A 57,671-nucleotide genomic window follows, 5' to 3' on the forward strand; every position below is an offset into this window, starting at 1 on the left:
TCGATACGTAGCCGCACGCGATAGCTGTCCAGTAACGGTTCAAAGTGAATATCAGAGGCGCGTCGCTGAACGGCGAGACGCAGTGTTTGATGGATAAATTGTGCAACGGGAGAGCCGTCGCCATGATCCTGTTGCCCGCTGCTGTTGTGATAAGTGCTGGCATGGTAGGTTTCTGCAGGCTCGGCAACGGCGTTCACGGGGTTAAGCTGCTGTTCCATTCTGGCCTGTGGCCATTGCTCCACCATGATTCGGCGATTACTGGCGAAACGTAGTGCGGCAATCATCTCTGCAGAAGGAGACGTTGTGACGGCGACTGACAGCGTTTGTTCATCGAGGCTCAGTAGTAATGCCTGATAACGTTGACATAGTGTCTGTAGTTCGCTGAGCGTATGCTCAGAGGAAAAGGCTGAATCAGTCATGATTAACCTGCCGTGTTATCGAAACGGAAAACATCCTGACAGGCGGCTTTCAGGCTCTCTGTGCCGTCTTCCGTGGCGCAGTTTTTCGTCCAGCGTGAAGCACCAGTTTCGGTATCCCACGTTGGCGTCAGAATAACGCGCAGCCCTTGCAGAGTGGATTGTCCGGTGAGCGTAATCACCCCTTGGGCAACGCTAACGGCGCTGACATAGCGTGAGGATTTGCTCCCTGGAATGCCCTGATTGCCTGCGTTGCAGGCCGTAAAGCCGGCATTTTCCAGACCGCAGAGATCGACCGGTGTTTTGTAAGACACCATGGTTTGCAGCATGTCCGTCAGCGCCGCTTTTTGCAGATAACCTTGATAGGCGGGGACGCCAATGGCGCTGAGGATGGCGACGATCGCAATGACGATCATCAGCTCAATCAGTGTGAATCCTTGTTGTGTTGTCATGTTGATTTCCCTGTTGTTGCATATAAATTTTGTGGCAAATAAATCCATACGAATGGCTGGCAGCATAGAAAAAGGAATGAAGGCTGACGAGCAGGGAAAATCAAAATAGGAAAGCGCTCCGACGTGTTTTTAGCGATTTGCAGAACATTGAAAAATTTTTGCGGGCAGGTACGCAATTTTCGTTGCTATCAGCAAAGAAGGTTTGCGCAGCGCAGGACGCTTTCATTATTACGATGGTGGGAAGAATGGGACATTAAGTCGCGAGAACGAGGTGCGAGAGGGCACCTCGTTGGCAAAAAAGAAGAACGATTAAATAAAGCGCATGGATAAATCGAGTGCCTGCACGTGCTTGGTCAATGCTCCCACCGAGATATAGTCCACGCCGGTTTCTGCATAGCCACGCAGCGTGTCGAGGGTGACATTACCGGATATCTCCAGCAGTGCACGGCCTTGTGTGATGTTAACGGCTTCCCGGATGTTATCCAGACTGAAATTATCCAGCATGATGATATCAGCACCCGCTTCCAGCGCCTGCTGTAACTCATTCAGCGATTCGACCTCAACCTCTACCGGAACATCGCTGCGCAGAGATTGTGCTTTTTCTACTGCATTTTTGATGGAGCCAGCGGCGATGATGTGGTTTTCCTTGATCAGGAACGCATCGGATAGGCCGAGCCGATGGTTGTCGCCGCCGCCGCATGATACGGCGTATTTCAGCGCGGTGCGCAGCCCCGGCAGCGTCTTACGTGTATCCAGCAGCCGGGTGCGTGTTCCCTGCAATACGGCAGTATAGCGGTTGACTTCCGTTGCGACGCCAGACAGCGTTTGCAGGAAATTCAGCGCCGTGCGTTCTCCCGTCAGAAGCTGCTTGGCTGGCCCCGTGATGTCACATAGCGTTTGGTTGGGGACGATGGTGTCGCCATCGGCGACGTGCCAGACAATGGTTGTCGTATCGCCCAATTGAGAAAAGACTTCCTCAAGCCAGCGTGCACCGCAGAAGATACCCGCTTCACGCGTGATAATGCGTGCGCTGACGGTCTCGTTGTCGGGTAACAGAAGGGCGGTAATGTCTTGATTAGCATCGACGATGCCACCTAAATCTTCACGCAATGCCAGCTGCACGCTGGCGGGGATATCTTGTGCAATACGAGCGAGCAAGGCTTTTTGGCGTTGTTCCTGACTGTAGCGACGCGTTGACATGACAAAACTCCGAAGGGGGGATTCGGAGGTCTATGCTACCTTGTTTATATCAGGACATCCAGAATGAATAATTTTTAATATTCAATGTATTAATGTTATTTATCTTCCGGCGAACATCGCTGGTCGCCGGAAAGGGGCATGCGGTTTTAGAAGTTGTAACCGACGACCAGATAGTAACCCCAGCCGGTAGATTTCACTTCAAACGGACCTTTGCCGAAATTGAGTTCTGCGCCATCAGCCCATTGACCGCCGTTGTGGAAATAACGTGCGACGAAAGAGTAGTGCCAGTGGTCGTAGCCTAACGCCAGAATATGGCTGGAGGCGATGGAGTTGTTGGTACGGCTGGCATTCGATTTATCACGCAGCTCTGAACCAAAATCGAAATTGGTGAAGCTGATATATGAGACGTTGCCGCCCAGCAGAGAACCTAGTGGGTAAGAGTATTTCACTTTTACACGGTAGCCGTCCCACTCGTTTTCGTTAGCTGCACCATAGTTTTGCCATTGGTATTTGGCATAGCCGTTTAATGACAGAGACAGGTCGGTACCGGTATCAATATCGGTACCTAAGCCCATGTACCAGGTGCTCTGGCGCGAACCGCTGTTGCGACCCATATCGTAAATCACGTTATTGGCGAGATACCACTCTTTAAACGGACCAAAGCTCAGGTCAGCTCCCGTCAGTTTATCAATGGAGAAACGTGGTTCGATCTCGACAAACAGAGGTGAGCCTTTGTCCCAAATGCCACGGCTGTCGGGATCGCCACCAAAAAACTTAGGCGCATCGGCGTAGCCGTAGAAATCGAACCAGTCTTTACGCGCAAACGCTTCGTATTCCAGATAGGTCGTGCTGTTCAGTTGCGGTCCAAAACGTGTGTGGGCGCTGCCGACGACGTTAATGCTTTGGTGCCACCAGTCGGAGAGGTATTCGGCTTTATTGCTGTCGGCAAGGGCAGGCATTGAGCATGACAGTGCGAACAAGGCGCCTGCGGCGAAAGTTTTTTTCATCTTAAGTACCATAGTGTTAGACGTCATTTACGCCATGCGTAAAATCGTGGAATAAGTTTTGGCAATATCTAAAAAAATCAGAAGATAATTTTGTCATGCATTTTAAGTAAAAATAGATGCAATGCACGAAAACGATTGCCTTTTATTGTGTTATTACATTTTTAATGTGATTTTAATCACATTTTAGTATTGGGGATTTCATCTGGCTGAAAAGGGGATTAAGAGCAAGAGTGAACAGGAAAGCGGCGAGAACATCACAAAACAAACGGTAAAACCTATTGATACCCAGTTGAATAGATAGCATGACGTGAAACATGGTATCTTGGATACAAGGATTTTTGGCTACATGGTTTTTACGCCTTTTACTCCTGAAATTGATTTTTCGCCTGATTCAGCCGGCAAACGATACGATGCGAGGTTATCGCTGATGCTTTTGGAAAATGGCTGGTTATCCGACATTACACACACGCCTTCACCGCATTATGATGGCCGCCCGAATAATGAGGTGCCTTCCCTACTGGTGATCCACAATATTAGTCTGCCGCCCGGTGAGTTTGGCGGTCCCTATATTGACCAACTGTTTACGGCTACTTTGGATCCCTCGGTGCATCCCTATTTCGCCGATATTTCTCATTTACGCGTCGCGGCACACTGCCTGATTCGCCGTGACGGACAGATCACACAGTATGTGTCGTTCGATCAGCGCGCCTGGCATGCTGGTGTTTCGGCGTTTGAAGGTCGCGAACGCTGTAACGATTTCTCTATTGGCATTGAGTTGGAAGGGACGGATACGCTGCCTTTTACCATGGAGCAATATCACTCTCTGGTGGCGATTACACGTCTATTAATGCGGACTTATCCCATCACGTTATCGCGAATTACCGGACACAGCGACATTGCTCCGGGCCGTAAAACCGATCCCGGCCCGGCATTTGACTGGGACGGCTATCATCGTCAGCTACAAGAAAACTGGACAGAGAACAAAGGGAGCCTAGATTAATGACGCTGTTTACACTGTTGCTTACGCTGGCCTGGGAGCGCTTGTTCAAACAGGGGGAGCACTGGCAGATCGATCATCGGCTTGAGGTCGTATTCCGGCACGTTCCATCCCCGTCTTTATTTCAAACGCTGTTTCTGATGTTGTGCAGCATGGGCATCGTGGCTGGCCTGCTGTGGCTCACCAGCGGTATTCTGTTCGGCTTGATTTCTTTTCTGATGTGGATTGTTATCAGCCTGATGTGTGTTGGCGCGGGTGAAATTCGTCAGCACTATCGGCGCTATTTGCAGGCGGCGCAGCGCGGCGAGGCGGATGCCAGCCGGGAAATGGCGGCGGAACTGGCGTTGATTCACGGTCTGCCCGTTGGTACGGGGGAAAGCGAGCAGTTGAAAGAACTGCAAAATGCGCTGCTGTGGATAAATTTCCGCTTTTATTTGGCCCCGCTGTTCTGGTTCATCGCGGCTGGATCATTCGGGCCTATTGCGCTGATGGGGTATGCGTATTTACGCGCCAGACAGACCTGGCTTGCTCGCCATCACACCCCGTTGGAACGCGCGCAGTCTGGTGTGGATAGCTTGCTGCATTGGCTTGACTGGATTCCTGCACGTTTGGCAGGTGCCGCTTACGCTTTGCTGGGGCACGGCGAAAAAGCGCTTCCGGCCTGGTTCGCCTCGCTGGGGGATTTTCGCAGTTCGCAATATTGGGTACTCACTCAACTGGCGCAATTTTCTCTGGCGCGTGAACCCCATATTGACCCTGTCGAAACGCCGAAAGCTGCTGTGACGCTGGCTAAAAAGGTGACGTTGGTGCTGGTGGTGGTTGTCGCGCTTCTGACGATATATGGTGCGCTGGTATAGTTTCCCAGGGTTCTTTCCAACGCAACCGTTTCTCGCTTATTGGCTGTCTGCGGGCGGTTCACCGAACTCGGGCATGCCGTCACGATTCCAACTGAACGTTTTAATTCGCGTATGGCGGTTTGGATCATACAGCGGATCGCCTTCGATTTCCGTGTAATTGCGGGCATGGTAAACCAATACGTCCTCGCCCGTTTCTGTTTGAGTAAAGCTATTATGCCCAGGCCCAAATTGTCGGTTTTCCCAGTTGGTGGTAAAGACGGGCTGTTGTGATTTATGCCAGCTTGTCGGGTTCAACAGATCGCTGTCTGCATTCGCCCACAGTAAGCCGATACAGTAATTTTCATCGGTGGCGCTGGCGGAGTAAGTGATAAAAAGGCGTTCGCCATGTGTGATGACGGCGGGGCCTTCGTTGACCTTAAAACCTCTCACTTCCCACGGAAGTTCCGGTTTACTCAACATGACGGGCGTGCCTTTCAGCGTCCACGGGTTTTCCATTTCCGCCAGATACAGGTTCGAGTTGCCCACAATGGCGGGATCCTTTTGCGCCCACAGATAGTAATGTTTTTCTCTGTGTTCAAAGTGGGTGGCATCCAGTGAGAAAGTATCGAACTGTGTGTAAATCCGGCCTCTTTCAACCCAGTTGCCTTTTAGCGGATCGCTGTCTGCGCATTCCAAGGCAAACATGCGGTGCTGGAATAAACCATCCTTGATTTCCTCTGTCGGTGCTGCGGCGAAATAGACATACCATTTGCCATTAATGACGTGCAGTTCCGGTGCCCAAATCAGCGAACTTAACGGGCCGCATTCATGCTTGCGCCAGATCGTCACTGGGGTGGCGTGGGGAAGCGCCTCCAGCGAGCTGGCCCGACGAATTTCGAGCCGATTGTATTCAGGAACTGAGGCAATAAAATAGTATTGGCCATCCGTATGGCGAAGAATGAAAGGGTCTGCCCGTTGTTCAATGAGTGGGTTAGGCCATTGATGTGGGGTCATCATTCTTTCCTCCTGTTTTTACGCTGAGTGGCTGACGGCTGTAGCTATCGCTCAGCTCTCGATAGTTATTACGCCGTTTTTCCAAATCAATTTGTATTTGCTTCATGAGTTGGCGATCGACTTTCAGTAAACGTACAACGCCAGCGGTGATCAAGTAACCTACGCCGGGAATAATGGTGAACAACATCACGATGCCATTCATGGCTTCTGCATTTTGCTGTGTGGCACTGGCATCATAACCATAGTAGGACAACAGGAAGCCGACCATTGCACCGGCAATTGCCAACCCGACTTTCAGGAAGAACAGATTGCCTGAGAAGCTGATTCCTGTGATTCGCTTGCCAGTTTTCCACTCGCCGTAATCATCTACGTCGGCCATCAGCGACCAATGAAGCGGAGAGGGGATTTGATGCAGGACATTCAGTAGGAAATACATCACCAGAATGAAGCTGGTCAGGTGAGGGTTGAAGAAGTAGAAGGTACAGGAAAAGATCGCCAGTGCGATGTTGACCCAGAAAAACACTTTCAGTTTACAGAAACGGTCGGTAAGGGGTTTTGCCAGCGCGCTGCCGAACATCATGCCTACTACGCCTAGGCTGATGAACAGGCTGGCGAATGAGGCTGACTTTTCCATCACCCAGGTAACGTAATACATCGTGGCTGCCATGCGAATGAATCCGGGGCAGACGTTGCACAGCGTTAACAACAGGATTCGTGACCATTGGTCATTTTTCCAGACATCTTTCAAGTCTGCTTTTAGTGCATCGTTAGTCGGAATGGCGGGTTTAATCCGCTCCTGAACGGTGGCAAAGCAAAAGAGAAACATGAAAAGGGCAATGATCGCCATTACGCCCATCGACATTTGGTAACCACGCGCTTTGTCTTCGCCGCCGAACCATTCGGCCATCGGCAAGAGCGTTGAGGAGAGAATGAGCGTGGCAATACCGACCATGATGAAACGGTATGACTGACAGGAAACCCGTTCATGTGGGTCCGCGGTGATCACGCCGCCAAGTGAGCAGTAGGGGATGTTGATAGCCGTGTAGGTTAACGACATAAGGAAATAGGTGATAAAGGCATAAATAACTTTGCCGTTGTAGCTCCAGTCTGGGGTGGTGAACATGAGTACGCTAAACAGAACGTAAGGTACGCAAACCCAAAGCAAATAGGGACGAAAGCGGCCCCAGCGGCTCTGCGTTCTATCGGCGATCGCGCCCATAATCGGGTCTGTGACGGCATCGATGACGCGAATAGAGAGCAGCAGCGTTCCTACCAGAGCCGGCGAAAGTCCATAGATATCCGTGTAGAAATAGCTCAGAAATAACATGATGGCACCGCCAATCATGTTGCATCCTGCGTCACCCATTCCGTAGCCGATCTTTTCTTTAACAGACAGTGCGTTGTTCTTCATGAATACGACTCCTGTACTTAACATGTAAGCACGATTATTCCTCTCGATAGGGATAAAAGAGCGTATAAAATCGGTTGCAAAAATGGACAAATGAGCCGGGTGAGTAAAAGTGTGATGGAGATGGCAAATATGAAAATGGCCGACAGCGTCGGCCATAGAAAGCGAAGTGGTGAAGGCTGAATCGTGTTATTTCGCCTGATTTTTCTTTTTGATAAAGTAGCCTACGGCCAGAATAAACAGCCAGACCGGAATCAGCATGACGGAAATCTGAATGCCTGGCGTCAGGAACATGATGACCAGTATACCGGTCAGGAACAGCAGACAGAGGTAGTTACCCAGCGGATAAAGCAGTGCTTTAAACTTGGTCACCGTACCTTCTTTGTCCTTTTGCGTCCGGAACTTCAGGTGCGCGAGACTGATCATCGCCCAGTTAATCACAAGAGCGGACACAACCAGCGCCATCAGCAGCTCGAAGGCTTTACCTGGAATAAGGTAATTGATCAATACGCACAGCGCCGTGGCCAGCGCGGAGATACCGATAGCGACAACCGGCACGCCACGACGATCGACGGTTTCCAGTATTTTCGGTCCATTACCCTGTTTCGCCAGACCGAAAAGCATGCGGCTGTTGCAATAGACGCAACTGTTATAAACCGAGAGTGCTGCGGTCAGAACCACGATGTTCAGCACCGTTGCTACGACGTTGCTGTTCAGTTCATGGAAGATCATGACAAATGGGCTACCGCCTTCCACGACTTTGCCCCACGGGTAAAGTGACAACAGGATAGCGAGTGAACCGATGTAGAAAATCAGTATGCGATAGATAACCTGATTGGTGGCGCGTGGAATACTTTTCTCTGGGTCATCCGCTTCTGCTGCGGTAATCCCCACCAGTTCTAGCCCGCCAAATGAGAACATGATAACGGCCATCGCCATCACCAAACCAAGCACGCCATTCGGGAAGAACCCGCCCTGCGCCCACAGGTTGGTCACGGTGGCTTCCGGCCCGCCTGTACCACTGAGAAGCAGCCAGCCGCCAAAAACGATCATGCCAATAATCGCGGCGACTTTGATGATAGCGAACCAGAACTCCATCTCACCGTAGACTTTGACGTTCGCCAGATTGATGGCGTTAATCAGCAGGAAGAAGACGGCGGCGGATACCCAGGTCGGAATGTCTGGCCACCAGTACTGGACGTAAATCCCAACGGCGCTGAGCTCGGCCATCGCGACCAGAACATACAGTACCCAGTAGTTCCATCCCGATGCAAATCCAGCGAAATCGCCCCAGTATTTATAAGCAAAGTGGCTGAACGATCCGGCTACCGGCTCTTCAACGACCATCTCGCCCAACTGGCGCATAATGAGAAAAGCGATCAACCCGCCAATCGCATAGCCTAGCAGAACCGATGGCCCAGCCATTTTGATTGTTTGCGCAATACCAAGAAAGAGGCCAGTACCTACCGCGCCACCCAAGGCAATCAACTGAATATGACGGTTTTTCAAACCACGCTTTAGCGTGCCGTCCGCTTGTTGATTATCCATCAAATTTAACCCTCTGCCAGTGCAAGTAAAAAACACGGTGTGAACGAACACGCGTATGAGTGACTGTACGTTTGTGTAATTTTATTTTTACGGAGTGATACTTCTTAAAATAAGAAAACGACTACCGTTTGCCAGAGAATAGTGGTATGCGCACAAGATTGCACTGATTTCTTATCGTCTGATAATCAAAAACTATCGCAATATCAAAATTTTTACCTTTCCCAGATTGACTTCATAACTACGAGTAAATCGGTAGGGTATTGCGTGTTTGATACTTCTTTGGATTTACTCCTTTTTATTATCTCTTTATCCCCGCTGTAAAAATGGCGTTGACTACGCAGAGGATTGGCAGGTAATTCTCTTTTTTACAATGAATAAAAATTATTATTTTTTGAATTAAAATTCATTATTTGTGCATTTAAACGGTTCAGCAATGCCTGCTTTTCGTTTCAAAAAAGTTAAAATATAGACAGAAGGGATTAATGGTCATACCACAGGCGGGCTATCACTTTGCCGCAGGTTTCTCGTGCATTTGTTAAAATCTGGTGGGATTGGTGATTTAGCTCAAGGTCCTTATGGACAGAAGGTGAATACTTTGTTACTTTAGCGTCACGTTTTTGAAATTGGTATTACCAATTGACTCCGCGCCATTCGCAGAGAAGAATTCACTATGGCATACAGCAAGATCCGTCAGCCCAAACTGTCAGATGTGATTGAGCAGCAGTTGGAGTTTCTGATACTTGAGGGAACCTTGCGCCCCGGCGAGAAGCTCCCACCGGAGCGCGAACTGGCAAAACAGTTCGATGTTTCCCGCCCTTCTCTGAGAGAAGCCATTCAACGTCTTGAAGCCAAAGGTCTCCTTTTGCGCCGTCAGGGCGGTGGAACCTTCGTTCAAGCTAATCTATGGCAAAGCGTCAGCGATCCGCTGGCAGAATTACTGAGCACACATCCCGAATCACAGTTCGATCTTCTGGAAACGCGTCATGCGCTGGAAGGCATTGCTGCCTACTACGCTGCACTGCGTGGCACAGCGTCGGATCTGCAACGTATCCGGGATTGTCATGCCGTGATTGAGAAAGCGAGGGAAGCGGGCGATCTGAATGCCGAGTCAGAAGCCGTTATGCAGTATCAGGTTGCTGTAACAGAAGCCACGCATAATGTGGTTTTGCTGCATTTGGTGCGCTGTATGGGGCCAATGCTTGAGCAAAACGTAAGGCAGAATTTTGAGTTGCTTTATTTGAGCCGTGAAGTGTTGGCTCAGGTGAGCATTCATCGCGCCAGCATTTTTGAGGCGATTGTTGCCCGTGAGCCAGAGAAGGCGCGCGAAGCATCACACCGTCATCTGGCGTTTATTGAGGAAGTATTGCTGGATCTTAACCGGGAACATAGTCGGCGCGAGAGATCGCTGCGTCGGCTCCAGCAACGCAGGGACTGAGCACCCGTATTTTTGGTGCTCTGAATGCGGTAATCACGACGATGAGCCTGTCTTCATGCGTTTTTGTTTATGGCTACATATAAACCAGAATGCAGGAAGACAGGCTCCAACAAACCAACTTATTAGAGAAGATAAGGAATAACCATGTCAGATCGTTTAAATAATGACGTGGATCCGATCGAAACCCGCGACTGGCTGCAGGCGATCGAATCGGTCATCCGTGAAGAGGGTGTTGAACGCGCCCAGTTCCTGATTGATCAGGTTCTGAGTGAAGCACGTAAAGGCGGTGTCAGCGTTGCTGCTGGTACGGCTGCACGTCAATACATCAACACCATCGCAGTGGAAGACGAGCCGGAGTACCCTGGTAATCTGGATCTGGAACGTCGTATTCGCTCAGCAATCCGCTGGAACGCGATCATGACAGTACTGCGTGCTTCGAAAAAAGATCTGGATCTGGGTGGCCACATGGCTTCTTTCCAGTCTTCCGCCACTTTCTATGAAGTGTGTTTTAACCATTTCTTCCGTGCTCGCACTGCGCAGGACGGCGGCGACCTGGTTTACTTCCAGGGCCACATTTCTCCGGGCGTTTACGCTCGTGCCTTCCTTGAAGGTCGCTTGACAGAAGACCAAATGAACAACTTCCGTCAGGAAGTTCACGGTAACGGTCTGTCTTCTTATCCACACCCTAAACTGATGCCGGACTTCTGGCAGTTCCCGACTGTTTCTATGGGGCTGGGCCCGATTGGTGCTATCTACCAGGCTAAATTCCTGAAGTATCTGGAAAACCGTGGTCTGAAAGATACCTCTAAACAAACCGTTTATGCTTTCCTGGGTGACGGTGAGATGGACGAACCAGAATCCAAAGGTGCGATCACTATCGCGACCCGTGAAAAACTGGACAACCTGGTGTTCGTCATTAACTGTAACCTGCAACGTCTGGATGGTCCGGTTACAGGTAATGGTAAAATCATCAACGAACTTGAGGGCATCTTCAGTGGCGCTGGCTGGGATGTGATCAAGGTCATGTGGGGTGACCGTTGGGACGAACTGCTGCGTAAAGACACCAGCGGTAAACTGATCCAACTGATGGACGAAACTGTCGACGGTGACTACCAGACTTTCAAATCCAAAAACGGTGCCTATGTGCGTGAGCACTTCTTCGGTAAATACCCGGAGACGGCTGAACTGGTTAAAGACTGGACTGACGATCAGATTTGGTCACTGAACCGTGGTGGTCACGATCCGAAGAAAGTCTACGCTGCACTAAAAAAAGCGCAGGACACCAAAGGCAAGCCAACTGTTATTCTGGCGCATACCATTAAAGGTTATGGTATGGGCGACGCGGCGGAAGGCAAGAACATCGCTCACCAGGTTAAGAAAGTTAATATGGATGGCGTGCGCTACTTCCGTGACCGCTTCAACGTGCCAGTGTCTGATGACGACATCGAAAAACTGCCGTACATCACTTTCGATAAAGATTCAGCAGAGTACAAATACCTGCATGAGCGCCGTCAGGCCTTGGGGGGCTACCTGCCGTCTCGTCAGCCGAACTTTGACGAGAAGCTGGACCTGCCAACGCTGGAAGATTTCAGCACCCTGCTGGAAGAGCAGAACAAAGAGATCTCTACCACTATCGCGTTTGTACGTGCCCTGAACGTGATGCTGAAGAACCAGTCTATCAAAGATCGTCTGGTTCCAATCATCGCCGACGAAGCGCGTACCTTCGGTATGGAAGGTCTGTTCCGCCAGATCGGTATTTATAGCCCGAACGGCCAGCAGTACACCCCGCAGGACCGTGAGCAAGTTGCTTACTACAAAGAAGACCTGAAAGGTCAGATCCTGCAAGAAGGTATCAACGAACTGGGCGCAGGCTCTTCCTGGCTGGCGGCGGCAACGTCTTACAGCACCAACAACCTGCCGATGATTCCGTTCTACATCTACTACTCCATGTTTGGTTTCCAACGTATTGGCGACCTGTGCTGGGCAGCGGGTGACCAACAGGCGCGCGGCTTCCTGATCGGTGGTACTTCCGGTCGTACAACGCTGAACGGCGAAGGTTTGCAGCATGAAGATGGCCACAGCCACATTCAGTCGCTGACTATCCCGAACTGTATTTCCTACGATCCAGCATTCGCCTATGAAGTGGCGGTGATCATGCATGACGGTCTGCATCGCATGTACGGCGACGCGCAGGAAAACATTTACTACTATATCACCACGCTGAACGAAAACTACCACATGCCTGCGATGCCGCAAGGTGCGGAAGAAGGTATTCGTAAGGGTATCTACAAGCTGGAAACGGTTGAAGGTAGCAAAGGTAAAGTTCAACTTTTGGGCTCTGGTTCTATTCTGCGTCACGTACGTGAAGCGGCTCAGATTCTGGCGAAAGACTACGGTGTGGGTTCTGACGTATTCAGCGTAACCTCCTTCACTGAATTGGCTCGCGAAGGCCAGGATTGTGAGCGTTGGAACATGCTGCATCCGACCGAAACGCCACGCGTCCCTTACGTGGCTCAGGTACTGAGCGATGCGCCAGCGGTTGCTTCTACTGACTACATGAAGCTGTTTGCTGAGCAAATCCGTAACTTCGTTCCGGCTAGCGATTACCGCGTGCTGGGTACTGACGGTTTCGGTCGTTCTGACAGCCGTGAGAACCTGCGTCACCACTTTGAAGTGGATGCGTCTTACGTCGTGGTTGCGGCTCTGGGTGAACTGGCTAAACGCGGTGAAATCGATAAGAAAGTGGTTGCTGATGCCATCACTAAATTCAACATCGATGCAGATAAAGTTAACCCGCGTCTGGCATAAGAGGTAAAGATTACATGGCTATCGAAATCAACGTACCGGACATCGGTGCAGATGAAGTTGAAGTCACCGAAGTGCTGGTGAAGGTTGGCGATAAAGTTGAAGCAGAACAGTCGCTGATCACGGTTGAAGGTGACAAAGCGTCGATGGAAGTCCCGGCACCTTTCGCAGGTACGGTTAAAGAGATCAAAATCAGCACGGGCGATAAAGTCTCTACCGGCTCACTGATCATGGTATTTGAAGTCGCGGGTGCTGCACCTGCAGCTCCGGCACAAGACGCGGCGCCAGCTGCGGCTGCGCCAGCGGCCTCTGCGGCGAAAGACGTCAACGTACCGGATATCGGCGGCGATGAAGTTGAAGTGACTGAAGTGATGGTGAAAGTTGGCGATAAAATCGCGGCTGAACAATCACTGATTACCGTTGAAGGCGACAAGGCGTCAATGGAAGTGCCTGCGCCATTCGCGGGTACGGTTAAAGAAATCAAAATCAGCACCGGTGACAAAGTGAAAACCGGTTCACTGATTATGGTCTTCGAAGTCGAAGGCGCTGCACCTACTGCGGCCCCAGCTCCGGCTGCCAAGCAAGACGCGACTGCACCGGCTCCAGCGGCAAAACCTGCTGCTGCACCGGCTGCGAAAGCGGAAGGCAAGAGCGAATTTGCTGAGAACGACGCGTACGTTCACGCGACGCCGGTTATCCGTCGTCTGGCCCGTGAATTCGGTGTGAATCTGGCAAAAGTGAAGGGTTCTGGTCGTAAAGGCCGTATCCTGCGCGAAGACGTTCAGGCTTACGTGAAAGATGCGGTGAAACGCGCGGAGTCTGCACCAGCGGCTGCCGCTGGCGGCGGTTTGCCGGGCATGCTGCCGTGGCCGAAAGTCGACTTCAGCAAGTTTGGTGAAGTGGAAGAAGTGGAACTGGGCCGCATCCAGAAAATCTCTGGTGCTAACCTGAGCCGTAACTGGGTGATGATCCCGCACGTTACGCACTTCGACAAAACCGACATCACCGAACTGGAAGCGTTCCGTAAACAGCAGAACGTGGAAGCTGAGAAACGCAAACTGGATGTGAAGATCACCCCAGTTGTCTTCATCATGAAAGCCGTTGCTGCTGCGCTTGAGCAAATGCCACGTTTCAACAGTTCACTGTCCGAAGATGCTCAACGTCTGACGCTGAAGAAATACATCAACATTGGTGTCGCGGTTGATACCCCGAATGGTCTGGTGGTTCCCGTATTCAAAGACGTGAACAAGAAAGGCATCATTGAGCTGTCTCGTGAACTGATGACGATCTCCAAGAAAGCCCGTGACGGTAAGCTGACGGCTGGCGAAATGCAGGGCGGATGCTTCACCATCTCCAGCCTGGGCGGTATCGGGACTACGCACTTTGCGCCGATCGTCAACGCGCCTGAAGTGGCTATTCTGGGTGTGTCCAAGTCTGCGATGGAACCGGTTTGGAATGGTAAAGAGTTCACTCCGCGTCTGATGATGCCGATGTCTCTGTCTTTCGACCACCGTGTCATTGACGGTGCTGATGGTGCTCGCTTCATTACCATCATTAACAACACGTTGTCTGACATCCGCCGTCTGGTGATGTAATCGAAAAGCCGGCCTGACGGCCGGCTTTTTTCTGATAAGCTGTAATGTGTTACAGCCGTCAGTGATTATGGACAAATCGTTAGTCGCTTGTTGTTTCAAAATTGTTAACGATTTTGTAAACTACAGCGGCAAAGACACGTCCCGGTGGAAGAGGGCGTTATTAAACACGCACCTGATCGGAACGATGACGGGTGTGACGTCACAGACCCGCCGGAAATTAATTAAGAGGTCATGATGAGTACTGAAATTAAAGCTCAGGTAGTGGTACTTGGTGCCGGCCCCGCGGGTTACTCTGCTGCATTCCGCGCGGCGGATTTGGGTCTGGAAACTGTACTGGTAGAGCGCTACTCCACGCTGGGTGGGGTGTGTCTGAATGTGGGTTGTATTCCTTCCAAAGCCCTGCTGCACGTAGCAAAAGTTATTGAAGAAGCCAAAGCGCTAGCGGAACACGGTATCGTGTTCGGTGAACCTAAAACCGACATTGATAAAATCCGTCTATGGAAAGAAAAAGTCATTGCCCAACTGACCGGTGGTCTGGCTGGTATGGCAAAAGGCCGTAAAGTTAAAGTGGTTAATGGTCTGGGTAAATTCACCGGTGCCAATACGTTGGAAGTTGATGGTGAAAACGGCAAAACGACGATCAACTTCGATAACGCCATTATCGCTGCGGGTTCACGTCCGATCCAACTGCCTTTCATTCCTCATGATGACCCGCGCGTATGGGATTCTACCGATGCGCTGGAGCTGAAAAGCGTCCCAGGACGTCTGTTGGTGATGGGCGGCGGTATCATCGGTCTGGAAATGGGTACCGTTTACCACGCTCTGGGTTCACAGATTGACGTCGTTGAAATGTTCGATCAGGTGATTCCGGCTGCTGACAAAGACATCATCAAAGTCTTCACCAAGCGTATCAGCAAGCAGTTCAATCTGATGCTGGAAACCAAAGTGACGGCAGTAGAAGCCAAAGAAGACGGCATCTATGTGACGATGGAAGGTAAAAAAGCACCAGCCGAACCACAGCGTTACGATGCGGTTCTGGTGGCCATCGGTCGAGTACCGAACGGCAAAAACCTGGATGCTGGCAAAGCGGGCGTGGAAGTTGACGATCGCGGCTTTATCCACGTTGATAAGCAAATGCGCACCAACGTGCCGCACATCTACGCTATCGGCGACATCGTCGGTCAGCCGATGCTGGCGCACAAAGGCGTGCATGAAGGCCACGTTGCTGCCGAAGTGATCTCCGGTAAGAAACACTATTTCGATCCGAAAGTGATTCCTTCTATCGCCTATACTGAACCGGAAGTGGCGTGGGTGGGTCTGACCGAGAAAGAAGCGAAAGAAAAAGGCATCAGCTACGAAACCGCGACCTTCCCATGGGCGGCGTCTGGCCGTGCTATCGCGTCTGACTGTGCTGACGGTATGACCAAACTGATTTTCGACAAAGAAACGCACCGTGTTATCGGTGGGGCGATTGTCGGTACTAACGGTGGTGAACTGTTAGGCGAAATCGGTCTGGCGATCGAAATGGGCTGTGATGCAGAAGACATCGCACTGACCATCCATGCGCACCCAACGCTGCATGAGTCTGTTGGTCTGGCCGCTGAAATCTTTGAAGGCAGCATCACCGACCTGCCGAACCCGAAAGCGAAGAAGAAGTAAGCTCTCTCAGGGGCGAATAGTGTGAATTCAATCCGGTACCTTTACAGGTGCCGGATTTTTTTTAGCTATCGGATGCGGGAAATACCCGCGCACAGAGGAAATCCACGAGTGCCCGTACTTTGGGTGAAGGGGGGTTGCTGGCAGGCCACAACACATGGAAGACGCCGCTGCACTCTACATAGTCGGTCAGGATTGGCTGTAGATGGCCGCTGACCAGTGGTTCATGAATGGAGAAGTCTGGCAGGTAAGCAATGCCCAGCCCTTTGCAGCACAGAACGCGGGCTATAACCAGCCGCCGAATACCAGCTTCTATCTTGGAGAAGGAATGATCTTTCTAGTGAGGTAGGAAAGTGTTTATACCGTATCTAAATAATGTGTTCTCGGCAGATCTCAATCGTGTCGATTTTCGTTCAACGTAATAAGATTATTTTTTAGGGCCCCTTCGCAGAATGCGCCCTCCGTCCGTTTATTTTTAGCCGCGTCAATTACAATCAAAACTCAAAAAAGAAACGACGTTTTGTTTTTGAGGTTATGATGAATCTTAATACCTTGCGCACCTCTGTCTGGCTACTGGCGGCTTTGCTGGCTAGCCCTTCACTGATGGCGAACGATATGAAACCTACTCTTCAATCAGCGACGGATCAGGCGGTGACGGATGAAGGACTCCCTTCATTTTATCCGCAGCTTAAACAGCAGATGACCTACTCGGATTCCTGGCTTTCTGGGAATTTTACGGATTTTAGGCAGTGGCAATCCCAGTCGAGAAAAACGTTGCGTTCGCTGCTTCTGACGCCAGATTCCACCAAAGATTTCGCGCCACAAGCGATTGAGAAACAAGATCGCGGCAGCTACACGGCGGAGAAAGTCGCCTTCAATCTGACCGATGAAAGCCGCGTAGACGCGTTGCTCCTGACGCCAAAAAGCACGGGGCCACATCCGGCGGTGATCCTGCTGCATGACCACGGCGCGAAGTTTGATATCGGCAAAGAGAAGATGATCAAGCCGTGGGGCAATGACGCACAGCTTGATTCTGCACAGGCATGGGCCGATAAGTTTTTCACTGGGCGCTTTGTCGGGGATGAGCTGGCGAAACGGGGCTATGTGGTGCTGGCGGTGGATGCGCTAGGTTGGGGCGCGCGCGGGCCGATCAAATATGAGCAGCAGCAGGCGCTGGCGAGCAATTTCTTTAATCTGGGGCGATCGCTCGCGGGGCTGATGGCCTATGAGGATATGCGGGCGACGGACTTTCTGGCATCACTTGAGCAGGTTGATAAGCAACGTATCGGCGTCGTGGGTTTCTCGATGGGAGCCTACCGCGCCTGGCAGCTCGCGGCGCTGTCGGACAAGGTAGCGGCAACGGCGGCGGTGTCCTGGATTGGCACGTACGACGGCCTGATGACGCCGGGTAACAATGTGCTGAGAGGACAATCGGCCTTCTACATGTTGCATCCGGGGCAACCGACACGCTTTGATTTTCCGGATGTGGCGAGCGTCGCTGCGCCAAAACCGATGCTGTTATTTAACGGCGGCAAAGACAAACTGTTCCCGACGCAATCGGTTGAAGATGCTTACGCCAAGATGCACAAGGTCTGGCAGTCCCAGCGGGCGGAGAGCAAGCTGCAAACCAAGATCTGGCCTGAACTGGGACACGTTTTCTACCAGGAGCAACAGGAAGATGTCTTTCGCTTTCTGGACCACTGGTTAAAGCCCTAGCCGCCAGTGCCTGAATGATAATAAGTTTTTTGATAACATCAGATTACTGATGTATGACTCGCCTCTGCGTGCTGTAGCATTCAGAGGCTTTTTAATTTTACAGGGATGCAGTGATGAAGAAATACCTGGGTGTTTTAATCATGACGTTATGGCTGTCAGGCTGTAACGGAGAAGAAAAGCTTCGAGAGGGGAAATATCTGGTTGAAGATATTCGCGTGGTGTTTGATAACAGCGAGCATAAAGAAGCGAATAAAAACAGAGATGAGCTTCAGGATCATATCGCGCAAAACCTCAAAAGCATTAAAAACGACCTCTATTTTAATCTGACGCCGACGCAGGTGAGTTACTACAGCGCGGAGGGCGAATATACCAAGGAAATGAAAGACAACCGTATACAGATCAACGGTATGTGGCACACGCTAAAAATCACCGGGAAAAACACGGTGCAATTCGTCTCGGATAAAAGCGCTGCCTGTGCGTTTTATTATTGTGAAATCACCATGGTCTTGAAAAAGACGGAAGAACAGTCACCCGATTTACTTAAGATCAAGCAACGTTTTGACGAACATAAAAAAGCCTATCAGGCGTGGCTTCTTGAAGAGAAAGCAGCATTCAACCACGCGCCAATGAACGATTTTCCTGGTATTCCCTTTCATCCTGAAGATGACTTTACGATTAAGCTGCCGTTTAACCTATACGACAAGCTGAGCCTACGGGAACACGGGACTTATGTGCGCAGGATGGGGCGTCTGCTTATCGATCGGGAAAATAAAGACACGCAGATCTATACCTATCGCGATCGGCAGAATAACACCGACGTTGACCTGTTTACCGTGAGTGCGGCGAAAGCGGATTTTACTCTGGCATCGTGGCTGGAAGGGCAAAAAGGGGTGTTGTTCCAATCGGAAAACGGTGCGGCATACGATAATCAACAGGGCAAACTGGAAGCCGTTTATTTTCAATATGATGAGGCGAAGCACCGCTATTTTATTGGATTAGCGAATGCTGAAGACTCCGTTGCGTTAGCCAAAGCGTTTGCCGTATTACGGACGATGGATGAACGCTACCGCGGTGAACAGAAGCTGTCGATGTACGATCTGGCATTATCTCAGCAGGCGTTGGAAGCGAAGTATGGTGTTAAGATCGCCGACGAGTTTGCTATTGCCGATATGCACAAAGCGATATGGAAAAAACTTGAACAGCGCATGGAAAAGCCGGAACGCTTTATTAAACGGAGCATGTCAAAAACGCGTATTGAGATAAAGTTTCCGTCGGAAAGCTTTAAGTATGACGTTTATTTTAAAGTCTCTCCTCAATCTATTCCCGAGCTCATGGCTGAAACCAAAGAGATCGTTCCTGAAGGAAAAGAAGTCGATAACATTTTTATTTATGGTGACAGCGCATTTGTCGGCTATGAATACGATGTGAATGTGGGAAGTGGGCTTACATTACAATTTTTAGTACCAAAAGATGCAGGAACGCCGCTGGAACGCCTGATGTTCCTGCATGTATTACGTCAGCTCGATGTGACGGGTTTCCCGGCTATTCCTGAGCAAGAGAGAAAGAACCTGTTTACGTATGAGGAAGCGACGTCTTTTAAAAACAACCTTGATGATCGCTACTTCAAAGTAAACGAAGGTCTGATCGATAGCACAGGCAAGTTGATTATCAAGAACCCTGATGAGGGCTATTTCGATTTTAAATATCGTGCTCCCCATATACTGGCGACTCACTATAAACCACTGGGAGAAGGGAGCTACTCCAGTGAGCCGGGTGTGACGGTCTTTGATGAAAAAGGGAAATGGCTTTCCCATCAGGCAGATTGAGTTGCTGTAGCGGTGTGTTGATAACGGCGCTGCCGATAAGAGAGTGATCGACAGCGCCAGATACCTAAAACCGTTATTGCGATTTTAGTCGTGGAAAATTAAAACAGTAGCCCGAGTAAATAGCGCAAATCGCCTTCCTGCCGTAACGCGCAACGGTCGGCGATCTGGTCGCTGTCGAGGTGCGTTAACGAACCGAGGGTTTGGCGCAGCTTGGCATGGAGGTCAGTCGGGCGCGCCGAGGTTTCCTGACGCGTGGTGCGCTGAATTAGCGTGCCGCCGTTACGCAAGTGCAGTGTAACTTCATGAAAACGTGCTTCCGGGTCAAGCTCGTCGGGTGGCGCGGTTTCATCGGCACGGCGTATGACGCGATTCGCCAGTGCCGAGATTGTGGTTTCAACCGGTGCTTCCGAAAAATGCGCCAGCTTCAGTTCCCCTTCAATTAGCGCTGCTGCAATCACATACTCCAGACTGAATCGTGCTTCTACGCCGTTTGTCGCGTTACGGATAAAGGGCGCGACATCGCCGCCTGGCGGGAAGGCCACCGTGATGTGCTCGATAGCATCGGCCAGATCGGCATCCGCACCATTCTGCTGATGCCACTGCTCCCGCAACGCAAACGCAGCTTCGGCGGCGCTGTGGGTGCCACCACAGGTCGGGTAGCGTTTGAACTCCAGACCGGGAGAAAGCATACGCCACGGCGCTCCCCAGTTTTCAATCAACAGCTCCGGCTGCTGTTGTTGATCGCCATGTGCGGCAAGAAAGGCGTCAATCACCTGCTGTTGATTACCCTCAAAGCCCGCTAACCCCAGCTTGACAGCGGTCAGTCCCGCTCTGGCGGCAAGCCCGGCGTGTAGCGGTTTAACCGCTGAACCAAACTGTGCCCGCAGCCCGGCGGCCTGTGTAGCGGCCAGGCCAAGAATCGTTTGTGTCTGCGCCACCGATGCGCCAGCCAGACGTGCCGTGGCGGCAGCGGCGGCGATGGCGCCTAGCGTTGCTGTATTGTGGTAGCCGAGGCTGTAATGGCGCGGGCCACATGCCAGCCCGATTCTGCCTGCGGTTTCCACGCCAATCACGTATGCCGCCAAAAACGCCTCTTCCGTCACGGATGAATCCTCTGCGGCAAGGGCAAACAGCGCGGGCAGAATGACGGTACTCGGGTGTCCACGAAACGCCGGATGATAATCGTCAAAGTCCAGTACGTGACCGGAATAACCCAGGATCAGACTGCGCGTCAGGCTGTCCGTGCCGCTGAACACCTGTTTTAACGGCGCAAGCCCGCTATCGGCAATGGCTCCCTGTGCGATCGGAAGCGCGGTGGAGATGAAGTCAGTCACTCCGTCACGAGCGGCGTCTATCGCTTCTCGATTGGGTTCGCTGTGGATGATATGGTGGGCAAGCGTTGTGGTGATATCAGTCTGATTGGTCATGGGTCGTCTGTGTACTGGCAGAAAAATAGTAATTTACTGCGCCTTGTTGAATAGCGATTAATAACCGAAAAGAATAATAAATTCCATTTGGTTATTAGTGCTTCGGAGTCAGAAGCGGTCTTTTAGCTGCCCTGGGGTGATGCCAAATGCACGCCGTAGAGCGGTGGCAAAGTTAGCGGGGCTGTTGTAACCGGCGATGCTGGCTGCTTGCGCAATGCCGATACCGTCTTTCTGCAAGGCTAACATGGCGCGTTGCAAGCGACAGTTACGCAGGTATTCGAATACGCTCATATTAAACGTCTGACGAAAATGGCGCTGTAGCGTACTTTCGCTCATGTTGACACTTTTGGCGATCTCACTCATCGAAAGATGGTCGGCGCTGCCGCTTTCCAGCATATCTCTGATCTGTTGAATGCGATGGTAGCTGCGCAGGGTGACACCGCTGCTTTTCTCCTGCGCCACGCTGGTGGTCAATGAAGTAAATGCCTCGATAATCAGGCTCATGCACTGCATTTCCAGATACAGGCGCTGGAGCGGCGTTTGACAAGGTTCAGCATCCAGCGTTTGTAAGGCAATAGCCAGCGCCTGTCGGGACGGTGTCCACAGGTGTGTCGCCAGATGGGTTTGTGTGAAATCGTGGATGGCCTGCCAGTCGCCAACGGTGTCCATCATGTTGCCGTACAGCCATTCTCTGTCGAACGTCAGCGTAATTGTTCGCTCATATTCATCACGTTTGCCGATGCGGGTAAACATCGTCGGCTCCGTCAGCGCAATCAGCGAGGCCGGCTGGCTCTCTCCCAGATGTAGCTCCTGGTGGCCAAATGAGATATGCGCATTGCCGCTCACCACGATGGCGAGTTTAATTGCGTCATCCAGCAGATTTTGGGTTTTCATATTGTGGCGATTAATCACATCTGCGGTATGCAGGATCAGATGCGGATTGAGCTGTACGACAGTGAATGACCCAAAGAGCACTGGCGTGTTATCGATCAGCCGGGGGCCGATAAAACGGTAATTATTTGCGACCAGACTGGATTGCTGAACGATGTGATCTTTATAGATCGGTTTTGATGACTGAGTGAAGCTGCGCACGTGATTACCTACCTGATTGAACCCTTCGGCCTGCGCCTTCCATTTTGATGCTTTGGCAAAACATTTTGCTGCTAGAGCAAACCCCGTCCTGAATGACAAATGTAACAATGACCGCGCCAAAATGGTAATGCAAATACTTCTCAATAGCATTTTTCGTTGAGGGCGTCACATTGCACGATAAATGCATTTTCCATTTCCGGCAATGCGGAGAAAAGGGCTGATTGATTACACAGAGTAGTTCATAACAACACGACGTGATGCCCGTAGGCATGACATTCCTCTCCCGATAATCGCCACGTCTGCGCGTTTTATCTCCGCCGTTATTCAGCGCTGTTGCTGATTGCCATTAGGTGTCGCTGTACCGTCTGCGATGTTGATCCTTTTTCAGACTACTTATTCATTTCTTACAGGGCAGGATAATTTTGATGAAACTACCACAATCGCGCCGTTATCTGGCGACGCTCATTGGCGTTAGCTGCGGGATGACATCGTTTCTGAGCGCTGCGCAAACCTCGACCACGCCTTCGACAGAACCTGCTCCTCAGGTGCAGAATCAGGCCGAAACGAAAACATCGGGCGATACGATGGTAGTGACGGCCGCAGAGCAAACCCGTCAGGCTCCGGGCGTATCGGTAATTACGGCTGAGGATATCAGCAAACGTCCGCCTGCTAACGATCTGTCAGAACTGATTCGCACCATGCCGGGCGTCAATTTGTCCGGTAACTCAACCAGCGGCCAGCGCGGTAACAATCGCCAGATCGATATCCGCGGTATGGGACCGGAAAACACACTAATTCTGGTAGATGGTAAGCCAGTATCGAGCCGTACCGCCGTGCGCTACGGCTGGCGTGGTGAACGTGATACCCGCGGTGACACCAACTGGGTGCCTGCCGATATGGTGGAGCGTATTGAAGTGCTGCGCGGCCCGGCGGCGGCGCGCTATGGTAACGGTGCTGCGGGCGGTGTGGTCAACATCATCACCAAACAGCCGACGCAGGAATGGCACGGTACCTGGAACACTTACCTGAACGCGCCGGAGCATAGCTCGGAAGGTGCCACCAAGCGTACCGATTTCAGCCTGATGGGCGGCCTGACCGACAGCCTGAGCTTTCGTCTGTATGGTAACCTGAATAAAACTCAGGCTGATGCACGCGATATTAATGAAGGACATCAGTCTGCACGCGCCGGTAATCAGTCAGCTTCACTGCCTTCTGGGCGCGAAGGGGTGCGTAATAAAGATATCAACGGTCTGTTGCGTTGGGATATGACCCAGCAACAGTCGCTGGAGTTTGAAGCGGGTTACAGTCGTCAGGGCAATATCTATGCGGGTGATTCGCAAAACACCAACACTAACCCGCTGGTTGTCAGTAATTATGGCAAGGAAACCAACCGCATGTACCGCCAGAACTTTGCGGTTACGCATCGCGGTTACTGGGACAGCGGCGTCAGTTCTACGTCGTATCTGCAATATGAACGTACGCACAATACCCGTATCCTTGAGGGACTGTCCGGGGGCTTAGAAGGCATTTTTGATACCAACAATCCGAACCAATATGGCACCATCAAACTGGATAATTTTACCGCGCACAACGAGGTCAATCTTCCGCTGAATCTCTGGGTCGATCAGGTACTCACGTTCGGGGTTGAGTGGAACGAACAGAAGATGACGGATCCGGTTTCTAATACACAGACGACAACCGAAGGGGGGAGCGTGGGATCGCTGAGCAGCAGTGGCCGCAGTGAGAAATCCGCCGCGCGTCTGGCTTCCGCCTTTGTGGAAGATAACGTCGAACTGACGGATAGCACCATGTTGACGCCAGCGCTGCGTATCGATCATCACAGCACTGCTGGTACCAACTGGAGCCCGTCGCTCAACCTGTCGCAGGAACTGGGCGATGACTATACGCTGAAGCTGGGTATCGCCCGCGCTTATAAAGCGCCGAACCTGTACCAGACTAACGAAAATTACCTTCTCTACAGCCGTGGACAAGGCTGTGCGGGTGGGACGTCCTGTTACCTGATCGGTAATGAAAACCTGAAGGCAGAAACCAGCCTGAATAAAGAGATCGGTCTGGAGTTTCATCGTGATGGCCTGATTGCTGGCGTCACCTACTTCCATAACGATTACCGTAACAAGATTGAAGCCGGCAACACGGTTATCGGCAAAGCAGTAGGTGGAACCAATGCCCAATATGCTAACGCGAATATCTTCCAGTGGGGCAATGTGCCGAAAGCCGTCATTCAGGGATTGGAAGGTAGCCTGACGGTTCCTGTCACTGAGACCATCAATTGGCGTAACAATCTGACCTGGATGCTGGAATCGAAAAATAAAACCACGGGCGATTATCTGTCGATTACACCGGAATTTACCCTGAATTCATCGGTGGACTGGCAGGCGACGGAGAACCTCTCTTTCCTGGCCGATATGACCTGGTATGGTCGTCAAAAGCCGAAGATGTATAACTACAAAGGTGAACGTGTAACCGGTAGTGCGACCAATGAGTTAAGCCCTTATGCGCTGTTCGGGTTAAGCAGTACCTATATGTTTAACAAGAACCTGAGCGTGACGGGGGGCGTAGAAAACCTGTTTGATAAACGGCTGTTCCGTGCCGGTAATGCACAGGACGTGGTGAATAATGGTGTTGTCACTATTGCAGGCGCAGGTGCCGCAACCTATAACGAACCGGGCCGGACGTTCTTTGTGAGTGTGAAGACGTCGTTCTAAATCATAACGCCTCACTTAATCGTTAACGCCACGGGAAATCCAGTGGCGTTTTTTATGGCGTGCCATCCCTGCCGCCACCCTGCGGGCCGTTGCTGCGCAACGTTAAAAATTTCTCCCGGAAGTTTTTATTGCAGGTATCAGGGACAGAAAAGGGTTTTTAAGGTGGCGACGAGGGGTTCTACATCCCGATTTTCGATGCGGTAGTACAGCGTTTGAGATTCGCGTCGATAGCTAATCAATCCTTCTTCACGCATTTTCGCCAGATGTTGTGAGAGAGCGGACTGGCTGAGCGGGATGTGTTCACGCAGTGCACCAACCGACATTTCACCCTGTTCGATAAGCAGGCAAAGCACCAGCAGCCTGTTTTCGTTGCCAATCGCGCGCAGCAGCGCCGCGGCTTTTGCCGCACCGTTCTGCATGAATTCCCGAGCCGAATTGCTCAACGTCATGGGCTACTCCGCACTGTTCTGCTGATTAATTTAGCTATATCTAATGTATTGAGACCATCATAGCATCGGCTTTGGGTGTATATATAGTGTGGCCTGTCAGGGGCATGCTATTCTGCTGATGTCGGTATTTTTCAGTGATAGTGAAATGGGTCACATCGTGCAGTTGAATAAAAATTAATGTTGCCATTATGTGAACGAATTAACAATCAATTCAAATCCTGATATGCTGACGAGGCTGGACCGGACACTCTACTACCTTACATCCACACGCTGACACCCAGGCATGGACACCACAAGCGGGAACAAGAGCGCCGGGCATAATGAAGACAATGAGAGCGAGGAGAACGTCGTGCTAGAAGAATATCGTAAGCACGTAGCCGACCGGGCTGCACAGGGGATTGTTCCTAAACCGTTAGATGCCACGCAGATGGCCGCGCTGGTTGAGTCACTCAAGAATCCCCCGGCGGGCGAAGAAGAAGCATTGCTTGACCTGCTGATTAACCGTGTCCCCCCCGGCGTTGATGAAGCCGCCTACGTGAAGGCCGGTTTTCTGGCTGCCGTCGCCAAAGGCGAAGCCACTTCCCCATTGGTTACTCAGGAAAAAGCGGTTGAGCTGCTGGGTACCATGCAAGGGGGTTATAACATCCATCCGCTGATTGATGCGTTAGACAATGACAAACTGGCCCCGATTGCCGCCGAAGCGCTGTCCCACACGCTGCTGATGTTTGATAACTTCTACGATGTGGAAGAAAAGGCGAAAGCGGGCAATGCGCACGCCAAGAAAGTGATTCAATCCTGGGCTGATGCCGAGTGGTTCCTGTCCCGCCCGAAACTGGCGGAAAAAATTACCGTTACCGTCTTTAAAGTCACTGGTGAAACCAACACGGATGACTTATCTCCTGCACCTGATGCCTGGTCACGCCCTGATATCCCGCTGCACGCGCTGGCGATGCTGAAAAACGCCCGTGAAGGTATCGATCCCGATCAGCCTGGCATCGTGGGCCCGATCAAACAGATCGAAGAACTGAACAAGAAAGGCTTCCCGCTGGCTTATGTCGGCGACGTTGTCGGTACAGGGTCATCGCGTAAATCGGCGACCAACTCCGTGCTGTGGTTCATGGGCGAAGATATCCCTTACGTTCCGAACAAACGCGGCGGTGGTGTGGTGCTGGGCGGCAAGATCGCCCCGATCTTCTTCAACACGATGGAAGATGCTGGTGCGCTGCCGATCGAAGTGGATGTGAACGATCTGAATATGGGCGATGTGATTGACATTTACCCGTATGAAGGTGAAGTACGCCGCCATGACACCAATGAAGTTCTGGCGACGTTCGCGCTGAAGACCGACGTATTGCTGGATGAAGTGCGTGCCGGTGGCCGTATTCCACTGATTATCGGCCGCGGGCTGACCTCCAAAGCGCGTGAGTCTCTGGGCTTGCCGCACAGCGATGTCTTCCGTATTTCCAAAGCGGTTGAAGCCAGCAAAAAAGGCTTCTCGCTGGCGCAGAAAATGGTGGGCCGTGCCTGTGGCGTCGCAGGTATTCGCCCTGACGAATACTGCGAACCGAAGATGACCTCTGTCGGTTCACAGGACACCACCGGCCCAATGACCCGTGATGAGCTGAAAGACCTGGCCTGTCTGGGCTTCTCCGCCGACCTGGTGATGCAGTCATTCTGTCACACCGCCGCCTATCCGAAGCCGGTTGACGTGACCACGCACCACACGCTGCCTGATTTCATCATGAACCGTGGCGGTGTCTCGCTGCGTCCGGGGGATGGTGTTATCCACTCTTGGCTGAATCGCATGCTGCTGCCAGATACCGTTGGTACGGGCGGTGACTCCCATACGCGTTTCCCAATCGGTATCTCTTTCCCGGCGGGCTCCGGTCTGGTGGCGTTTGCCGCCGCGACGGGCGTGATGCCGCTGGATATGCCGGAATCTGTTCTGGTGCGCTTCAAAGGCAAAATGCAGCCGGGCATTACCCTGCGCGATCTGGTGCACGCCATTCCGCTGTATGCCATCAAGCAAGGCCTGCTGACCGTTGAGAAGAAAGGTAAGAAGAACATCTTCTCTGGTCGTATTCTGGAAATCGAAGGTCTGCCGGATCTTAAAGTCGAGCAGGCGTTTGAACTGACTGACGCCTCGGCGGAACGTTCTGCGGCAGGCTGTACGATCAAGCTGGATAAAGAACCGATCATTGAGTATCTGAACTCCAACATCGTACTGCTGAAGTGGATGATCTCCGAAGGTTATGGCGATCGTCGTACATTAGAGCGTCGTATTCAGGGTATGGAAAAATGGCTGGCCGATCCGCAACTGCTGGAAGCGGATGCCGATGCCGAGTACGCGGCGGTGATCGAGATCGATCTGGCCGACATCAAAGAGCCGATCCTGTGTGCGCCGAACGATCCAGACGATGCGCGCTGGCTGTCTGACGTGCAGGGCGAGAAGATTGATGAAGTCTTTATCGGTTCCTGTATGACTAACATCGGGCACTTCCGTGCGGCAGGTAAACTGCTGGATAGCCACAAAGGCCAGTTGCCGACCCGCCTGTGGGTTGCGCCGCCGACCAAAATGGATGCGGCACAGTTGACCGAAGAAGGTTACTACAGCGTGTTTGGTAAGAGCGGTGCGCGTATCGAGATCCCTGGCTGTTCGCTGTGCATGGGTAACCAAGCGCGCGTGGCTGATGGTGCTACGGTGGTTTCGACCTCAACGCGTAACTTCCCGAACCGTTTGGGAACCGGTGCCAACGTGTATCTGGCGTCTGCCGAACTGGCTGCGGTGGCTTCTCTGCTAGGTCGCCTGCCGACCTCAGAAGAGTACCAGACCTACATGTCGCAGGTGGATAAAACCGCGCAGGACACCTATCGCTATCTGAATTTTGACCAGTTAGGTCAATATACCGAGAAAGCGGATGGCGTGATCTTCCAGACGACTGTCTAACTCGCTATAGTTCGCATCTCTACACCGAAGGAGGCCTATACAGGCCTCCTTTTTTTCTGCCTGCTTCATTTCTCCATCCCTGATCACAACAGGGACGCCTTAAAGGTGAAGGTGCATCACGACGGCAGGAGGTAGAGGCGACTAAACTGAACAGAAGAAGCATCACAGTGAGGATGGCGTCATGGACTATGAATTTTTGCGGGATGTGACGGGTCAGGTCATCGTTCGTATGTCGATGGGACATGAAGCGATTGGACACTGGTTCAATGAAGAAGTGAAGGGCCAACTGACGATATTGGCTGACGTTGAAGCGGCGGCGCGTTCAGTGGCTGGCAGCGAACGGCAGTGGCGGCGCGTGGGACATGAATACACGCTGTCTCTGGATGAAGAAGAAGTGATGGTGCAGGCGAATCAGCTGTCTTTCACCACGGATGAGCTGGAAGAAGGCATGAGTTATTACGACGAAGAAAGCCTGTCTTTATGCGGACTGGATGATTTTCTGACGCTGGTGGAAAAATATCGCGAGTTCGTTCTGCATTGATTGTGCTGGTAACGCGAGCCTTTTAGTCACACGATAATTTTAGTAACACCACTCGACGGGCGAGTGGTGTTTTCCATCCGTCAGCCAAGATCGGCATGACCGAAACGCGCCTGCCAGTCATGATCGAATCGGTTAAGCGCATCGTCAACCGCCGGATCTTGCAGGAACAGCTCGGCAACGGCAGGGTCAACCGTAATGGCCTGACACCCGGCCAGCAGGCAGTCCAGTACCTGACGCGGCGTCCGAAAACTGGCTGCCAGCACCTGCGTGTGCGGGCTGTGCAGGTTAATCAGAGTTTGCAGCTCTTTCACGAGCGCAATCCCGTCTCCACCCTGTGCATCAATGCGGTTGACGTAAGGCGCGATATAGCGGGCTCCCGCCAGCGCGGCGTAAAACCCTTGTCCCGCGCCGTAGACGGCGGTGCCGAGGGTAGGCACATCCAATGCCGTCAATTGCTTAATGGCACTTAAGCCTGCGTGTGTGACCGGGACTTTGACGACCAAAGAGGGAATGACTTCCCTGAGTTTCAACGATTCTTCTACCATCACCTTCGGATCGCGAGACATTACCTGAGCAAACAGCTGTCCTTCAGCCCCGAGAACGTCCTGCATATCCCGTAACACGGTATAAATATCGGATTGCCCGCGTGCGACAATACTCGGGTTGGTGGTCACGCCTTTAATCGGCAACACGCCAGCAAGCCGTTCTACTGCGACCACATCAGCCGTATCTAAATAAAATTCCATCATTTCCCCCGTTAACGAAAACCAGTGTGTTGGATGACATCAATACTGTGGCGCTTAGCGCACAATAATACCCAGCAGAATACCCACTGCGCCGAAGTCGGAGTCGCTAAACGTGGTGTTCGCGAGTCCGATACTACCCAAAACCGGCAGCAGAAAAACAGGCAGGAAGGTGATCAGAAGTCCGTTGGCAAAAGAACCTAAAATCGCACCGCGGCGTCCGCCGGTGGCGTTACCGAAAACACCAGCCGCTGCACCGACGAAGAAGTGTGGCACCACGCCAGGAATGATCACTGTCATACCTAACAGATAGAGCAGTACCATACCGACCACCCCGGCTGCAAAGCTGCTCAGGAAGCCGACCAGAACGGCATTTGGTGCGTAGGGGAAGACGACGGGGCAATCCAGGGCGGGTTTAGCATTGGGCACCAGTTTGTCCGAAATGCCTTTAAACGCGGGCACGATTTCTGCAATCACCATCCGCACGCCTTGCAGCACAATGTACACGCCAGCGGCAAAGGTAATGGATTGAATCAGCGAAAACATGAACCAGTTTTTGCCACCGGCATTCATCGTTTTCACCGCTTCCGGGCCAGCAAACAGACAGGTAAACATGAAGATGAAAAACATGGTAAAGGCGATGGCGACGGGCGTATCACGTAGGAACAGCAGGCTCTTCGGTACTTCCATGTCCTCGGTTGATTTCTCTTTATCACCAAACTTGCTGCCGATAAACGCTGACAGCAACTGCGATATTGCCGAGAAGTGACCAAAGGCGACGTCATCCGATCCCGTTACTTTCTTCATGTACGGGTGAATAATGGCGGGAAACAGTACCATCGATACTCCAACGACCAGCGATCCAACGGTAATCAGCAGCACTCCTTTCATGCCTGCCGTCGCCAGAATCACGGCAACCATCATCGACATAAATAGCGTATGGTGGCCGGTCAGGAAAATGTATTTCCACGGCGTAAAGCGGGCGATCGCGATATTAATGACCATCGCGAAGAACATGATCATCGCCATCTCGGTGCCGAAGTTCTTCTGTGCGACGGCGACAATGGCTTCATTGTTGGGCACCACCCCGGCGATACCAAACGCGTGATGGAAAATCTCGGCAAAATCTCCTAGCGAGGACACAATCAGGCTGGCACCTGCGCCGAGAATCAGGAAACCCATCACGGTTTTCACTGTACCTTTGATACACTCCGTGGCCGGTTTTTTCTGTACAATCAGGCCGATAAGCGCAATTAAACCGACCAGGATCGACGGTTCAGACAGCACATCACTCATTAAAAAACGGAAGAATTCCATTTTTGATCCCCTAGCTTATAAGGCGCCAAGTTCTGTCAGGGCGACCGACAGGCGTTCTTTCATCGCCACTTTGTCGATCATGTTATTCAGGGAAACAATTTTTCCCCCTACCGCCTGCGCGACGAGCTGATCGGCAATATCTTTGGTGCCGACAAAGATGTCGCTGTCCGTACCTTTCGCTGAACCTAAATCTACGTGATCCACATCAGCAACCACGCCGAGCTCTTTAACGATGTTTTTAATACTCATTTCCATCATCAGGCTGGTACCCAAGCCGTTACCGCATACGACTGTAATTTTCATAATCTGTGTCCTCTGGTGGCGATTAATAACGAGAAATAACGGAAAGCACCTGCTCTACGTCCGTCGCGTGGAGTAACGCGGCGACGTCATCAGGCGTGTCGAACAACTGAGCGAGCTGTGAAATAATATCGATGTGGCTATTGCTGTCCGTGGCGGCCAGAACAATCAGTAAATGCACGGGATCGTTGCCTTCAGAATGGAAAACCACGCCCTCACGAATCAGCGTCAGGCTGACGGCAAGTTGGTTCACGCCATCTTCCGGGCGCGCATGCGGCATAGCCATCCCAGGGCCGACGACATAGTAAGGACCGATGGCCTCATGAGAGCGATAGATCGCCTCAATATAGGTAGGTTCAATCGAGCCATTATCCAATAAAGGCTGACAGGATAAAGCGATAGCGTGACGCCAATCATCACAGGCAGGTAAAATCTGAACAACGTCTGGTGTTAGTAAAGTGTTAATCATTAGAGTCACCTCTGTATCATTCTGAACGCAGGATAGTGTGCCGATTGAGAAAAAAATGTGATTAAAATCTAAAAAGATAGCGCTAACTGATATATCTATCATTAACTGTGACCGGCTTAGCACAAGCGGGGCCATTATTTGTTCCCCGCTACCGATACAGGCACACTGTGGATGATCGCGAACGCGTGATGAGAAAAATGACGAATGGAGAGGAAGTGAACATGCGTAAGCGTCGCAGTACCGGGAAGGTTACGCTACAGGATGTCGCTGACTACGCGGGCGTCGGGACGATGACGGTATCGCGCGTGATGCGCAAACCCGATCTGGTCTCTGAGAAGTTACGCAGCAAAGTGGAACTGGCCGCCAGAACATTAGGCTATGAACCCAATCAAGAAGCCAGCCAGCTTACCGAGAGTACCAGTCGCGTGACGCTACAGGATATTGCAAGCCATGCGGGTGTGGGGGCGATGACGGTGTCCCGTGCGTTAAGGGAGCCGGGGCTGGTCTCCGATGCCACGCAGAAGAAAATCAATGACGCGATCAAAACGCTGGGCTATGTGCCGAACCGCGCAGCCGGTACGCTGGCATCCGCCTGTCAGCCGACGATTGCGGTGCTGTACCCCTTTCAGCAAGATCGCGCCAGTGTTCGCTTTGTGCAGGCATTACAGCAGGCCGTGAGCAAACATAACGTGTCGTTAATCATGGGGTGCCATGAATACCGTCAGCACACTGAAGCGGGCATGGTGGAAAAACTCTTGCAGCAGCGGCCAGCGGCGCTGGTGCTGTTCAGTGCGCAACTCTCACAGCGTACTCAGGACATCATACAGGCCAGCAACGTCATTACGGTGAATGTGTCCGGCGCTGCCGCGCTGAATACTAATATTACTATTGATATCGCCCTTGCCGAAGCCGCAGAACAGTTGACGATTTCCCTGCTGGAAAAGGGGTATCGCCACGTCGCCTATATCGGCGCGCATACGGATAACCGTTTGCAAAAACAGCAGTTGAACGGCTGGAATAAAGCCATGCTGGCGCACTATCACAATGCGGATTTGAAAATTACGATCCCGGAAGCCCCCAGCCTACAGTTTGGCCGCTATGCGATGACGGAACTACTGCAAAACCAGCCGGAACTGGATGCGATTATCTGTAGCCATGAGGAAATGGCACTGGGCGTGCTCTTTGAATGCCAGCGCCGGCTGATGAAAGTCCCTTACGATCTGGCGATTGCCTGTCTTGATGGTTCTGAACAATGTGAGCACACGTTCCCGGCGCTAACCGCGATGCGGCTTGATTATGAAAAGCTGGGTGTGGAGGTCGGGCGCCTGGTGCTCGCCATGATGGACAACGACGAACACCCACCCGTAGTGGAAAAGGTAAAATTCATTTTTGAACCTCGTGCCAGCAGCTAGCTAAACCGGCCTGTGGGGCCGGTTTGGAACGTGAATCGTAATGAATTACAGCGATGCACCACCACACATCACCAACTGCTGGCCGGTAATGGCTGCCGCAGAAGGGGAGAGCAAATAACCTACCAGATCGGCCACTTCCTGTGGCTGGATGAAGCGCCCAATTGGCGGCAGCTTCGGCGGAGAACTCTGCCGCCCCGGCATGGTCAGCATCGGGGTTTCTGTGGCGCCCGGCGCGACGATGTTTACCGTTATGCCGCGTGGAGCCAGTTCTGCCGCCCAGCTTCTCGCCATACCGATCATCGCGGATTTGGTTGTGACGTACTGGCTACGTCCTGCCGAACCGCTGGATGTGCGGCTGCCCAGAAGTACAATTCTTCCACCCTGCGGTAGTTTACCGACCAGACGATCGGCAAGCACCTGTGCCGCGTTGATATGCAAGCGCCATAGCGTTTCACCGTCTTCCAGCGAAAGCTGACCGAGCGGGGCGGCTTTCATAATGCCAGCGGCATGGATGACGGCATCAACCTGCGTAAGCTCGTCCAGAATGGCCGTCAACGCGGGTGTATCCATGATATCCACCGCGCGGTGGGTAAAGTGTGGATGTGAATAGTCACCCGGCTTGCGTGACAGACCGGTTACCCGCCAGCCTTCCGCCAGTAATTTTTGTGTGATGGCGGCACCGATCCCTGAGCTGCTACCGGTAATTAGGACGTGTTTAGGGGCTGTCGCTGACATGAAATACGTCTCCTTAATATTCAACCGTTCTGATACAACCGTTCTTATTGCAACAACGTGACGGGGATTTTAAACACGGCTTTTTTGACCGGGGCTGGGCTGTCGTTAATCGCACACAGCGCCTGATGCGCTTCGCCCGGATAAAACGTGACAAAGTCGCCTGCCCGCAGATGGATCTGATGCGGCACCTGAGGATTATCCAGAATATAGAGATCCGGCTTACGTTCAGTCGCGGGCTGACCATGCACATCATTCAGACCGTAACCGATAATTTCCTCGCCTTCCAGAATCAGTTGAATATCGAGATAGTTGCTGTGAAATTCGGTATGTCGCGTGGCGCGCGGTGCGGTGTTCACGGTGCCGATGTTGTAGAACCATTCGGCGCCTTCCGGCTGATAACGGCCTTCGGGCAGCGCATTCAGTTCAGCTAACGACATGCCCGGTGCGGACAGAATAGTCCACAGCGCATCGGGCAGTGTGGCGAGTTTGAGGGTGTTGAGGTTTCCTGCAATCATAATCGTATCCCAGGTATAGCGGGGGAGATCCCCCGCTGGAAAAGAGAAAAAGCTGCGTGATTTAACCTTAAGCCTACTTTTAGGAGAAACACGGGGATGAGGTTCCCGTAGGGAAGCCTCGCGCCATGGTCGCTCCGTGTATCTCAGGTTTTAAACGATCTACAGCCTTAACCTGCCTTGACCCACTCCTCACTCACCACGACGTGCTTGATCGCCTGACGGAAGTAGGTGAATGCCACGTGTAGCTTACCGTCCTGCGCCTGTTTGACGCTAGGGTAAGAGAACTCGCGGTTCAGCTTTTCCGTGGAGTTATTGGTCATGCAGTAGCCGTCACCTACTTCGATATTACGCTGCCACGGCCAGCTCTTACCGCCGTCTTCCGAAATGGCGAGCGTCATCGGCGCGCGTGGAGCACCCCAGAAAGCGCTGCGGCTGCCCGCTTGCACTTCCGGCATTTTGGCATTGCTGGCTTTGTCCTCTTCATCCTCGATTTCATCGTACAGCGACAGACGGCGCTCGGTGGCATCGGCGGCGCTCATATGGTTGAACACCAGCGCCAGATGGCCATTCTTCAGCGTGGTCACCTGAATGGAAGAGTTGTTGTTCGGCAAATCGGTCGGCACTGGGTCTGACCAGGTTTTACCGCCATTCGTTGAGCGACTTTGATAGATGAAATCCGCCCAGCGGCTGCGGTACAGCGCCAGCAGCGTGCCGTCCTGCAACAGGGTGATGTTCATATGCACGCAACCCGTGCTGTTTGGCACCGGATATTCCTGCCAGGTTTTTCCCTGATCGCTGGAGATTTTCACGGCGCTGTCATCGTTGTTGCCGACCCATTTCTCACCCGGCTGTACGCGGCAGTAGAACACCGGCAGCAGCCAGTCGCCGTTTTCCAGTACAGTGATGGGCTGGCGGATGAAGGTACCTGGTTGATCGAGCAGCGTGCCGATCTCGCCCCAGGTGGCACCGAAATCGGTGGACTGACGGTAGCGTACAATGGCGGTGTCCTGATTACCGGATTTCTGCGCGGTATACAGCAGCCACAGCACGTTATCGGGTGCGAGGAACAGCACCGGGTTCTGCTCGGAACGAGTCTCATCTTCGGACAGCTTAACGGCTTTACTCCAGCCACCGCTGCCTTTTACCAGACGGGACATATAGATAGAGATATCTGCAATCCCTTCCTGTGTGCCACCGAACCAGACGCACAGGACATCGCCATTTGGCAGATGGAGTAGGTTAGCGGCATGGTTCTGCGGGCATTCCGATGGAATGTAGGCATCCAGACGCGCGGCATCGCCTTCTGCGTGATGAACTTTTCCGCTACGTTCTACGGTAATGGTTTCGCTACTCATGACTCATGCTCCTGATTTGTTTTCAGTGGAGATACTTTGATTTTGTGTTCTTTGTTCGGAATCATGCGATCGATCAGCATGACGATAGCTGGCGTAGCCAACGCAACATACATGTTATCGATGCCATACGGGTTGCCGAGAAGGTACCAGATGGAAGTGACCACGCAGGCAGAGATCAGGCTAGCGTTGGCGCCTCGGGTACTGTTAAAGAACGGCAGATAGAAGGCAATGATGGCGACCACCGAGATAGAAAGGCGGATTGCACGGGTAAAGAATGACAGTTTCAGGACTTCAGGTACGAGTAAAACGAAGACCAGCGGCAGGAATCCGATGATGAGCGAGAACACCCGCGTCATCTTCATCTCTTTTTCTGGCGTTGGGTTGTAATACGGGACATAGAAGTCTTTAACAATCAGTGAGGCAATCGCCAGTGCTACGGTACTCACACTGATAAATATCGACGCGACCAGTGATGTTGTCACCAAACCTGCAACCCATGGATTCATATCCTGTAGAAAGATCGGCATAGCGTACAGGCTATTGATTTCAGGGTGAGCAAACTTCGCCGCGACACCGATAATCGCGATAGCGATGGCAATCGGCATGCAGAAGAGGAAGGCGACCCATGTTGCACGTTTTGCAGAAGTTGCATCTTTGGTGGCAGAAATAGCCTGAATAACGAACTGGGTACAGAAGATAGAACCGATAGTCCCGATCAGCCAGGCGAAAATGGTGCTGGCGCCGATTTTACCGTCCCACGTCCAGTAGTAATCCGGCATTTGTTCGATCATTGGCTTAAAGCCGCCAGTCATTTTCAACGCGACGTACAGGATGATCATCACGCCAACGTACTTCACGGCGCTATGAATCAGGGTGACATAAGCCACGCCTTTTAGGCCGCCAAAATAGAAGTAGAAGGTACTCACAATCGCCGTGATCAGCGCAGCTACAGGCAGGGAGATGTGCAGCACGGTGGAGATTGCTGCCGCACCGCTGACGTAGTTACCCACGTTCACCAGCAGCAGGGCATAGATCATGATAATGGAAATGATGTTCTTGGTGGACGTACCGTATTTCTCGGCGATCGCACCAGAGATGGTGACCTTTCCGGTGTTGTAGATTTTCTTAACCAAAATCATCCCAAACAACAGGAAGCCAATAGCAGCTCCAATCACTGACCAAGAGGCCGCGATGCCGTTCTCGAAAGCGGACTGTGCTGTACCGACCGTCGATTTGGCGCCGATGAATTCGGTCATCAGCAGGATACCAACGATAAACGCCGGTAGTGCGCGTGACCCTTCCATAAACTCGGTACTGGATTTACTGCGTAATTTGAGCGTTAACCATGAGGTGAATGCGATATAAAACACAATCATCCCAATAATGATGAGGGTATCGGTAACATTAAAATGGTTCATATCTTCTCGGCCTATAAGTGGAAATTGATATTTCTCTGTTACTGCGAGAATTGATTAAGGATGTTGCGGATGTTGTCTTCATCCTGTGCGGAAAACTGGATCGGATAGCGGCTGACGCCGACATCTTCACCCATGATTGCCAGCGCTTTCTTCACCACAGCCGGTGAGAATGCGATGGCGTACAGTGTCTTACGCAATTCGGCAACCTGTTCTTGTGCCTGACGAGAGCCTTCAATGTCGCCCGCGTTGAAGCGGTGCCAGATCTGGCTGATCGGTTCCGGTGCCACGTTAGCCAGCCCGGAAATACAGGCGGAGCAGCCGTCAACAAAGCCCTGGTGAATGAGCGAGTCTGGGCCATTCAATACGTTAAAGCCCTGTACGCCTTTCACCGCTTGCACATAGCCGCTCAGGCTTTCATAGCTGCCTGCGCTGTCTTTGATGCCGATGATGTTCGGGTGATCCGCCAGCGTGCGGACGGTTTCCGGCGCCAGCGTATTCCCCGTGCGTGCAGGAATGTTGTAGAGAAACACCGGTACAGTCAGTGCATCGGCGACCGCGGTGTAGTGGGCAATCAGTTCTTCCTGTTTGAGTGGGATGAAATACGGGGTGATGACCGAGACGGCATCAACACCCAGCGCGGCGATGCGCTTACCGAGCTTGATGGTTTCCCGCGTGGAGATTTCACCGATGTGGCCGACAACCGGTACTTTTCCGGCAACTTCATCCACGCAGGTTTCTGTGACGGCAACTTTCTCATCGGTGTGTAGAACGAAAAACTCACCGTTGGTGCCGTTACAGAAAATACCGTTGCCGTAGCGCATCTGGCGCTGCACCTGAAGGCGCATGGCTGCGGGGTTAAATTCGCCCTGGTTATCAAATGGCGTGACGATGGCGGTTAGGACGCCGGTAATATTTTTAGTCATTGTTCTTCCTCGTGACACGTAATCAAAAAGATGAAAATTTAAAACCGCATTATTTAGAGCCTAATACCGTCCACTTAAACCCGTGGTTAGGGGAAACACAGGAGGAGGTTCCCGTAGGGATGCCTCACCCCTGTGGTCGCCCCGTGTATCTCGATGCGACATCGGTGTTATTCAGCGCTGCGCGCTTTAAAACAGGGTCAGATAAACCTCACGGACATCGTCGGCGCTGACCTGCGTTGGTACATTTTTCATCAGACGTTGAACCTGTAGCGCAGCATCAACCAGGTACGGCAGGTGGTCTTTTTCCACGCCGAGCTGCTGTAAGGTGTTAGGCAGATTGAGTCGTTTAACCAACTCGCTGAAATAGGCCACCAGCGCCTGCGCTTTTTCCGCGGTACTCAACGTCAGGTCGGCATCCGGCAGTAGGTCATACGCCTGTGCGAATTTGTCCTGCGCGGCGTCTTGCACGAAACGCATGCAAGGGGCGAGCAGGATGGCGTTCGCCACGCCGTGCGGGATGTGATATTTGCCGCCAAGCGGATAAGACATGGCATGAACCAGATGCGTACCCGAGTGGGCAATAGCAGCCCCGCCGTAATAGGACGCCCACAACATATTGAGCTTGGCTTCCATATTGTTCGGTTCGCGCACGGAGGTTTCGAGGTTGGCAAACAGCTTTTTCAGGCCAATCAACGCGTAGTTGTCGCTGACCGGGTTGGCAATCGTCGAGGTGAAGCACTCGATCAGGTGGCAGAGCGCATCGATACCGGTTGAAGCGGCGATATGCGACGGCATGCTGATGGTCAGTTCCGGCAACAGCGCAACGTAGTCCGGCAGCATCACTGGCGTAATAATGCCGACCTTGGTCTCTTTTTCCGGGATCGCCAGAATGGCATTCGGCGTGGCCTCTGAACCGGTTCCTGCCGTGGTTGGGATGAGCAGGGATGTCGTGCGGCGAGTCGGCTTCTCTCCTGCCAGTAGGCTATCCAGCGTGACGCTGTCATCGCCCGCGCACAGCACGGAAAGCAGTTTGGCGACATCCAGTACGCTACCGCCACCTACGCCGATCACCAGATCGGTCTGGGTTTGCGTGAGTTGGCTTAGTATCTGGGCAACGTCATGCTGGCTTGGCTCGGCAGGAACATTATCAATTAACAGAACCTCCGGAACGGCTTGCTTAACGTGTGCGATCAGCGCCTGAACGTCAGGCAGTCCGACGATGTTTTTGTCGGTGACAAATAAAACGTGCTGTTTCCCTGCCAACAGGTGACTGATGTCCTGAAGTACCCGGTAACCGCTGAGGATAGTGCTATTGATGTTCATGCTTATTACCTTGCCTTGTCTCTTCTTCGCCAGAGCGTTATCGCGATGATAATGGTTGCGATAGTGATTGATTTCAGTCAAATGGTGCTGGTTTCATCACAACCAAACGCCATTTTCCGCATCGTGGTGATAATTTATAGGTGAAATTCCTTTTAAATAATTTGATATTGCTCACATATAATCAAATGTGATTCAATATAATCATTATCGGGTAATCATGACACGGGGATGAGGTATGCCAAACGTGCAGCAATCAGCAGAACAGGTATTAGTAGTTGCTGATGATTTTACGGGTGCCAATGATGCGGGCGTCGGTCTGGCGCAGCATGGCGCGCGGGTTAGCGTCGTATTTGACGTTAATAAACTGCATGCGGATTTACTGGGCGATGCGTTGGTTATCAACACCGACAGCCGTGCGGCGAGTGAAGAGACAGCATTCCAGCGTACTACCGTAGCGGTTGAAGCATGGTTGACCGTCGGTGGTCAGGGCTGGATTGTTAAGAAAATTGATTCGACGCTGCGTGGGAACCTGGGATCAGAAGTGACCGCGGCTCTCTTTGCCTCCGGGATACCCATTGCATTGATTGCCGCCGCTTCACCGACGTTGGGACGCGTGACCCACCAAGGCGAAGTCTGGGTGAATGGGCGTCTGCTTACTGATACTGAATTTGCCAGCGATCCGAAAACGCCGGTGACCTCGGCTTCTATCGCTGCCCGTCTGGCGGAACAAACCGCTTTGCCTGTGGCGGAAATACACCTCGATGAGGTACGTCAGGCCAATTTAGCCCACCGTTTGCAGCAGTTGGCGGACGAGGGCGTACGTCTGATTATTCTTGATACGGACGTGCAGGACGATCTGACGCATATCGTTCACGCCGCGAGGACGTTACCGTTTCGTCCTTTACTGGTCGGCTCGGCAGGCTTGAGTGAAGCATTGGCGAATACACAGGATTTTACGCGCAAAACGGCAAAGCCGCTGCTGGCTGTCGTGGGATCAATGAGTGATATCGCTCAAAAACAGATTGCGGCTATCCGACTGCGCAGTGATATCACGCTGGTTGATATCGATATCAACGCGCTCTTTTCACCCCATTCATCCACCGTCATGGCCTCCCAGTGTGAGGACGCGGTGACGGCGCTGATGAACGGCCACCATTGCATTATTCGTACCTGCCATAACGAACATCAGCGCTTCGAGATCGAGGCGCGGTGCCAGCAGCTTGGGCTTAGCCGACAGCAGCTTGGTGAAACGATCAGCCACTATCTGGGGGAACTTACGCGCAGCGTTGTTCAGGCACTCAATGGCCCGGCAGTGGACAGATTTAACCGGTTTCTGCCGGGCGGGTTGTATTTATCCGGTGGTGATATTGCGATTGCCGTGGCAACCGCACTGGGCGCGACCGGCTTTCAGATTAAAGGGCAAATCGCATCCTGTGTACCCTGGGGATACCTGCTGAACAGCGTTGTCGGCACGACCCCTGTGATGACTAAAGCGGGGGGTTTTGGCAACGAAACTACTTTGCTCGACGTTTTACGTTTTATTGAGGAGAAGGTCAGTGAGTAAAATTATTGCGGTAACGATGGGTGATCCGGCAGGGATTGGACCGGAAATTATTATTAAGTCTCTGGCCGAAGGCGAGCTTTCTGGCGCGTCTGCCGTGGTGGTGGGCTGCGTACAGACGATGCGACGTATTCTGGCGCTGAATGTGGTGCCAGCTGTCGAGCTGAAAATTATTGATAAACCGGCTGACGCTGTCTTCGCGCCAGGCGTGATCAACATCATTGATGAGCCGCTGGAAGATCCTCAGGCGCTGGAGCCGGGCGTTGTTCAGGCGCAGGCGGGCGATTTGGCTTATCGCTGTATCAAGAAAGCGACGTCGCTGGCGATGGCGGGTGAAGTCCACGCGATTGCGACCGCGCCGCTGAATAAAGAAGCGCTGCACTCGGCAGGCCACCTTTATCCGGGCCATACCGAACTGCTGGCGAAACTGACCAACAGCCGCGACTATGCGATGGTGCTGTATACCGACAAGCTGAAGGTAATCCATGTTTCAACGCACATCGCACTGCGTAAATTCCTGGATACGCTGAACCGCGATCGTGTGGAAACGGTGATCGAGATGGCGGATGTGTTCCTCAAACGTGTCGGTTTTACCCACCCACGTATCGCCGTGGCCGGGGTTAATCCGCATGCGGGGGAGAATGGCCTGTTTGGTGATGAAGAGATCAAAATCGTGTCGCCATCAGTGGAAGCCATGAAGGCCAAAGGTATTGATGTTTATGGCCCGTGCCCGCCGGATACCGTCTATTTGCAGGCGTATGAAGGCCAGTACGACATGGTGGTAGCGATGTATCACGATCAGGGACACATTCCGCTCAAACTGCTGGGCTTCTATGATGGGGTGAACATCACGGCCGGATTGCCGTTTATTCGCACCTCCGCTGACCACGGTACGGCGTTTGACATTGCCTGGACGGGGAAAGCGAAGTCTGAAAGCATGGCGATTTCTATTCAGCTCGCGATGCAGCTGGCCTGATTCACGGCAACGCCTCACCGTTGATGGCAGGTTTTGTAAGCGAATAAAACGCGATACAGTGCGCATTGCAGGATATCTTCCTTCCCGCGTTTGGAAAGGTTTCTGGTATCCTGCAATCAAGAATAGATAGCCTAACAACAGCAAGATGGATATCGCCGTGGAGCCTACATTAACCGATGCTTTCCTCATGAGCGGGGATAAAGTAAGAGGGCAGAGCCGCCTTGATCAGATTATGGATTATCTGAAAAGCCATAATCTGGTAACAGTCGATGAGTTGGTGTCCGTGATCGACGCCTCTCCGGCGACGATCCGTCGTGATTTAATCAAGCTGGACGAGCAGGGCGTGATTAGCCGCAGTCATGGTGGTGTAACGCTCAATCGTTTTATTCCCTCCCAGCCGACCACGAATGAAAAATTACAGCGCAGTCTTCAGGAAAAGCAGGCGATAGCTCGCTACGCCGCGACGCTGGTCAAACCGGGCAGCGCGGTGGTACTGGATGCGGGAACGACCATGCTGGAACTGGCGCGTAACCTGACGCATTTGCCGCTGCGGGTGATTACTGCCGATTTGCAAATTGCGCTGTTTCTGTCTGAGTTCAAGCAGATCGAAGTGACGATTATCGGTGGGCGTATTGATGACAGCAGCCAGTCCTGTATTGGTGAACACGGCCGTCGTCTGTTACGCAGCATTTACCCCGATATCGCCTTTATTAGTTGTAACTCGTGGAGCCTGGATAAAGGCGTGACCACGCCGACGGAAGAGAAAGCGGGCGTGAAACAGGATCTCGGTGTGAATGCCAGCCGCCGGGTCTTGCTGGCTGACAGCAGTAAATACGGTGCGTATTCGCTGTTCTGCGTGACGCCGTTGTCGGAGCTAACCGATATCATCACGGACAGTGGGTTGGTGCCCGAGGTGCAAGCGCAACTGAAAGGTAAAACATTCAATCTGACGCTGGTGTAAGCGAAACCCAGTGCCATCCGTGGCGCTGTCTTTCCTGATCCCTTGTGTGCTGGCTAAGTATTGCTTATCTACTTCATGCTGGCGGCGAGGGTATCGACGTTGTGCTTAAACGCCGCCGTATAGGTTGCGGCGGGGCCGGAGGCATCGGTCAGGGCTTCCGGGTACAATTCACCACCGGGCTGTGCGCCGCTGGCATTGGCGATTTGCTTCACCAGACGCCCATCTGTCTGGTTTTCAATGAAGTAGCTTTTTACTTTCTCTTGTTTGATTTGTTTAATCAGCGAGGCCACTTTTTTGCTGCTGGCTTCAGAGTCGGTGGAGTAGCCCACCGGCGACAGGAACTTCACGCCGTAGGCTTGGCTGAAATAGCCGAACGCATCATGACTGGTCAGCACCTTGCGTTTTTCCGGTGAAATCGCGGCAAAGGCTTTCTTCGCGTAGCTATCCAGCTCCTGTAGCTGCTTGATGTAGGCTTCACCCTGCTGACGATAGTAATCAGTATTAGCAGGGTCGGCTTTCACTAGCGCGTTGACAATGTTGTGTGCATAGATCACGCCGTTGCTCATGCTGTTCCAGGCGTGGGGGTCAGTTTCCGTTTTTCCGTCTTCCACCAGCGTGCGGGTTTCAATGCCGCTTGATGCTGTGATGACGTCACCACGATAGCCGGAGGCAGTGACCAGCCTGTCGAGCCAGCCTTCCAGCCCCAGACCGTTCACGAAAACCAGATCGGCGTGAGCCAGCGTTTTGCTGTCTTTCGGCGACGGTTCAAATTCATGCGGGTCGCCATTGGGTTTCACCAGATCGGTCACGGTCACGCGATCGCCGCCGATGTGGCTGACCATATCGCCAAGTACGGAAAAGCTGGCAACAACATCAAGATTCTTTGCCATCGCCAGTGGACTAAGCAGCAGGCCGGATAACGCGATAGCTAACAGTGAACGTTTCATTTTTCCCTCACAGAAAGTTACAGATAACGAGATTCATCGATCAACGCCGCTGGCGTAGCAGCCCACCGTGGTGACCGACACAGACCGAGAAACAGAAAAACAGCGTAATCGTCAGGATAATGGCGGGCCCGGCAGGTAGTTCGGCGTAGTAAGACCACAGCAACCCAATCAGGCTGGCGAGCATTCCTTGCAGCACCGCAATACCGAGCATGACCGGCAGGCGTTGCGTCCAGAACCGGGCGCTGGCGGCAGGCAGCATCATCATGCCGACCGTCATCAGCGTGCCTAACAGCTGGAATCCGGCCACCAGATTCAGCACCACCAGCGACAAAAACAGGCCGTGGATCAGCGCACGATAGCGGCCTGACGTGATGCGCAGGAACGTGACGTCAAATGATTCAATCACCAGCGCCCGATAAAGAACGGCCAGCACCAGCAAGGAGGTCGATCCGATCAACGCAATATCGATCAGCGCGGCGCGATCCACCGCCAAAATCGATCCGAACAGCACATGCAGCAGATCGACGCTGGAGCCACGTAGGGAAACCAGCGTAACGCCGAGCGCCAGCGAACCGAGGTAAAAACCGGCGAAGCTGGCGTCCTCTTTTAATTCCGTGTGGCGTGTGACAAAGCCGGAAAGCATGGCGACGGATAGCCCCGCAATAAAACCGCCGATTCCCATCGCCAGCAGTGACATCCCGGAGATGAGGTAGCCGATGGCTACGCCGGGTAAGACCGCGTGCGACAGCGCATCGCCAATCAGGCTCATGCGCCGCAATAGCAGGAAGCAGCCCAGCGGCGTGGCGCTCAGCGTGATGACCAGACAGCCGACCAGCGCACGACGCATAAAACCGAATTCGGCAAAAGGAGAAGTCATCAGGTGAAATAGCATCATGACGTAACGATCCTGAGCATTGGCGTATTGCTGTCAGCCTTACGCAGGCTGTGTAAGATCGGTTGAGCGTCCCCCCAGCGATGGCCGTTCGGGGTAAGGTGCAGGATAGTCGGAAAGTGCTGATCGACCAGTTCCAGATCGTGCAGTACGGCCAGGACCGTTTTGCCTTCGGCGTGAAGCTGCTCGATAATCTGCAAGAGTGCCTGCGTGGTGTGGCTATCGATGCCGGTAAAAGGCTCATCCAGCAGAATGATCGGCGCTTGTGTCAGCAGCAGCCGCGCGAAGAGCACGCGTTGTAGCTGCCCACCGGACAAGACGCCAATATGCCGCTCGGCGAAATCTGCCATGGAAACGGCGTCGAGCGCATCGGTGGCTTTGCGATGCCAACGGGCATTAATACTCCGTAACAGTCCACGATGGGGCAGCGATCCCATCAGTACCAGATCGCGTACGCTGATAGGAAACTGCCGATCGAATTCGGAGAGCTGCGGTAAATAACCGATAGCGTTATCTTTTTTTTTGCCGCCGTCACCGAGGCTGAAGGTGCCGGAAAGCGGCGGCAGCAGACCTGCCAGTGTTTTCAACAGGGTTGATTTCCCCGTGCCGTTCGCACCGATAATCGCCGTCAGCGATCCCTGATGAAAGCATCCGCTGAGTGTCGCGAGCGGTGGCTGGCGACGGTAGCCAAAGGCCAATTCCTGTAGGGCAATCATGGCAACATCACCGCCCACCCAACTAATAGCCACAACAGCGACAACAGCAGGGAAACCAGTAACACGCGCTTTAGCGCAGAGAGGGAGTAAAAACTTGTCATTGTCATCGGTAAAAGGTTAGCTTGTTATATTATAACATACCACTTTTTGTCGATGACGACAGAGGGAATCGGTAAAAAAGTATGTAAGTCGACATTAGGGGGATTTGGTGTGAGGAGCAGGAATGGTGCTTATATTTCGTGCGCCACACTGCTGACAAAACCTAGTTAAATCATATCGCGATGGTTTTTCTCTTCACGGCATAATTTCCGCCAAAAGCCGGGGTTCATAGGGGGCTGGCGTAGCCCCCTATGTCGGGCGCGTGCTACGGCGTAGCATGAAGAGAACGGTGCCCGAAGCGCACGAAATCGCATCGGCATAACCATAACCAATGTGACTAAAAGAACACATCACACCGTGACGAAATTCCCCTGCATATCAACCACAAATCGAGTGGCGGGTTCATCGTTGATATAACCAGCGAGGATTTTCAGCATCAGGCCGAAGCGGTATTGCAGGCTGTCCGGCGGCAGCGTGGCCGTCGGCGTGTAGGCTGCCAAGAGCGCGCGGTACTGCTTCACCCGCTCAGACGGAATATCCTGCCAGGCGAGATCGCTGCCGTTACGCAGGCAGTACCAGTCGGTCACCAGCGTGAGCAGGGAAATAGTCTGTAACCCTTCTGTGCCTGTGGCTGCCTTCGGTTTGCGGGCGGCTGCGTCAGGCAGCGCGTTGGCGCTGAGTGCTTCCTGCTGCTGCGCTATCCACAGCAAATCGCCACAGTTCAGCGTATTAATGAGAGGAGATAAATCTTCCGGCCAGTCTTTCACCAGAAAACGCTGGCGTACCAGTAGCGCCAGATGATGGTGCAGGAAGTCGTAATAATCGCGGCTTTTCAGAATGTCGCCCAGTGGTTCACCGGTGCGATCCAATTCTTTCTGATAAAACCGGAACAGATGGTTGAACTGCGGCACGTTGCGCAGCACCAGCGTATCGATATCGACCCGATCGCTATGCAGGGTCGCCAGCTTCATGGCGGGCGGATAAGCGGCCAGCGACGGCACTGCGACATTCACCAATGTCCCCTGTGAACCGCGATACACGCCGGTGTCATTGACGTGCAGGTGGCCGCTGAAGTGCAGGCGGATTCCGGCTGCCAGCGCCTGTTCGGCGACCTCTAGTCGCGGCGTGCGTTTAATGAAGCTGTTGCTGCCAAACAGTTTCTTTTCGTCCTCTACCGTACCGTCGAGAAAATCCACCAGCGGGTAGTGCGAAAACACCAGCAGCTTCTTATTCTGCGTTTTCGCCCGCTGTACTACCGATTTCACCCACGGCAGCATGAACGGTTTCTCGGTCAGCAGCGCATTCCAGCCCGTGTTACTGCTGGTTGAATAGCCTTCAATACTTTCACGTTTCTCCGGGCCGTCTTTGACCTGATACACGTTGGCATCGATGGAAAGCAGCCACAGTCCCGCTTCCGGCTCCACCAGATAGGACGCGTCCACAATATTCCACTGCTTGCTGCCATCCGGCGAGCGCGCGAGGTACTGGCGTTTACTGAGTTCATCGCTGTCGCCAAACGGCGTTTCCCAGTGCAGGAAGTCGTCGCGTTTAAAGAAACCAAACGGCTTCATTAGCGGCAGGCCGCGTTCATAGCCGAGCGCCTGCATTTTGGCGGTGACAATCAGCGACTGCGCGTCGCCGAGCTTAACGCCGGGTTTGCTGCTCAGCATGGTGCTGCTGCCGTCGGCGTTGAGCATTCTTTGCCAGGAGTCATCCCCCTGTGGGCGATTAACATCATGGTTGCCGGGCGTGGCGAAGAAGCGCATGCCGTGGCGCTGTTCATACTGCGTTAGGATGGCGGCAATGCCTTCTACGGTAGGCTGCTGACCGTCATCAGAATAATCGCCAGACAGCACGACGTATTTCACCTGCTGTGTTGCCAATTCGTCCAGCGCAGCCAGCAGCGCAAAGTAGGGTTCGTTGAAGATGCGGGTCGAATTCACCGAATCTTTCAGAGTGCGAATGGTGAGCTTCTTTCCGGTCTGCGCATCGGGCAGGCCGTCAAAATCGTAGTTGCCGTAAATATTGTGGACGTGGACATCCGAAATAATGGCAATGCGCAACGGCCCGGCGGGCGCGGTCGTGTCGGCGTTAGCGTGAAAAAAGCCGCCAGCCAGCGTAATGGCGCTGCCCGCACCGAGCTTGACGAACGTTCTGCGAGTGAGTGATCGCATTGATGTCTCCAGTATTATTTATTTTTTATAACGGATGGCTGTATAACGCATAATCATGACAGGCAATCAATCGTGCGGCGGCTCTGGCAGGCTGTTGAGCCGTTGGGTCAGTTCGCGGGCGCTGCGGGTCAGCAACTGCATCGCCCACAACCCCAGCCGCGACAGGTCAGTAGGCCGTCATGCCAGTGCAGCAGCCGGGTGAAACCGCCGCTGACCAGCAAATAGCGGTTTTGCCCCGGCCAGCGCTGTTCGCACAACGCACTTTCCTGCACCCGATCAAAAGGGCGATCGCCATCAATGTCGATCTCCCTCAGTTGCCATTTCACTGTGCGCTTTTCCGCTGTTGTTGATTCGTCGCGATCGTTTCGTTGAGGCGCTTCACATCGTTTGACGTCAGACGCAGATACTCATCAAACGACACCTGATCGTTCAGATATTGGGTAAAGCGTGTCAGGATGATGGGGTACAGTTCGTTCGCGCCCAGACTTTCCATGCGTTCCCAATCGAAGACATAAGACGGGATCTTTTTGATCTCTTCGCGCGCGGTGTTCAGGCCTTCGATCACGTGCTTATCTTTGGTCTGGTAGTGCAGATCGGTAATATCCGCGCCGACGATGATATTGAAGCGCTCGGCAATCTCACGTTGTAGCGGTTCGCTGCCCAGCCACTCCATGAATTCGGCGACTTCCTGCGGGTGTTTGGTGGTGGTAAACGGCATGATAAAAGTCGCTCCGCCCATCGAAATACACTTCTCTTTGCAAGGCGCGGGCAGCGCTTTCCAGTCAAAGCCGTCGCCAATCTGCTGACTGAACTGGTTCAACAACCAGTTGCCGGAGAAGTAGGTCACGATGTTGCCGTTCACGAAATCGTCCGCCATGCTCTTGTACTGGCCGCCGCCCGCCGCGCCCCACATTTCGCGCGGGAACACGCCTTCATCCGACCAGCGCTTCAGATCTTTAATCCACTGTTGCGCTGCCGCATCCGGGAAGTTGATCAACCCGTCTTTATCGTAACGTGCACCATAAGAGTAGGCTGGGCCGGAGAAGCGGAAACCGCTGCGGTCGATGGTGAAGGGGATATGCACGCCGGTTTTTTCCGCGACCAGCTTCGAGGCTTTCATCAAATCATCAATTGTGTAGCCCGGCTGCGGCAGAGGAACGCCCGCCTGTTCAAACAGCGTCACGTTAATGAACGGCAGATCGGCAGTCCAGGAAGCGACAAAGCCCGGTAGCGCATCCGCTTTATGCACGCCTTTCACGCGCATAATCTTTTCGATACCCGCGCTATAGCGTTTCTCGAATGCGGCAGGGTCTTTTAGATAGGGGCGCAAATCCAGCGTATAGCCGAGCAGCCCCATTTGTGTGGTTTTGGCAATATCGGGGCCTAAGCCCGCCGCCAGCTGCATCGGCAGTTGTGTTTGCAGCGCGTTATAGCCCGTGCTGACAAAATTCACATCGATGCGCTCATTGCTCTGGGAGAACGCTTTCACTTTCTGTTCCATGAAATGCACTAATTCAGGATCATCGTCACTATATAAAAATATTATTTTCGTTTTGGCGGCTAATGCGCTGTCGCTGAATAACCCCAGAGCAAAGGCGGAAAAAAATAACGCGGTGTTGTAACGCATCATAAACCTCTCCGTTGATGAGCACATCTTATGTTTGATTAATGGCGTAAATACCCTGTCACTGTTAACGGGGTTTATTTTTCTTTGTGCGATTAATCCTGTCTTTTAATTAATGCAAATTTGCATTCATTTGTCATTTTCATCATGTAATCATGGACAGAACCCTGATTGATTTATGTGAAGCAGGTTAAAGATATTTTAAATGTTTATTTAAATAAATAATATATGTGATATTAATCACATATATAAACGTGAGAATTTTATTTATTAATGCGAAATGTCAATAAATGAATGCAAATGATGATTTTATGCAAATTTGCATTCTAATTGCGATATTACGATGCAGAAAGTGATTCATTAACCTAAATATTGGCAGCGTGTGCACAGCGAAAATGCAAATAAGTGCAGACATACTTTCGTTGTTTTATTTATCAAAGCCGTAAACAGGATTCCGTATGAATATCGGTTGGAAATTAAAGAAGAACGGCGTCATTAATCGGTTCTTGATGACTGAATTGACGGAGAAACGTTATTTCGCCGAGCCGGATACACTGCCGGATAAGGTGAATTACCGCTTTATTAACGGCTTTGTCGATGTTGGCGTTTTGCCCTGTCGTGTGCGTTTTTTGCAGGAAGAGGCAAAGCGTGAGGTGGCGTTGCCGGAGGATTTACGTTTCCCGCTGATGTGGAGCGGCGGCGATGAAAGCCGCAGCGTGAATTTCAGTGATTTCTGGCCGTGTCCGGTTCACGTTCAGCGCTTTGCCCGCTGCGTGATTTACAGCGACAACGTGCAGGCGGCACCTTTTGCCCTGAGTACCTGTGGTGGCGTTACGCTGTGGCTGAACGGTATTCAGGTTTCCCGCTTTACGCCCTTTACCCGCAACACCGAGCAAACCTGTGCGATCACGCTGCCGCTACAAGTAGGGCTGAACACGCTAGTGGTGCATTGCGAAGAGCTGTGCGAGCGCGATACCGATTACCTGTTCAGCCTGTGCTACCAGGGGGAAGAGGCACTTTTCTGGCAGCTTGATGAAGACGCGGCGCTCAGCGAATCCCTGACCGCGCTGGATAATTGGATGAACGGGCTGACGCTGGAGAATAACCTGATCCAACCGCCCGTGCTGGTATTGAACAGTACGCAGCCGTTGCCGGAATCCGTGACGATGGCGCATCGCTTGATTGGCAACGTCAACGAATCCGTCCCCATCTGGCAGCAGAAACAGACTCTGCATGCTGGCAATCTGGGCTGGCAGTTGGATCTGCCTGCGGTTCTGGTTGGCTACTACGATCTGGTTTGCGCCGCGACCTGCAACGGCATTACGCTGACGCGCACCCGCAACTTTGGGCGCATGCCTGGACAAACGATGCCTGACTTACCGACATTGGCGGCACGGCGTGAAGCGCTATTGCGCCATACCGCGCTGCACGGCTTTGAGCGCCTCGGGCGGCTGCTGGCGATTGTCGCGACGGGCGAGGGCAACGATGCTGCTGCGCCGATCCTTAACAGTGCACTGCAAAAAATCAGCCGCCGTGAAGACTGTGCGGATTTCCAACTGGTGCCGCTGATTTGGCTATGGCAGCGTTATCAGGGGCAAGCGCTACCGCCGCAGGACTGGCGACGCGTGCGCAGCGCCATTCTCGGCTTCCGCTATTGGATTGATGAACCGGGTAACGACACCATGTGGTTCTGGAGTGAAAACCACTGCCTGTGTTTCCACGTCGCGCAGTATCTGGCGGGACAAAACTTCCCTGATGACACCTTCCCGTGCAGTGGCCGTCGCGGTCTGGAGCAGAAGGCGATTGCCCACGAACGCCTGACACGCTGGTTTGATTCCATTCTGGAACACGGGCTGGTGGAGTGGAACTCGGCGGCCTATTACCCCATCGACCTGATTGGGCTGGTGACGCTGTACGAACTGGCGCAGGACGCCGATCTGCGCGAGAAGTCTCGCGTGGTGATTGACCGTATCATGCTGATGACGGCGTGGGTGCATCAGAACGGCGTCGCGGTTGGCACCATGGGGCGCGCCTACGATAAAGAGCTGCGTTCCGGCATGTTGACCGAACTGTCTGGCCTGTGCGCGCTGATGTGGGGCGAGGGCTGGCTAATTCCGCACTGCGCCGCGCTGCCGCTGTTGTGCCTAAGCGACTATCAGCCGCCGAAAACGACGGATCGGATTGCGCACTGGTCACTGCCGCACGGTGCAGAAGCACGCTGGGTGCAGGGGCTGAACCGCAGCGCCCGCATCATTGCCTGGAAGCAGCGCGACGTCGCTTTTTCCTCCGTTTTCGATCATCACCCCGGCCAGCCCGGACATCAACAACATCTGCTGGATGTGCGGTTGGGCACGCACTATGCCGCCCGCCTATGGATCAACCACCCCGGTGAAGATCGCCCGGATGGCGTACATCGTCCTTCTTACTGGGCAGGGAATGGGCGTTTACCGCACCTGATGCAGCATCGCAACCGCGCGCTGATAGTGTTCGATCTGCAACAGGATGTCCGCCCGTGGACACACCTCTACCTGCCGCAAACTGCGTTGGATGAGGTCATCGTTGAAGACGTCTGGTGTTTCGTTCGCGGTGGCAATGGCTATGCCGCGTTTCATAATCCTGCCGGATTACAGCGGTTTGCAACCACTGGCCAACAGGCAGAAGGCGAACTGCGGGCTTATGGCGAACAAAATGTGTGGTTCGTTGCCGTGGACAGCGGCGATGGCGCAGCAGGATTCGCTGCATTCGTTGCCCGTTTCCGGGGGCGCTTGCTGGTCTCGGATAGCGACGGTGTATGTATCAACGATCCCGATTACGGCGAACTGGCTTTTAGCTACGCGGCAGGATTCAGCGTGGCGCAACAGCCGTTCATTTTTCCCGACGATGTCCCGGTCGTCCCGCAGTTCAACACAGGAAATCCATGACATGCAGACAGGTTCACTTGGCCGACAACAAACCGAAGCGCGGCTGGCGCAGGTGGCGCGGGCATTTTGCCGCCTGAAAGCGATCGACAGCGTGACGCAGGACGACACGCCGGATGCCGGACTGACGATTCAATTCGAAGAGTGGGATTGGGAAGTCGGCGTCGGGCTGTACGGTTTCTGGAAGCTGGCGCATCTGACGCAGGATGACACTATGCTGACGACGCTGGCGAACTGGTATCAGCAAAAGCTGGATGCCGGGCTGCCGCCGCGTCAGATCAACTCGACGGCGCCGATGCTGGTGTTGGCGCTGCTGTGTCAGGACAAACCGGATGCACCCGCGCAGTGGCGTGAAACCGTGAGCGACTGGGCGGACTGGTTATTGCACTCGCTGCCGAAAACCGAGGACGGCGGCTTCCAGCACACGGTGAAAGAGCGACCGAATACCGGGCAACTGTGGGATGACACGCTATTTATGGCGGGCCTGTTTCTGGTGGTCGCGGGCCGGTTGCTCTCTCGTCGTGACTTGATCGAAGAAGCGGAATACCAGCTCGTTACACACGCCCGCTATCTGGCCGATGTGCGCAGCGGGCTATGGTATCACGGCTGGACGTTCGTCGGTCGCCATCACTATGCGAATGCGTTCTGGGGACGCGGCAACGCCTGGATCACACTGGTGCTGCCGGAAATGCGGGTGCTGGCGCAGGATCAACTCTCCGCGCCGGTACTGCGCACGCTGGAGGCGATTCTGGAACAGCAAACTGCAACGCTGGCGCGCTGTCAGCACGATTCCGGCCTGTGGCACACGTTGCTGGATGACCCGGACTCGCCGCTGGAAACCTCTGCCAGCGCGGGGTTTATCGCCGGTATTCTGACGGCACGGCGGCTGGGCATGCTGCACGCTTTCCCGCAGGAGGTGCTAGACAAAGGCTATGCCGCCGTGGTGGCGCAGATTGATGCACAGGGTGTGGTGCAAGGTGTCTCGGACGGCACGGCGATGGGACACGATTTACAGTTTTATCGCGATATTCCCAATGTTGCCGTGCCTTACGGGCAGGCGCTGGTCATGCTGATGTTATTGGCGCACTTAGATTCTGTTTACGAGGGCTAACAATGGCGAGTCTGGAACTAAAAAACGTCTACAAAAGTTATGGTGCGGTGAACATCATCAAAGGCGTGGACCTCACGATCCATGACGGCGAGTTCATGGTCTTTGTTGGCCCGTCGGGCTGTGGGAAATCCACGCTGCTGCGCATGCTTGCCGGGCTGGAGGAGATCAGTCAGGGCGAGCTGTGGATCGACAGGCGTAGGGTGAACGATCTCACGCCAGCGGAGCGTAAAATTGCGATGGTGTTCCAGTCCTATGCGCTCTATCCGCATCTTTCGGTGCGTAAGAATCTCGCGTTTGGGTTGGAGAATTTGTATTTCCCCAAGGCGGAAATCAACAGCCGTATTGATGAAGCGGCCCGTATGCTGGGGCTGGAACCTTATCTGAATCGCAAACCGCGCGCGCTGTCGGGTGGGCAGCAGCAGCGTGTTGCGATTGGTCGCGCTATCGTGCGTGAACCCGAGCTGTTCCTGTTTGATGAACCCCTCTCCAATCTGGATGCCAAGCTGCGCGTGCAGACGCGCGGCGAGCTGTCCCGCCTGCACCAGAAACTACGCACCACTATGATTTACGTCACTCACGATCAGGTGGAAGCAATGACCATGGCGCAGCGCATTGTGGTGTTGAACGCGGGGCGTATCGAGCAGGTTGGCACGCCACTGGAACTGTTCAATCGACCGAAAAATAAATTTGTCGCGGGCTTCATCGGTTCACCGCGCATGAATATGTTCCCAGCGCAGATCGTCGCGACCCGCGCGGACGGCGTCGAAGTGCAATGTCCATCTGGTAACCGTCTGGTGCTGCCGTTTATCGGTACCGTCGGGCAAGCGGTGACGCTCGGCATTCGCCCTTCACATTGTGAACTGGTGGGGGAAGGCGAGGGGATCGCGCTGTGCGTCGATCGCTGCGAAATGATGGGGCATGAAACCTTTATCTACGGGCGAATGGGCGGTATTGACGATGAGATGATCGTCCATCTGGCGCAGCACCGCGAGTTCGCCGCAGGTGAATCGGTGTTCGTCCGCTTTCCGCCAACGTACTGCCATCTGTTCGATGGCAAAACGGATGACACATTGCCGCGCTGTACCGAGCACTAACTATCGCGACGGGAGAGGACGACATGAAAAAGATTGCCTTACTGCCCGCAGGATCGCTGATCGATAAGCTGGTGACGCCAGTGGAAAAAGCGGTGAATCTGCTACAAAAACTCGGTGGCCGCAAAGTGATGCCGTGGTTTTTTATCGCGCCGAATATGCTGCTGTTCGCCGTTTTTGTCTTTATTCCGATTCTGCTGGCGGTGTGCTATGCCTTTGCCGGCGGCACCAATATTCTGCTGTGGGAACGCCCCTACGTCGGCGTAGATAACTTTTCCACGCTGCTGAGCTGTGGCAACTACGCCGAGCCATCCAGCTGTGAGCAGGATCTGTTCTGGACCGGCGTCTACAACACGGTGTCGTTCACCTTTTTCAACGTGCTTTGTACGCTGCTGGTGGCGCTGGTGACGGCACTGATCCTCAACCGCAAGATTATCGCCCGTGGCTTTTTCCGCGCCATGTTCTTCTATCCGGTACTGTTGTCGCCGGTGGTCGTTGGTCTGATCTGGCAGTGGTTCCTGAACTGCAACGGCCTGCTGAATCTGGTGCTGTCGTCGCTGGGCGGGCAGCCGATTACCTTCCTGCTCGATCCGACGTTTTCGCGCTTCTGGGTGGTGTTTGTCTCTGTCTGGTTTCACGTCGGGTTTTATACCCTGATCCTGCTGGCTGGGTTGCAGGCCATTCCGCGTGATATTTACGAGGCGGCGGCGGTGGACGGCACCTCGCGCTGGCGGGGCTTTTATCGCCTGACGTTGCCGCTGCTGGCACCGAATATTCTGGTGGTGGTGATTCTGCTGACTATCAACAGCGTGCAGATCTTTGATGAAGCCTGGGTGCTGACCAACGGCGGCGGCCCCGGCACGGCCAACAGCTTTATCGTGCAGTACATCTACCAGACCGCCTTTTCATCGAATGCCTCGCTTTACGGGCTGGCTTCGGCAGCGTCGGTATTGATGGGCGTGGTGCTGATGATTCTGACGGCATTGCAGTTCCTGCTGACGCGTCGGCTGGAAGGGAAAAAATAACGGGAGCCATGATGAAAATAATCGCATTTCTCACCCGCACCCGTCATCCGGGACGCATCCATATTACGGATATCATGAGCTGGGTCTGGCTGGTGGTGGGGACGCTGCTGGTGATGACTCCGGTGATGTGGGCGGCGATGTCGTCGTTCAAAACGCCTGCGGAGATCAATCGCTTTCCACCGAGTTTTCTGCCGCAGGCGGCGGATACCATCACGCTGCCGGAGTACCCGAAGCCGCTGGAGCTGTGGCAGGTTAAGCAGGAAGACGGCGAAGCGAAAACGATGGCGCTGGTGCGTCGCATTGGGTTGATTGCGCAGTTGGTGAACCCGGATGCGCCGAGCGAGGTGGTGCGTGTGTCGACCAAAGATCTGGTGCCAATGAAGGCGTTGCATCTGGAGACGGAGAATTACACGACGCCAATAACGAAGTTTCACTTTGCCACCTACCTGAAGAACACCGTGTTCGTGACGGTGATGGCGACGCTTTTAACCCTGTTGCTCAGTTCGATGGCGGCGTTTGCGCTGTCGAAATACGAGTTTCGTGGGCGCGCCACAGTGCTGACGCTGTTTCTCTCCACCATGATGATTCCGTTGTCGGTGGTGATGGTGCCGACATTCTTGGTGGTGATTGGCCTGAACATGGGCGACAACCTGTGGGGGGTGATTATTCCCACAGTGGCGACGCCGACCGGTGTGTTCCTACTGCGGCAATATATGCTGACTATTCCTGATGAGTTGATCGAGGCGGCGCGCATTGATGCCGCCAGCGAGTTTCGGATTTACTGGAAGATCATCCTGCCATTAACCGCGCCCGCGCTGGCGGTGTTGGCGATCTTCTCGGTGATCTGGCGCTGGAATGATTTCCTCTGGCCGCTGATCGTCCTCTCCAGTCAGGATAATTTTACGCTGCAAATCGGCCTGAATGCGTTTCAGGGGCAGTTCTCGGTGCAGTGGCACTATATACTGGCGATGACGATGCTCTCGCTTCTGCCGGTGACGGCGGTGTTCGTCTTCCTGCAAAAATACATCACGACGGGGATTGCCAACACGGGGATGAAATAATGGCGACACTCAAGGATATTGCTGACCGCGCGGGAGTTTCCATCAGCACGGTTTCCCGTGCGCTGAATGGGACGGCGCCGATCAGCGCCAAGGTCAGGCAGCACATCATGGCGATTGCGACCGAGCAGGGCTATCCGCTGCACAAGGTGGCTAAGGCGACTGTGGCGCAAACGGAACCGTTGCGCCACATCCTGCTGGCGACGCCGCGCAACCTGATGCTGGAAAGTGAGTACAATCTGGTGTCGCTAACGCTGATTAACGCCTTGAAAACGCTCTGTCTGCAACGCAATATCCAGTTGCGCCCGTTTCTGGGAGAGCACGATACCATTAACGAACAGCAACTGTTGCGTGAGCTTCAAGGGGGAAAAGAGAGCGGCATTCTGATTGTGAATGACGACCACCCAACGCTGCTGAACGCCGTCGCGGAAAGCGGTATTCCGGCGGTGCTGATCAACGGGGAAGATCCCTCGATGCGCCTGAGCAGCGTCACGCCCGCCAACCACTATGCGGCGGCAGCGGCGGTGCGCTACCTGATCGACCAAGGACATACGCGGATCCTGCATCTGACCTGGACATCGCGCATGACGATCAAACAGCGGGAACGCGGCTATCGGGATGCGCTGATGCAGGCAGGTATCGCCGTGGATGAGGAACTCATCCTCTCGCTACCGGATTTCCACCCGCGTACGGCACGTGATGCGCTGCTGCGCTGGCTGACGGCGAACCCCGACAGACTGGGGGTGACCGCCATTTTCTGCGCGGCGGATAATCAGGCCATCGGCGTGATCGACGCGCTGTATCAGCACGGACTACGGGTGCCGGAGGATATGTCCGTGATGGGAATGGACGACATCCTGCCGTTCGACATGCTGCCGGTTTCGCTCACCACGGTGCATCTGCCGTTTGAGACGA

Annotated in this window: 47 protein-coding genes and 2 pseudogenes (2 of these 49 only partly in view); 22 read left to right on the forward strand and 27 right to left on the reverse strand. The window is 53.2% G+C overall.

All coding sequences use genetic code 11. From position 1 onward, the window contains the following. From gspE to ACKQAD_RS01845, 4 genes are all read right to left on the reverse strand, one after another. Positions 1-419: the start of a type II secretion system protein GspE gene (gspE, locus tag ACKQAD_RS01830; RefSeq protein WP_409158570.1), read on the reverse strand. It extends 1,057 nt beyond the left edge of the window; only the first 419 of its 1,476 coding nucleotides appear in the window; it begins with the start codon at positions 417-419; the stop codon falls past the left edge of the window. Positions 420-421: 2 nt separating this feature from the next. After that, positions 422-868: a prepilin peptidase-dependent pilin gene (gene ppdD, locus ACKQAD_RS01835; protein ID WP_409158571.1), complete on the reverse strand. Its 447-nt coding sequence runs from the start codon at positions 866-868 to the stop codon at positions 422-424. A 309-nt stretch (positions 869-1,177) separates the two neighbouring features. Then, on the reverse strand, positions 1,178-2,068 hold the full coding sequence (gene nadC / locus ACKQAD_RS01840; protein ID WP_409158572.1) for a carboxylating nicotinate-nucleotide diphosphorylase: 891 nt from the start codon (positions 2,066-2,068) through the stop codon (positions 1,178-1,180). A gap of 146 nt (positions 2,069-2,214) precedes the next feature. After that, positions 2,215-3,075, reverse strand: a complete 861-nt coding sequence (locus tag ACKQAD_RS01845; protein WP_409158573.1) for a nucleoside-specific channel-forming protein Tsx — start codon at positions 3,073-3,075, stop codon at positions 2,215-2,217. Positions 3,076-3,502: 427 nt separating this feature from the next. Between ACKQAD_RS01845 and ampD the strand changes: the two genes are divergently transcribed. Continuing rightward, a complete protein-coding gene (ampD, locus tag ACKQAD_RS01850; protein ID WP_409158574.1) occupies positions 3,503-4,075 on the forward strand; it encodes a 1,6-anhydro-N-acetylmuramyl-L-alanine amidase AmpD in 573 nt (190 codons plus the stop codon). Further along, positions 4,075-4,929: a beta-lactamase regulator AmpE gene (gene ampE, locus ACKQAD_RS01855; protein WP_409158575.1), complete on the forward strand. Its 855-nt coding sequence runs from the start codon at positions 4,075-4,077 to the stop codon at positions 4,927-4,929. The genes ampD and ampE overlap by 1 nt, the downstream gene beginning before the upstream one ends. 36 nt (positions 4,930-4,965) lie before the next feature. Here the strand turns inward: ampE and ACKQAD_RS01860 are convergent, their stop codons facing one another. The 3 genes from ACKQAD_RS01860 to ACKQAD_RS01870 all read right to left on the reverse strand — a co-directional run bounded on the left by ACKQAD_RS01860 (position 4,966) and on the right by ACKQAD_RS01870 (position 8,878). After that, a complete protein-coding gene (locus tag ACKQAD_RS01860; protein ID WP_409158618.1) occupies positions 4,966-5,922 on the reverse strand; it encodes a glycoside hydrolase family 43 protein in 957 nt (318 codons plus the stop codon). Then, the gene (locus ACKQAD_RS01865) at positions 5,900-7,333 is read right to left on the reverse strand and encodes a glycoside-pentoside-hexuronide (GPH):cation symporter (RefSeq protein WP_409158576.1); all 1,434 of its coding nucleotides are present in this window, start codon (positions 7,331-7,333) and stop codon (positions 5,900-5,902) included. Before ACKQAD_RS01865 ends, ACKQAD_RS01860 begins: the two co-directional genes overlap by 23 nt. 186 nt (positions 7,334-7,519) lie before the next feature. Next, on the reverse strand, positions 7,520-8,878 hold the full coding sequence (locus ACKQAD_RS01870; RefSeq protein WP_409158577.1) for an amino acid permease: 1,359 nt from the start codon (positions 8,876-8,878) through the stop codon (positions 7,520-7,522). Positions 8,879-9,548: 670 nt separating this feature from the next. Here ACKQAD_RS01870 and pdhR point away from each other — a divergent pair. The 4 genes and pseudogenes from pdhR to lpdA all read left to right on the forward strand — a co-directional run bounded on the left by pdhR (position 9,549) and on the right by lpdA (position 16,372). After that, entirely contained in the window at positions 9,549-10,313 is a 765-nt protein-coding gene (gene pdhR / locus ACKQAD_RS01875) for a pyruvate dehydrogenase complex transcriptional repressor PdhR (RefSeq protein ID WP_271874709.1), read from the forward strand. 144 nt (positions 10,314-10,457) lie between these two features. Then, positions 10,458-13,121, forward strand: a complete 2,664-nt coding sequence (gene aceE / locus ACKQAD_RS01880; protein WP_409158578.1) for a pyruvate dehydrogenase (acetyl-transferring), homodimeric type — start codon at positions 10,458-10,460, stop codon at positions 13,119-13,121. 23 nt (positions 13,122-13,144) lie between these two features. Next, positions 13,145-14,713, forward strand: a pseudogene (gene aceF, locus ACKQAD_RS01885) (pyruvate dehydrogenase complex dihydrolipoyllysine-residue acetyltransferase); the annotation flags it as partial. A 234-nt stretch (positions 14,714-14,947) separates the two neighbouring features. Further along, positions 14,948-16,372: a dihydrolipoyl dehydrogenase gene (lpdA, locus tag ACKQAD_RS01890; RefSeq protein WP_409158619.1), complete on the forward strand. Its 1,425-nt coding sequence runs from the start codon at positions 14,948-14,950 to the stop codon at positions 16,370-16,372. Between the two features lie 61 nt (positions 16,373-16,433). Here lpdA and ACKQAD_RS01895 read toward each other — a convergent pair. Beyond that, positions 16,434-16,637 (reverse strand): annotated as a pseudogene (locus ACKQAD_RS01895) (LysR substrate-binding domain-containing protein); the annotation flags it as partial. Between ACKQAD_RS01895 and ACKQAD_RS01900 the strand changes: the two are divergent. From ACKQAD_RS01900 to ACKQAD_RS01910, 3 genes are all read left to right on the forward strand, one after another. Then, the gene (locus tag ACKQAD_RS01900) at positions 16,596-16,718 is read left to right on the forward strand and encodes a rhamnogalacturonan lyase family protein (protein WP_409158620.1); all 123 of its coding nucleotides are present in this window, start codon (positions 16,596-16,598) and stop codon (positions 16,716-16,718) included. The pseudogene ACKQAD_RS01895 and the gene ACKQAD_RS01900 sit on opposite strands and share 42 nt — an antisense overlap. Before the next feature lie 188 nt (positions 16,719-16,906). Beyond that, positions 16,907-18,085 (forward strand): dienelactone hydrolase family protein, encoded by a 1,179-nt coding sequence (locus ACKQAD_RS01905; RefSeq protein WP_409158621.1) that lies wholly within the window; start codon positions 16,907-16,909, stop codon positions 18,083-18,085. Between the two features lie 113 nt (positions 18,086-18,198). Continuing rightward, positions 18,199-19,911: a hypothetical protein gene (locus ACKQAD_RS01910; RefSeq protein ID WP_409158579.1), complete on the forward strand. Its 1,713-nt coding sequence runs from the start codon at positions 18,199-18,201 to the stop codon at positions 19,909-19,911. A 98-nt stretch (positions 19,912-20,009) separates the two neighbouring features. Here the strand turns inward: ACKQAD_RS01910 and ACKQAD_RS01915 are convergent, their stop codons facing one another. After that, positions 20,010-21,338 (reverse strand): MmgE/PrpD family protein, encoded by a 1,329-nt coding sequence (locus ACKQAD_RS01915; protein WP_409158580.1) that lies wholly within the window; start codon positions 21,336-21,338, stop codon positions 20,010-20,012. Positions 21,339-21,446: 108 nt separating this feature from the next. After that, entirely contained in the window at positions 21,447-22,430 is a 984-nt protein-coding gene (locus ACKQAD_RS01920) for a helix-turn-helix transcriptional regulator (RefSeq protein WP_409158581.1), read from the reverse strand. Positions 22,431-22,855: 425 nt separating this feature from the next. Here ACKQAD_RS01920 and ACKQAD_RS01925 point away from each other — a divergent pair, with 425 nt between their 5' ends. Continuing rightward, entirely contained in the window at positions 22,856-25,156 is a 2,301-nt protein-coding gene (locus ACKQAD_RS01925; RefSeq protein WP_409158582.1) for a TonB-dependent siderophore receptor, read from the forward strand. Positions 25,157-25,293: 137 nt separating this feature from the next. On the opposite strand, the gene ACKQAD_RS01930 is transcribed toward ACKQAD_RS01925, so the two are convergent. Then, positions 25,294-25,605, reverse strand: a complete 312-nt coding sequence (locus ACKQAD_RS01930; protein WP_409158583.1) for an ArsR/SmtB family transcription factor — start codon at positions 25,603-25,605, stop codon at positions 25,294-25,296. 349 nt (positions 25,606-25,954) lie between these two features. Between ACKQAD_RS01930 and acnB the strand changes: the two genes are divergently transcribed. Further along, a complete protein-coding gene (acnB, locus tag ACKQAD_RS01935) occupies positions 25,955-28,552 on the forward strand; it encodes a bifunctional aconitate hydratase 2/2-methylisocitrate dehydratase (protein WP_409158584.1) in 2,598 nt (865 codons plus the stop codon). 181 nt (positions 28,553-28,733) lie between these two features. Beyond that, positions 28,734-29,093: a protein YacL gene (gene yacL, locus ACKQAD_RS01940; RefSeq protein WP_409158585.1), complete on the forward strand. Its 360-nt coding sequence runs from the start codon at positions 28,734-28,736 to the stop codon at positions 29,091-29,093. A gap of 80 nt (positions 29,094-29,173) precedes the next feature. Here the strand turns inward: yacL and fsa are convergent, their stop codons facing one another. From fsa to ACKQAD_RS01960, 4 genes are read right to left on the reverse strand one after another with little or no spacing between them, the layout of a single operon-like run. Continuing rightward, positions 29,174-29,839, reverse strand: coding sequence for a fructose-6-phosphate aldolase (gene fsa, locus ACKQAD_RS01945; protein ID WP_409158622.1), 666 nt, complete (start codon positions 29,837-29,839; stop codon positions 29,174-29,176). A 54-nt stretch (positions 29,840-29,893) separates the two neighbouring features. Further along, positions 29,894-31,153 (reverse strand): PTS ascorbate transporter subunit IIC, encoded by a 1,260-nt coding sequence (ulaA, locus tag ACKQAD_RS01950; RefSeq protein ID WP_409158586.1) that lies wholly within the window; start codon positions 31,151-31,153, stop codon positions 29,894-29,896. A gap of 15 nt (positions 31,154-31,168) precedes the next feature. Continuing rightward, positions 31,169-31,456: a PTS sugar transporter subunit IIB gene (locus ACKQAD_RS01955; RefSeq protein ID WP_010286822.1), complete on the reverse strand. Its 288-nt coding sequence runs from the start codon at positions 31,454-31,456 to the stop codon at positions 31,169-31,171. Positions 31,457-31,478: 22 nt separating this feature from the next. Further along, a complete protein-coding gene (locus ACKQAD_RS01960; protein WP_409158587.1) occupies positions 31,479-31,922 on the reverse strand; it encodes a PTS sugar transporter subunit IIA in 444 nt (147 codons plus the stop codon). 221 nt (positions 31,923-32,143) lie between these two features. On the opposite strand from ACKQAD_RS01960, the gene ACKQAD_RS01965 reads away from it, so the two are divergent. After that, entirely contained in the window at positions 32,144-33,334 is a 1,191-nt protein-coding gene (locus ACKQAD_RS01965; RefSeq protein ID WP_409158588.1) for a LacI family DNA-binding transcriptional regulator, read from the forward strand. A gap of 45 nt (positions 33,335-33,379) precedes the next feature. Here ACKQAD_RS01965 and ACKQAD_RS01970 read toward each other — a convergent pair whose 3' ends face one another. The 6 genes from ACKQAD_RS01970 to ACKQAD_RS01995 all read right to left on the reverse strand — a co-directional run bounded on the left by ACKQAD_RS01970 (position 33,380) and on the right by ACKQAD_RS01995 (position 39,603). After that, positions 33,380-34,069, reverse strand: coding sequence for an SDR family NAD(P)-dependent oxidoreductase (locus ACKQAD_RS01970; RefSeq protein ID WP_409158589.1), 690 nt, complete (start codon positions 34,067-34,069; stop codon positions 33,380-33,382). Positions 34,070-34,113: 44 nt separating this feature from the next. Then, complete coding sequence (locus ACKQAD_RS01975) at positions 34,114-34,584, reverse strand: NanQ anomerase/TabA/YiaL family protein (RefSeq protein ID WP_102117332.1); 471 nt, start codon at positions 34,582-34,584, stop codon at positions 34,114-34,116. Between the two features lie 167 nt (positions 34,585-34,751). Next, positions 34,752-35,939, reverse strand: a complete 1,188-nt coding sequence (locus ACKQAD_RS01980; RefSeq protein ID WP_409158590.1) for a sialidase family protein — start codon at positions 35,937-35,939, stop codon at positions 34,752-34,754. After that, positions 35,936-37,357, reverse strand: coding sequence for a sodium:solute symporter family protein (locus ACKQAD_RS01985; protein WP_409158591.1), 1,422 nt, complete (start codon positions 37,355-37,357; stop codon positions 35,936-35,938). Before ACKQAD_RS01985 ends, ACKQAD_RS01980 begins: the two co-directional genes overlap by 4 nt. Before the next feature lie 38 nt (positions 37,358-37,395). Further along, positions 37,396-38,280 (reverse strand): dihydrodipicolinate synthase family protein, encoded by an 885-nt coding sequence (locus ACKQAD_RS01990; RefSeq protein ID WP_409158592.1) that lies wholly within the window; start codon positions 38,278-38,280, stop codon positions 37,396-37,398. Between the two features lie 186 nt (positions 38,281-38,466). Further along, a complete protein-coding gene (locus ACKQAD_RS01995; protein WP_409158593.1) occupies positions 38,467-39,603 on the reverse strand; it encodes an iron-containing alcohol dehydrogenase in 1,137 nt (378 codons plus the stop codon). Between the two features lie 235 nt (positions 39,604-39,838). On the opposite strand from ACKQAD_RS01995, the gene dtnK reads away from it, so the two are divergent. From dtnK to ACKQAD_RS02010, 3 genes are all read left to right on the forward strand, one after another. After that, positions 39,839-41,167, forward strand: coding sequence for a D-threonate kinase (dtnK, locus tag ACKQAD_RS02000; protein WP_409158594.1), 1,329 nt, complete (start codon positions 39,839-39,841; stop codon positions 41,165-41,167). Then, entirely contained in the window at positions 41,160-42,140 is a 981-nt protein-coding gene (locus tag ACKQAD_RS02005; RefSeq protein ID WP_409158595.1) for a D-threonate 4-phosphate dehydrogenase, read from the forward strand. The genes dtnK and ACKQAD_RS02005 overlap by 8 nt, the downstream gene beginning before the upstream one ends. 145 nt (positions 42,141-42,285) lie before the next feature. Then, positions 42,286-43,101 carry a DeoR/GlpR family DNA-binding transcription regulator gene (locus ACKQAD_RS02010; protein ID WP_409158596.1) on the forward strand — a complete coding sequence of 272 codons (816 nt, stop codon included), beginning with the start codon at positions 42,286-42,288 and terminating at the stop codon, positions 43,099-43,101. A gap of 68 nt (positions 43,102-43,169) precedes the next feature. On the opposite strand, the gene ACKQAD_RS02015 is transcribed toward ACKQAD_RS02010, so the two are convergent. The 6 genes from ACKQAD_RS02015 to ACKQAD_RS02040 all read right to left on the reverse strand — a co-directional run bounded on the left by ACKQAD_RS02015 (position 43,170) and on the right by ACKQAD_RS02040 (position 49,559). Further along, on the reverse strand, positions 43,170-44,048 hold the full coding sequence (locus ACKQAD_RS02015; RefSeq protein WP_409158597.1) for a metal ABC transporter substrate-binding protein: 879 nt from the start codon (positions 44,046-44,048) through the stop codon (positions 43,170-43,172). Positions 44,049-44,088: 40 nt separating this feature from the next. Beyond that, on the reverse strand, positions 44,089-44,943 hold the full coding sequence (locus ACKQAD_RS02020; protein ID WP_409158598.1) for a metal ABC transporter permease: 855 nt from the start codon (positions 44,941-44,943) through the stop codon (positions 44,089-44,091). Continuing rightward, positions 44,940-45,656, reverse strand: a complete 717-nt coding sequence (locus tag ACKQAD_RS02025; protein ID WP_409158623.1) for a metal ABC transporter ATP-binding protein — start codon at positions 45,654-45,656, stop codon at positions 44,940-44,942. Before ACKQAD_RS02025 ends, ACKQAD_RS02020 begins: the two co-directional genes overlap by 4 nt. Before the next feature lie 449 nt (positions 45,657-46,105). Then, complete coding sequence (locus tag ACKQAD_RS02030; RefSeq protein ID WP_409158599.1) at positions 46,106-47,929, reverse strand: metallophosphoesterase; 1,824 nt, start codon at positions 47,927-47,929, stop codon at positions 46,106-46,108. 128 nt (positions 47,930-48,057) lie between these two features. Further along, entirely contained in the window at positions 48,058-48,255 is a 198-nt protein-coding gene (locus ACKQAD_RS02035) for a hypothetical protein (RefSeq protein WP_409158600.1), read from the reverse strand. Beyond that, positions 48,252-49,559, reverse strand: a complete 1,308-nt coding sequence (locus tag ACKQAD_RS02040; RefSeq protein ID WP_409158601.1) for an ABC transporter substrate-binding protein — start codon at positions 49,557-49,559, stop codon at positions 48,252-48,254. Before ACKQAD_RS02040 ends, ACKQAD_RS02035 begins: the two co-directional genes overlap by 4 nt. 452 nt (positions 49,560-50,011) lie before the next feature. Here ACKQAD_RS02040 and ACKQAD_RS02045 point away from each other — a divergent pair, with 452 nt between their 5' ends. The 6 genes in view from ACKQAD_RS02045 to ACKQAD_RS02070 are tightly spaced (at most 23 nt apart) and all read left to right on the forward strand, a layout consistent with a single transcriptional unit that may run on beyond the window. Next, complete coding sequence (locus ACKQAD_RS02045) at positions 50,012-52,474, forward strand: hypothetical protein (protein WP_409158602.1); 2,463 nt, start codon at positions 50,012-50,014, stop codon at positions 52,472-52,474. A 1-nt stretch (position 52,475) separates the two neighbouring features. Further along, positions 52,476-53,582, forward strand: a complete 1,107-nt coding sequence (bglB, locus tag ACKQAD_RS02050; protein ID WP_409158603.1) for a beta-galactosidase BglB — start codon at positions 52,476-52,478, stop codon at positions 53,580-53,582. A 2-nt stretch (positions 53,583-53,584) separates the two neighbouring features. Beyond that, positions 53,585-54,676, forward strand: coding sequence for an ABC transporter ATP-binding protein (locus ACKQAD_RS02055; RefSeq protein ID WP_409158604.1), 1,092 nt, complete (start codon positions 53,585-53,587; stop codon positions 54,674-54,676). 23 nt (positions 54,677-54,699) lie between these two features. Continuing rightward, a complete protein-coding gene (locus ACKQAD_RS02060) occupies positions 54,700-55,698 on the forward strand; it encodes a carbohydrate ABC transporter permease (protein ID WP_409158605.1) in 999 nt (332 codons plus the stop codon). Between the two features lie 8 nt (positions 55,699-55,706). After that, positions 55,707-56,759: a carbohydrate ABC transporter permease gene (locus ACKQAD_RS02065; RefSeq protein ID WP_409158606.1), complete on the forward strand. Its 1,053-nt coding sequence runs from the start codon at positions 55,707-55,709 to the stop codon at positions 56,757-56,759. Continuing rightward, positions 56,759-57,671, forward strand: the 5' portion of a protein-coding gene (locus tag ACKQAD_RS02070) for a LacI family DNA-binding transcriptional regulator (protein WP_409158607.1). It continues 128 nt past the right edge of the window; 913 of the gene's 1,041 nt are visible here — the first part of the coding sequence; its start codon is at positions 56,759-56,761; its stop codon lies off the right edge, out of view. Before ACKQAD_RS02065 ends, ACKQAD_RS02070 begins: the two co-directional genes overlap by 1 nt.

Origin of the sequence: Pectobacterium artocarpous, assembly GCF_046159765.1 — a bacterium.
GTDB lineage: Bacteria > Pseudomonadota > Gammaproteobacteria > Enterobacterales > Enterobacteriaceae > Pectobacterium.

What these genes read in the sequence shown, in the direction of transcription:
- ppdD (WP_409158571.1), bottom strand. Translation starts at nt 868, where the DNA reads ATGACAACACAACAAGGATTCACACTGATTGAGCTGATGATCGTCATT.
- nadC (WP_409158572.1), bottom strand. Translation starts at nt 2,068, where the DNA reads ATGTCAACGCGTCGCTACAGTCAGGAACAACGCCAAAAAGCCTTGCTC.
- ACKQAD_RS01845 (WP_409158573.1), bottom strand. Translation starts at nt 3,075, where the DNA reads ATGAAAAAAACTTTCGCCGCAGGCGCCTTGTTCGCACTGTCATGCTCA.
- ampD (WP_409158574.1), top strand. Translation starts at nt 3,503, where the DNA reads ATGCTTTTGGAAAATGGCTGGTTATCCGACATTACACACACGCCTTCA.
- ampE (WP_409158575.1), top strand. Translation starts at nt 4,075, where the DNA reads ATGACGCTGTTTACACTGTTGCTTACGCTGGCCTGGGAGCGCTTGTTC.
- ACKQAD_RS01860 (WP_409158618.1), bottom strand. Translation starts at nt 5,922, where the DNA reads ATGACCCCACATCAATGGCCTAACCCACTCATTGAACAACGGGCAGAC.
- ACKQAD_RS01865 (WP_409158576.1), bottom strand. Translation starts at nt 7,333, where the DNA reads ATGAAGAACAACGCACTGTCTGTTAAAGAAAAGATCGGCTACGGAATG.
- ACKQAD_RS01870 (WP_409158577.1), bottom strand. Translation starts at nt 8,878, where the DNA reads ATGGATAATCAACAAGCGGACGGCACGCTAAAGCGTGGTTTGAAAAAC.
- pdhR (WP_271874709.1), top strand. Translation starts at nt 9,549, where the DNA reads ATGGCATACAGCAAGATCCGTCAGCCCAAACTGTCAGATGTGATTGAG.
- aceE (WP_409158578.1), top strand. Translation starts at nt 10,458, where the DNA reads ATGTCAGATCGTTTAAATAATGACGTGGATCCGATCGAAACCCGCGAC.
- lpdA (WP_409158619.1), top strand. Translation starts at nt 14,948, where the DNA reads ATGAGTACTGAAATTAAAGCTCAGGTAGTGGTACTTGGTGCCGGCCCC.
- ACKQAD_RS01900 (WP_409158620.1), top strand. Translation starts at nt 16,596, where the DNA reads ATGAATGGAGAAGTCTGGCAGGTAAGCAATGCCCAGCCCTTTGCAGCA.
- ACKQAD_RS01905 (WP_409158621.1), top strand. Translation starts at nt 16,907, where the DNA reads ATGAATCTTAATACCTTGCGCACCTCTGTCTGGCTACTGGCGGCTTTG.
- ACKQAD_RS01910 (WP_409158579.1), top strand. Translation starts at nt 18,199, where the DNA reads ATGAAGAAATACCTGGGTGTTTTAATCATGACGTTATGGCTGTCAGGC.
- ACKQAD_RS01915 (WP_409158580.1), bottom strand. Translation starts at nt 21,338, where the DNA reads ATGACCAATCAGACTGATATCACCACAACGCTTGCCCACCATATCATC.
- ACKQAD_RS01925 (WP_409158582.1), top strand. Translation starts at nt 22,856, where the DNA reads ATGAAACTACCACAATCGCGCCGTTATCTGGCGACGCTCATTGGCGTT.
- ACKQAD_RS01930 (WP_409158583.1), bottom strand. Translation starts at nt 25,605, where the DNA reads ATGACGTTGAGCAATTCGGCTCGGGAATTCATGCAGAACGGTGCGGCA.
- yacL (WP_409158585.1), top strand. Translation starts at nt 28,734, where the DNA reads ATGGACTATGAATTTTTGCGGGATGTGACGGGTCAGGTCATCGTTCGT.
- fsa (WP_409158622.1), bottom strand. Translation starts at nt 29,839, where the DNA reads ATGGAATTTTATTTAGATACGGCTGATGTGGTCGCAGTAGAACGGCTT.
- ulaA (WP_409158586.1), bottom strand. Translation starts at nt 31,153, where the DNA reads ATGGAATTCTTCCGTTTTTTAATGAGTGATGTGCTGTCTGAACCGTCG.
- ACKQAD_RS01955 (WP_010286822.1), bottom strand. Translation starts at nt 31,456, where the DNA reads ATGAAAATTACAGTCGTATGCGGTAACGGCTTGGGTACCAGCCTGATG.
- ACKQAD_RS01960 (WP_409158587.1), bottom strand. Translation starts at nt 31,922, where the DNA reads ATGATTAACACTTTACTAACACCAGACGTTGTTCAGATTTTACCTGCC.
- ACKQAD_RS01965 (WP_409158588.1), top strand. Translation starts at nt 32,144, where the DNA reads ATGCGTAAGCGTCGCAGTACCGGGAAGGTTACGCTACAGGATGTCGCT.
- ACKQAD_RS01970 (WP_409158589.1), bottom strand. Translation starts at nt 34,069, where the DNA reads ATGTCAGCGACAGCCCCTAAACACGTCCTAATTACCGGTAGCAGCTCA.
- ACKQAD_RS01975 (WP_102117332.1), bottom strand. Translation starts at nt 34,584, where the DNA reads ATGATTGCAGGAAACCTCAACACCCTCAAACTCGCCACACTGCCCGAT.
- ACKQAD_RS01980 (WP_409158590.1), bottom strand. Translation starts at nt 35,939, where the DNA reads ATGAGTAGCGAAACCATTACCGTAGAACGTAGCGGAAAAGTTCATCAC.
- ACKQAD_RS01985 (WP_409158591.1), bottom strand. Translation starts at nt 37,357, where the DNA reads ATGAACCATTTTAATGTTACCGATACCCTCATCATTATTGGGATGATT.
- ACKQAD_RS01990 (WP_409158592.1), bottom strand. Translation starts at nt 38,280, where the DNA reads ATGACTAAAAATATTACCGGCGTCCTAACCGCCATCGTCACGCCATTT.
- ACKQAD_RS01995 (WP_409158593.1), bottom strand. Translation starts at nt 39,603, where the DNA reads ATGAACATCAATAGCACTATCCTCAGCGGTTACCGGGTACTTCAGGAC.
- dtnK (WP_409158594.1), top strand. Translation starts at nt 39,839, where the DNA reads ATGCCAAACGTGCAGCAATCAGCAGAACAGGTATTAGTAGTTGCTGAT.
- ACKQAD_RS02010 (WP_409158596.1), top strand. Translation starts at nt 42,286, where the DNA reads ATGGATATCGCCGTGGAGCCTACATTAACCGATGCTTTCCTCATGAGC.
- ACKQAD_RS02015 (WP_409158597.1), bottom strand. Translation starts at nt 44,048, where the DNA reads ATGAAACGTTCACTGTTAGCTATCGCGTTATCCGGCCTGCTGCTTAGT.
- ACKQAD_RS02020 (WP_409158598.1), bottom strand. Translation starts at nt 44,943, where the DNA reads ATGATGCTATTTCACCTGATGACTTCTCCTTTTGCCGAATTCGGTTTT.
- ACKQAD_RS02025 (WP_409158623.1), bottom strand. Translation starts at nt 45,656, where the DNA reads ATGATTGCCCTACAGGAATTGGCCTTTGGCTACCGTCGCCAGCCACCG.
- ACKQAD_RS02030 (WP_409158599.1), bottom strand. Translation starts at nt 47,929, where the DNA reads ATGCGATCACTCACTCGCAGAACGTTCGTCAAGCTCGGTGCGGGCAGC.
- ACKQAD_RS02040 (WP_409158601.1), bottom strand. Translation starts at nt 49,559, where the DNA reads ATGATGCGTTACAACACCGCGTTATTTTTTTCCGCCTTTGCTCTGGGG.
- ACKQAD_RS02045 (WP_409158602.1), top strand. Translation starts at nt 50,012, where the DNA reads ATGAATATCGGTTGGAAATTAAAGAAGAACGGCGTCATTAATCGGTTC.
- bglB (WP_409158603.1), top strand. Translation starts at nt 52,476, where the DNA reads ATGCAGACAGGTTCACTTGGCCGACAACAAACCGAAGCGCGGCTGGCG.
- ACKQAD_RS02055 (WP_409158604.1), top strand. Translation starts at nt 53,585, where the DNA reads ATGGCGAGTCTGGAACTAAAAAACGTCTACAAAAGTTATGGTGCGGTG.
- ACKQAD_RS02060 (WP_409158605.1), top strand. Translation starts at nt 54,700, where the DNA reads ATGAAAAAGATTGCCTTACTGCCCGCAGGATCGCTGATCGATAAGCTG.
- ACKQAD_RS02065 (WP_409158606.1), top strand. Translation starts at nt 55,707, where the DNA reads ATGATGAAAATAATCGCATTTCTCACCCGCACCCGTCATCCGGGACGC.